This is a genomic window from Mesorhizobium sp. M0276, assembly GCF_040321755.1.
Taxonomy (GTDB): Bacteria; Pseudomonadota; Alphaproteobacteria; order Rhizobiales; family Rhizobiaceae; genus Mesorhizobium.
The window spans coordinates 56,065-110,918 of record NZ_JAMYSC010000015.1 but is presented as its reverse complement, the minus strand read 5'-3'; the positions used below and the strand labels follow the sequence as shown (position 1 = coordinate 110,918).

Here is a 54,854-nt window from a genome sequence, read left to right as displayed (position 1 = left end):
GCTACACCACCAAGCGTGACCTGACGGCGATGGGTTCTTTCCTGATCATGGGCGTGTTCGGCATCATCATCGCGTCGGTGATCAACATCTTCCTGCACTCGTCGGCGCTGTCCTTCGCCGTGTCGGCGGCTGGCGTGCTGATCTTCGCCGGCCTCACCGCCTATGACACGCAAAACATCAAGGAGATGTATTTCGAGGGCGATGCTTCGGATGTCGCCGGCCGCAAGGCCATCATGGGCGCCTTGAGGCTCTATCTCGACTTCATCAACCTGTTCATGTTCCTGCTGCAGTTCATGGGCGACCGCCGCTAGGCTTTCTAAGCTGGACCGGATCTTTTCCGAAAACCGGTTTCAGCTTTTCGAGATCATGTTCTGACTGGACCATCGAGTTCCAAAGGGCGGCCCAACGGCCGCCCTTTTCTTTTATACCGGCCTTTGCTGTTATCGAAGGCAGACAAGGGCGCGGATAGAGAATGAGCAATGTCACGATACGGCTCGCGACAGCGGCCGACCTCGATCGGATCACGGAAATCTATGCCGACGCGGTGACTCAAGGCACGGCGAGCTATGAGCTGGAGGCGCCCAGCCGCGCGGAGATGGGCTTCCGATTCGACAGTTTGATGGCCGGCGGCTTTCCCTATCTGGTGGCGGAAAAGAACGGTACCGTGCTCGGCTATGCCTATGCCGGTGCCTTTCGGCCGCGCCCCGCCTACCGCTTCATCGTCGAGGACTCGGTTTATATCGCGCCGGAGGCCAAGGGCCAGGGCGTAGGGCTCAAGCTGATGCAAAGCCTGATCGAGGCGGTGGAAGCAGCTGGCTTTCGCCAGATCATCGCGGTGATCGGCGATGGCCATGCCGACAGCGCCTCGGTACGGCTGCACGAGAAGCTCGGCTTTCGCCATTCGGGACGCCTTGAAGGTTCCGGCTACAAGCACGGGCGCTGGCTGGACACGGTGTTCATGCAATTGTCGCTGAATGGCGGGGCATCGGCGCCGCCCGATCCCGAATCGCTGCCGGAGCGGAAGTTCCGCGAGGGGCTTGGAGGGAAATGAACTGAGGAAATGAACTGAGGAATTGAAGAATTGATGAACTGAAGAATAAGAGAAACAGCGGCTAATGAATCGCGCTGGGCTTCTCAGTTCATCAGTTCTTCAATTCTCCAGCTCATCAATTCCCCTGCCTCCAGTTCAGGCTTCGACCAGCTTCAGCTTGCTGTCGAATATCCCAAGCACGCGGCCGAGTTCCTGGCCGCGCTTCAAGATGCGGCCGCCGGCGGCGATGACGGCAAAGGCCCCCTGCTTGCGGGCCAGTTTCGGATCCTTGACGATCTGGAACAGCGGCACTTCGCTGGTGCGGCGAAATACGGAAAACACAGCACGGTCGGTGAGATGATCGATGGCGTAGTCGCGCCATTCGTTGGCGGCGACCATGCGTCCGTAGAGCCTGAGGATCTGGTCCAGCTCACGCCGGTCGAACCGCACCGGCTGATCGAGGCGCGCGTGCCGCGCCTCGTGCAGCGGGATCAATATTGCGGATGCGTCCCCATCCCCAGTCCCGCCGCTGTCATCGGTCATGCCTCGATCCTTCAAAATGAATCTTTGCCAACCAAAGTTGGCGTGTTCGCGGTTGAATTGCAAGGCCCGGCGAAGCAGGGCGGCACTGCGCTGTTTTCGCAACGTCCAGTCACTTTTATGAAACGCCTTGTTGGAATTGGTGATGCTTCGCCACATTTCTGCCTTTTTTTATCCGCGCTCATGCCCCAATGTCCGACGAATTTACCGGCGTTGCCTGAGACGGTTCGGTCCGGCACCGGCTCGTAAACCCCAAGCCCCCCGCCCACGGGTCTGCGTCGGATCGAACCAACCTCGGTTCTTCTTCGGAAGAACCGGGTGCGACGATCCCAAAACCTAAATGACCGACGTCAGAAGCAAGCTGGCGTCGGTCTTTTCATATCTGGGGCACTTTCCATCTCCCCTTGTGGGAAAAGGGAAGTGGCCTCTAAGGCTTGTGAATAAACGCAGCGCCGAGAATGGGACCGGGCAGGCCATCCTTGCCGACCGACTGCAGCAGCACGGCACAGCCGCCCTTCTTGGTGATCTCGCTCATCGGCAGTTCGTAGCGCTGCGCCTTGCCGTGCCACATGCCGGCGGTCTGGATGCCGGTGACCGCGTTCCAGTAAGTCATCTTGCGACCGGTGTTCTCGCCCTCGCCGATCTTGATCGTCTGCGGCGGGTCGAAATAGACGATGACGACATGGGCATCGCTGGGACCGCTGCCGGCATCGCCGGCGTCTATCATGACGCGGTCGCTGGTGCGGCTGACCTTGATGGCGACGCGCATGCCTTCGCCGCTCCTGGCCATGCGGGCGAGCGCGCCGTCGACCTCGCCGCGGCTGGCGCCGTTGACGTGGACGCGGCCGTTGATGACGGCCTGCGGCGTATAGACGGAGCGGGTGCCGAAGGCGCGCATATAGTCATATTGCCGTTCGGTGTTCTCCTTGCGGCTCAGCGTGTCCTGCCAGCCGAGATAGTCCCAGTAGTCGACGTGATAGGCGAGCGCGACGATGTCTTCCCGGGCGGCGAACTCGGCGAACAACACATCTGCCGGCGGGCAGGAAGTGCAGCCCTGGCTGGTGAACAGCTCGACCACCCCAAGTGGTCTTTCGATCTGGGGCCTTTCGATCCGGGGCCTGTCGGACTCGTCGGCACGCCCGGCGCCGGCAAACGCCGAGAAGGCCAGCGCAAGGGCTGCCAGCCACAATGATTTTCGCGAGGCCATGGCCATTCCGATTCCCGCCGGTGGTGCCGGCTTTGTCTTGATTGCTGAAATATGTGGCAGAAGCGGAAGTCAACGGGAAGTCACGTTGCGGTGAAATTTTGCCGTTGCAGCCGACCGCAACGGCACAATAGGAGAAGCTCTGCGCTTCAGGATGGAAGCGATTCGGGCGGCATCACGATGTGGCAAACTTTTTTGACGCCGGTCGATCTCTATTGCGAGCGGACCGGGCCGGAATTCTGGTCCGAGCCGATCAATGCGCTGACAAACCTAGCCTTTATCGCGGCAGGCCTGTGGGGCGTGCGCGAGGTACGAAGCCTGGGCACGGGGACCTTCGCCGAAGTGCTGGCCTGGTGGGTGGTGGCGATCGGCATCGGCTCGGCCGTCTTCCACACCTTTGCCACCAAGGGCACGGTCTGGGCAGACGTGCTGCCGATAGCCGGCTTCACGCTGGCCTATACGTTGTTCAATCTGCGCCGCTTCCTCGGCATGCGATGGGGCAAGGCCATAGCCATCTTCATTGCCTTCTACGTCATTGCCGGGGCGATAACTGTGGCCGTGCCGGACTGGCTTCGCCAGGCCTCCAACGGCACGACTGGCTATCTGCCACCGTTCCTGGCGCTCGCCTTCTTCGGTGCGCTGGTGGCGGCGAGCGGCAATCGCGCCGGCTGGTACAATCTGACGGGCTCGGCGATCTTCGTGGTGTCCGTCATCTGCCGCACGATCGATCCGCTGGTCTGCGGCAGCTTTCCGATCGGCACGCACTTCCTCTGGCACATCTTCAATGGGCTGATGCTCGGCGTGCTCCTGGCAGCAGCGGCGCGTTTTGGGGCGCCGAAGGCTGGGCAGTAGGCAGTAGGCAGTAGGCAGTAGGGGACTCTATTCCCTACTGCCTAGCCTCTATTCCCTAAGCAGCCAGATCGCGTAGCACGTATTGCAGGATGCCGCCGTTCTTGAAGTAGTCGAGCTCGTCCAGCGTATCGATGCGGCAGATGATCGGCACGTGCTTCACCGTGCCGTCGCCATAGGTGACCTTGGCGATCATCGTCTGGCGTGGCTTGATGGTGCTCAAGCCATCGATCTCGACCAGCTCGTCGCCCCTGAGATTGAGCGAGGCCCACGAGGTGCCGTCCTCGAAGACGAAGGGGATGACACCCATGCCGACCAGGTTCGAGCGATGGATACGCTCGAAGGATTGCGCGATGACCGCGCGGACGCCAAGCAGATTGGTTCCCTTGGCCGCCCAGTCGCGCGATGAGCCGTTGCCGTATTCGACGCCGGCGAAGATGACCAGCGGCACGCCTTCCTTCTTGTATTCCATCGCGGCGTCGTAGATCGATTCTTCTTCCTTCGACGGGTAGTGGATGGTGTAGCCGCCTTCCCTGCCGTTCTCGCCCAGCATGTGGTTGCGGATGCGGATGTTGGCGAAAGTGCCGCGCATCATCACCTCGTGGTTGCCGCGCCTTGTGCCGTACTGGTTGAAGTCGGCGACGCCGACGCCGTGGTCGGTCAGGTATTTGCCGGCCGGCGAGGCCGCCTTGATCGAACCCGCCGGCGAGATGTGGTCGGTGGTTATCTTGTCGCCGAACAGGCCAAGCACTCGAGCGCCCTTGATGTCGCCGATCTTGCCGAAACCTGATGTCATGCCGGCGAAGTAGGGTGGGTTCTGCACATAGGTCGAGTTGTCGTCCCAGGCATAGGTCTGGCCTTCGGGCGCCTTGACGTTTTGCCAATATTCATCGCCCTTGAAGACGTCGGCATATTTGCGGGCGAACAGCTCGCGGGTGACGTTCTTTTCGATGAACTCCTGGATCTCGGCCGAACTCGGCCAGATATCCTTGAGGTAGACCGGGTTGCCGTTCTTGTCCTCGCCGAGCGGCTCGGTCGTGAGGTCCTTGGTGACGGTGCCAGCCAGCGCGTGCGCGACGACCAGCGGCGGCGACGCCAGATAGTTCGCCTGCACGTCGGGCGAGACGCGGCCTTCGAAGTTGCGGTTGCCGGACAAGACCGCGGCAGCAATCAGGCCCTTGTCGTTGATGGTCTTGGAGATCGGCGCCGGCAGCGGGCCGGAATTGCCGATGCAGGTGGTGCAGCCGAAGCCGACCAGGTTGAAGCCGATCTGGTCGAGTTCCTTCTGCAGGCCGGATTTCTCCAAATATTCGGCGACCACCTGGCTGCCGGGGGCCAGCGAGGTCTTCACCCATGGCTTCTGCTTCAGCCCGAGTCGGTTGGCATTGCGGGCCAGGAGGCCAGCGCCGATCAGCACGCTTGGGTTCGACGTGTTGGTGCAGGACGTGATGGCGGCGATGACGACATCGCCATGGCCGAGATCATGGTCGGTGCCTTCGACGGCATAGCGTTTGGATAGCTCGGCCGCCTTCCTGTATTCGGTCTCCATCGCCTTGGCGAAGCCTGCCGGGATGTCTTCCAGGGCAACGCGGCCTTCAGGCCGCTTGGGGCCGGCCATCGACGGCACGACGGAGCCGAGCTCCAGTTCGAGCAGGTCGGTGAACACCGGATCGGTCGAGCCGGTCTCGCGCCACAGCCCTTGCGCCTTGGCATAGGCCTCGACCAACGCGATACGGTCCTCGCTGCGGCCGGACATTGTGAGGTAGCGGATGGTTTCCGAATCGACCGGGAAGAAGCCGCAGGTGGCGCCGTATTCGGGCGCCATGTTGCCGATGGTGGCGCGGTCGGCCAGTGTCATGTTGGACAGGCCCGGGCCGAAGAACTCGACGAACTTGCCGACGACGCCCTTCTTGCGCAGCATCTGCGTGACGGTGAGCACGAGGTCGGTGGCGGTGACGCCTTCCCTGAGCTTGCCGGTCAGACGGAAGCCGATGACTTCGGGCAAAAGCATGGAGACCGGCTGGCCGAGCATGGCCGCCTCGGCCTCGATGCCGCCGACGCCCCAGCCGAGCACGCCAAGGCCGTTGATCATGGTGGTGTGCGAATCGGTGCCGACGCAGGTGTCGGGATAGGCGGTGGTTTCGCCGTCCTCGGTGTTGGTCCACACCACCTGGCCGAGATATTCGAGGTTGACCTGGTGGCAGATGCCGGTGCCAGGCGGCACGACGCGGAAGTTGCGGAACGCCTGCTGGCCCCATTTCAGGAACTTGTAGCGTTCCTCGTTGCGTTCATATTCGAGCTCGACATTGCGGGCGAAGGCCAGCGGCGTGCCGAATTCGTCGACGATGACGGAATGGTCGATGACGAGGTCGACCGGCACCAGCGGGTTGATCTTCTGCGGATCGCCGCCGAGCGAGGCCATGGCGTCGCGCATGGCGGCAAGGTCGACCACAGCCGGAACGCCGGTGAAATCCTGCATCAGCACGCGGGCCGGGCGATAGGCGATCTCGACACCGGCAGTGCCCTTGTCGGTCAGCCAGCCGGCAACTGCCTGGATGCTCTCCTTGGTTACGGAGCGGCCGTCCTCGTTGCGCAGCAGGTTCTCCAGCAGCACCTTCATCGAATAGGGCAGCTGGGAGATGCCGGTGAGGCCGTTCTTCTCGGCCTCGATGAGGTCGAAATAGGCATATTCCGCGCCGCCCGCGGTCAACGTGCGGCGGCAATTGAAACTGTCGAGGGATTTTGACACGTGCGATCCGTCCTTGTCTGTTCAGCCTGAAAGGGAACGGACGCCGATGGCATGCAATCACGCGCAAAGGTGCGGGTACGGCCATTTCCGCTGTCCGTTCCCAAGCAACCCGAGCCGTTCAAGGCGGCGCGTGCGCTGGTTCGGCGCTAATTCTGTTCCCGCGCCGACCGCTGGCACGGATGCACCGCATATAGAGAATTTTCTGGAATAGTTCTAGACAGTTGGAGAGCAAATTTGTGCGATGCGGCAACTGTCGCGAGACATGGTTTTCAAGGCAGGCGACGAATGCGGCTGATCGCCGAAAATCTAGGCGGCGAACGCGGCGGCGACACGGTGTTTTCGGGCATCGGCTTTGCCTTGGAGGACGGCCAGGCGCTTGTCGTCACAGGGCCGAACGGATCGGGCAAATCGACCTTGCTGAGGGTCATCGCCGGACTGCTTCCGGTGGCGGAGGGCAGCGTGAAGATCGAAGGTGTCATGAAGATCGAAGATGGGGGCGAGGCGTTTCCGTCTGTCGCCTCGGCCTGCCATTACCTTGGCCACCAGAACGCAATGAAGACGGCACTGAGCGTGGCGGAGAACCTGCGCTTCTGGCGCGATTTCAACGGCGATGGGCAACTGGACGTCGAAGAGGCGCTTGAATCGGTCGGGCTTGGTGGCATCGGCCATCTGCCGTTCGGCTATCTGTCGACCGGGCAGCGGCGCCGCGCGGCTATCGCCAAGCTGTTGGTCAGTCATCGGCCGCTGTGGCTGCTGGACGAGCCGACGGCCGGGTTGGACAAGGCTTCTGAGGCGCGGTTTTCGGGGTTGATGACGAGGCATTGTGAAGAGGGCGGGATGATTGTTGCGGCGACGCATTTGCCGCTCGGATTGGATGGGGCGAAGGCGTTGGTGATGGGGGAAGCCGGTTGATGTCGGCGCTCTGCGGCGGGGCGCCTGGGCGAAGGCTTCTCAAGTCATGCTAGCGCTCTTCCTGCGCGACATCCGCCTCAACATCCGTGCCGGCGGCGGCGCGTTGACCGGCGTCATCTTCTTCCTCGCCGTCATTGCCACCATCCCGTTCGGAGTCGGGCCGGACCTCAAGCTGCTTGCCCGCATCGGACCGGCGATCCTGTGGATCGGCGCGCTGCTGTCTTGCCTGCTCGGCCTCGACCGGCTGTTCCAGGCCGACCGCGAGGACGGCTCGCTCGATCTGCTGGTGCTCGGCAATGATCGCAACATGCTGGCCTTGACGGTGCTGACCAAATGCCTGGCGCATTGGGCGGGCAGCGTCTTGCCGCTGGTCATCGCCGCTCCCTTGCTCGGCCTGTTCATGAACATGGAGCCGCTCGGCATCGGCGCCACGGCGCTGACCCTATTGGTCGGCACCCCGGCAATCACCTTCATCGGCGCCGCCGGTGCGGCCGTGGCGGTGGCGCTGCCGCGTGGCGGGCTGCTGATCTCCGTGCTGGTGCTGCCGCTGACCATTCCGGTGCTGATCTTCGGCGTTTCGGCGAGCTATGGCGCGACGGCCAATCCCGACCCGTTTCTGCAACCCTTCCTCATTCTTGCCGCGCTGACGCTGTTTCTTGCAGTGCTGGGTCCAGTCTCGGCGGCGCTGGCGCTGCGCCACGGCACGGATTGAGTGACATTAGTGATGGTTTGCGCGACATCAAGGGGTCGCGGCGCAGCGATCCTATAAGTTCGGAGGCGGCGGTGCGGCAGCCGATTGCGAAGCTGCCAGCACGCCGTTATGGGAAGGTATGATCGGGCGAGACGGAAGGATGCGGTTGCAAGGAAGGATGTCGTCGATGGAGCGGCAGTCATGAGCGCGCACGCACTTTATGTGACCGCAGCCTATGGCATCACCGCCGTGGTGCTGATCGGGCTGATCGGCTGGATCCTGCTCGACCAGCGGGCCCGAAAACGCGAGCTCGCCGAACTGGAGGCGGCCGGCGTGCGGCGTCGCTCCGACAAGGTGGCCAAATCATGAGCACAGAAACGGAAACGCCGACACCCCGTCGCCGCCTGTTCGTGCTCTTGCCGCTGTTGATTTTCCTCGGCCTGGCCGGACTGTTCCTGTCGCAACTGTTATCGGGGCGCGACGTTTCGGAGGTGCCGTCGGCGCTGATCGGCCTGCCGGCGCCGCAGACCAGCCTGCCGGCGCTCGAAGGCAGCAACCTGCCGGGGCTCGATTCGAAAGCCTTCGCCGGCAAGGTCACATTGGTCAATGTCTTTGCATCGTGGTGCGCGCCGTGCCGCGAAGAGCATCCGGTGCTTTTGGCGCTGTCGCAGGACAAGCGTTTTGTCCTGGCGGCGCTGAACTATAAGGACCAGCCGGAAAACGCGCGCCGGTTCCTCGGCGATCTCGGCAATCCGTTTCAGGCGATCGGGGTCGACGAAGCCGGCCGCGCGGCGATCGACTGGGGTGTCTACGGCGTGCCGGAAACCTTCGTCATCGGCAAGGACGGCAAGATCGCCTACAAGCATGTCGGTCCGCTGACGCCCGAGACGGCGAGGGATCTTTTGCTGCCACAGATTGAAAAGGCGCTGGCGGCACGTTGATATTCAGGTGATGCCGTCCTACGAACGGCGGCTTCCTGCGCTTCCGGTGCTCACGTACCCAAAAGTACGCTCCGCTCCGGTTCTCGGAACCCACCATTCTCGGCTCGGCCTGACCTGAATCTCAACGCGCCCTGGCGGCGCGTATCACGAGAGACTTGAGATCAGCCGTAGATCTGCTTGTGGACCTGATAGAGCATTTCCGAGCGGTCGGCGCGCATGTCGGCCAGATCGCGGCTGGAAAAGCTGTCGATTTCGGCGACAAGGCGGTTGTAGTGCTTGCGCTTGGCAATGCTGTTGCGAGCGCGGGTCATGAGACTGTCGAGGATCATAGCAAGGTTCCTTATGGCGCCGCATTTGCGCGGCTGTTATTCCTCCCTTGATCGATACGAAGCATGACATAGTAATGGTGCGATGCAAAAAGAAGATGTTGCAATGCACCATTGCGCCCAGCGCATAGCCGGTTAAGGCAAATTTACCCGAGTTAAGCCGACTTAACCCAAGTTAACCGCGATCAACCCGCATTCCCTCAATCACGTCTGAAGGAGACTGCGGACGATTTCACGGATCGATCTTGCCATATCGATCGCCGGCTGGCTTGATCCGATCTCACGTGATGCCGGGAGGAAAAGTATGGCGGCCGCAGACTATTATGAAGTTCTCGATCCACGCTTCGCACGCCTGTTCAACGGCAACGCGCAGGTCGAGAAGCTGTTCACCGGATGCCAGTGGGCGGAAGGACCGGCCTGGTTCGCCGCCGGCCGCTATGTCGTCTGGTCCGACATCCCCAACAACCGCATGCTGCGCTATGACGAGACCGACGGCAATGTCAGCGTCTTCCGGCAACCATCCGGCAACTCCAACGGCAATACGGTCGACCGGCAGGGCCGGCTGGTCACTTGCGAGCATTCGGGCCGCCGCGTCAGCCGCACCGAGTTCGACGGCTCGGTCACCACCATCGCCGCCAAATGGAAGGGCAAACGGCTGAACTCGCCCAACGACGCAGTGGTGAAGTCGGACGGCTCGATCTGGTTCACCGATCCGAGCTACGGCATCGACACCGACTATGAAGGCGACAAGGCCGACAGCGAAATCGGCGCCTGTCATGTCTACCGGGTCGATCCCGGCTCCGGCGACGTCGAAGCCGTCATCACCGACATGGTCAGGCCCAACGGGCTGGCTTTCTCGCTTGACGAGAGCAAGCTCTATGTCGCAGACACCGGCCGCACGCATGGCGCGCAGAACCCGGCGCATATGCGGGTGTTCAACGTCGGCAAGGGCGGCAAGAAGGTGTCGGGCGAAAAGATCTTCGCCGACTGCACCGCCGGCCTGTTCGATGGCTTCCGCCTCGACGAGGACGGACGCATCTGGACAAGTGCTGCCGACGGCATCCATTGCTACGATCCAGACGGCACGCTGATCGGCAAGATCAAGGTGCCGGAGGTGACCGCCAATTGCGTGTTCGGCGGCAGCAAGCTGAATTGCCTCTACATCGCCGGCACGACCTCGCTCTACATGGTGCGGCTCATGGTCAACGGCGCCAAGACCTATTGAGACTGTTTGGAAATTCTACTCTGGCGGCCATCTGATGGCGTTTTCTGCGGTTCCCCGTTCTACTGCGTCAGCGCAGTAGAACTGAGCTTACGGACCCAAATGTCCGGTGCGCTCCGGTTCTCGAAACCACCACAATATGACTCGCCAGAGCGAATTTCGAAACAGTCTCATACCGACAGCCAACAAATCGAAGGGGAGGACGTCATGCCATTCGTCAATATCCGCATCGTCAAGGAAGTGATCGCCGCCGATCCGGCGGGCAAGAAGGCGGATATCGCCAAGAAGGTCACGGCGGCCATCATGGACGCCACGGGCCTTGGCAATGACGATGTCTGGGTGGTCTTCGAGGAGGTCAATGCGCGTGACTGGTATGTCGGGAAGACGGATGTGGAGACATTGAGGGGGAAGAAGTAGTTCGAAGGCGTGGAGGCCCCACGCCTTCGTCATCCTGGGGTCTGCGCCGCGTCGCTGCGCTCCTTGCTCCGCCCCAGGATGACGAAGCGCGGTGATGGCCGCTCAGCATCAACGCGCGCGAATGAAATCCGCGAAGGAATTCAGCGCATCATGCATCGCCAGCCGGCTCGCCGGCTCGGCCAAGACAGCTTCCACCTCAGGCGGCTTCTTGCCGAGCAGGGCAATCTGCAGCATATGCTCGCAAAGCGTGAACGACATGGTGCGCATGATCTCGGCCAGGGCGGCGCGGGCGAATAGCGAGCGCGGCGAGGCGTGCACCAGCATGGCGGGCTTGGCGACAGCGGCGTCACGCGACACCAGCCAGTCGAGCCCGTTCTTCAGCCCGCCCGGCACGCCATGGGCATATTCGGGGCAGGAGACGATGACGCCGTCGGCTTGAGTGACGGCATCGATCAGCGCGGAGGCTTCGAGCGGCGTCCGCTCGCCTTCATCGTCGGGATTGAAGATTGGCAGACGGCCAAGCCCGTCATAGACGGTGATGCGGCAGCCGGTCGGCGCGTTGCGCGCCAGTGCGGAGACCAGGGCCGAATTGGTGGAGGCTGCCCGCAGGCTGCCGGAGATCGCAAGCATGTTCAGCAAGAAAGGGAACCAGTCGGGACGAATCGTCGTCCGAAAAACCTACCACATCGTTTGCTTATATTCCTCATCGAGCCAGCGATCGGTCGCCTCGGCCGAATCGGCCAGCGCCAGCTGATCGCGCAGGATCTGGCCGAGCGTCGGCAGCGTCGCGCGGTCGTACCAGGTCTCCGGCTTCCACAAATCCGAGCGCATGAAGGCCTTGGCGCAATGCATGTAGGCGGCCTTGACGGTGACCACGACGACGCTTTGCGGTTCCTTGCCGTCGATGGCAAGGCGCTCGCGAAGGCCCCCGTCGACGGTGATGCGGGCCTCGCCGTTGACGCGCAGCGTCTCGTTCATACCGGGAATGAGGAAGAGCAGCCCGACCGAGGGATGGAGGAGGATGTTCTCCAGCGTGTCGAGCCGGTTGTTGCCGGGCCGGTCCGGAATGGCGATGGTGGTGTCGTCGAGCACGGCGGCAAAGCCCGGTTTGTCACCCTTCGGCGTCACGTCGGCATTGCCGGCGCCGTCGGACGAGCCGATCAGCACGAACGGGCTCTTGCCAATGAAGGAGCGGCAGTGGCCGTCGAGCGCTTTCATCTCCTTACGGATCGAGCCGTCGGTCGGTCGCGGCGTCTTGTAGATCGTCCTCAGTTCGTCGCGCGTGGTGACGAATTCCACGGCCCTCTCCTATTTCCCGGTCTTGTCCTCAAGCGAATGGCGCAGGATCAGCGGCATCTGGCTAAAGGTGAACAGAAGCGTGATCGGCATGATGCCCCAGACCTTGAAGGTAACCCAGGCGTCGGTGGAAAAATTCCGCCACACCACCTCATTGGCAAGGGCCAGGAACAGGAAGAACAGGCCCCAGCGAAAGGTCAGCTTGCGCCAGCCTTCGGCATCGAGGCTGAAGGCCGAATCGAAGACATAGCCAAGCAGCGACTTGCCGAAGTAGAGGCCGCCAAGCAGCACGCCACCGAACAGCGTGTTGACGATGGTCGGCTTCATCTTGATGAAGATGTCGTCCTGCAGATAGAGCGTCAGCGCGCCGAAGATGAAGACGACGACGCCCGACACCATCGGCATGATCGGCAAGGTGCGCATCAGCAGCCATGAGGCGATCAGCGCGATTGCCGTGGCGGCCATGAACAGGCCGGTGGCGACGAAGATCGGGCCGCCGAACTCGGCCAGGACCGGGAATTTCTGCACCAGCCAGGCGCCGCGCGCATTGGTGAAGAAGAACACCATCAACGGCCCCAGCTCCAACACCAGCTTGAGCAGCGGATTGACGCCTTCCTTCTTTTGTTTTTGCGGATCGGACGGATCGCGTTCGAGAATGGGTGGGTTCATGGAAGCTCTTTCTTACGCAGGATCCGATCCAAAAAGGCTGCAACTTTTTGGGACATGCTTGTTAGGCAACTCCAGCGATCGCCCTGGCGAATTCGCTTGCCGAGAACGGTTCGAGGTCGTCGACCTGTTCGCCGACGCCGATGAAATAGACCGGCAATTTGTGCTTCGCCGCGATCGCCACCAGAATACCGCCGCGCGCCGTGCCGTCCAGCTTGGTCATCACAAGGCCGTTGACGCCGGCGACATTGCGGAAGATTTCGACTTGGTTGAGTGCATTCTGGCCGGTGGTGGCATCGACCGTTTGCAGCACGGTGTGCGGCGCTTCCGGATCGAGCTTGCCGAGCACGCGGACGATCTTTTCGAGCTCCGCCATCAACTCGGTCTTGTTTTGCAGGCGGCCGGCGGTGTCGATGATCAGCACGTCGGAGCCGGCTTCCTTGGCCTTTTCGAAGGCGTCATAGGCGAGGCCCGCGGCATCGGCGCCGAGCTTGGAGGCGATGACAGGCGATTTCGTCCGCTCGCCCCAGATCTTCAACTGCTCGATCGCGGCGGCGCGGAACGTGTCGCCGGCCGCCAACATCACCGACAGGCCGCCATCGGTGAGCTTGGCGGCAAGCTTGCCGATGGTCGTGGTCTTGCCGGTGCCGTTGACGCCAACCACTAGGATAACATGCGGCTTGTGCGAGAGATCGAGTTCCAGCGGCATGGCGACGTGCGTCAGCACCTTCTCCACCTCGGCCGCCATGATGGCGCGAACCTCGGTGTCGGAGACATCCTTACCGTAGCGGCTGGCGGCCAGCGCATCGGTGACGCGCAGCGCGGTTTCCATGCCGAGATCGGCACGGATCAGCACGTCCTCCAGATCCTGCAGCGTCTCCTCGTCCAGCTTGCGCTTGGTGAAGACCCCGGCAATGTTGCCGGTCAGTTCCTTGGACGAACGGGCAAGCCCGTCCTTCATGCGCTGGAACCATGAGCGCCTCGGCGCCGGCTCCGGCGCCTTCTGCGGCTCTGCCTTCTGCTCGACCTTCTTGGTGACGGTTACCTTGCCAGGCGCGGGAACGGATTTTGGCGCAGGGACGGCCTGCGGTTCGGGCGCGATCTCCGAAACGATCGGCTGCGATTCGAATGGCGCAGGCTGGCGAATGGGAGGTGCGATCTCGGCCGGCGGATGAGGGGCCGCGCCGACGTCTGATGGTGGCTGAGCAGGGGTCGGCGCCGGCGTCGGCACCTCGATCGGAGTTGGTGTCTCTGCCGGAACCTCGACCGGCGGCACCGGCACTTCGACCGGCGCCGGTTCCGGTTGCTTTTCCGGGCGTGACGGAACGATCTCCGGCTCGGCCGGCGCGGGTGGCGGTACCTCATGCGGCTGAGGTTTGGGAGCAGGTTCCGGGACGGCGGGAGGTGTTGGTATTTCCTCGGGCGCCGGCGGCTCGGCAGGCGTCTCAGGCGCGGGTTCTTCTTCCGGTTCGGGCTTCGGCAGAGGTTCCGGCGCGGGCGGAACGGTAGGCTCCGGCGCTGGCGGAATCGAAGGTGCCGGTTCGGGCGCCGGCTCCTCGACAGGCGCCGGTTCCGGCGCAGGGATCACCTTCGGCTCGACCGCGGGCGTTGGCGCAGTCTCCGCCTCGGGCTCCAGCTCGTCGCGCTTCAAAAACTCCGGCACGACCTGCTCGGCCGCCGGCTTCAGCGCATCGAGTGCTTCCCACTTGATCGGCGGCAAAGGGGCGGTTTCGTCGACCCGCTCCTCGACCACCTCCTTCTTGCCGAACGAAAATATCTTCTTGAAAAAACCAGCCATGCTTTACGTTTCTCAGGCCGCGCGGGCGGCAAGGGGGGTCGCGATCAGCCGGGCACCATCGTGGCCCGATATATCGGCCCCGATGATTTCGCCCGGTGCGCCCGTGCCGAGTGCGGCAAGCGTAAACCCTTCGGTTCGGCCAAGTCCGTCGCGCTCGATCAGGATCGACTGACGGGTTCCGGAAAGCGATGACAGATGCCTGACATAGGCAGCGTCACCCGCGGCGCGCAGCCGGGCAGCGCGCTGCTTGACCAATTCTCGGCGGAGCTGCGGCATGCGCGCGGCAGGCGTGCCTTGGCGCGGGCTGAAGGGGAAAACGTGGAGATGGGTCAGGCCACACTCCTCGACGATTTTTTCCGAGTTCTCGAACATTTCGTCGGTCTCGGTCGGGAAGCCGGCGATGATGTCGGCGCCGAAGACGATGCCGGAGCGCAGCTTGCGAACGTCCTCGCAGAAGCGGATCGACTGGTCTCGATTGTGCCGGCGCTTCATGCGCTTCAGGATCATGTCGTCGCCCGATTGCAGCGACAGATGCAGATGCGGCATCAGCCTGGGCTCGGTGGCGATGGCGTCGAGCAGATCGTCGTCGGCCTCGATAGAATCGATCGAGGACAGCCGGAGGCGCTTCACATCGGGCACCTGCCTGAGGATGGTTTTTACCAGTCTGCCGAGCTTCGGCGCGCCCGGCAGGTCGGCGCCAAAACTGGTCATGTCGACACCGGTCAGCACGATCTCGGCATAGCCGTTTCCGGCGAGCCGCTTGACCTGGTCGACCACGGCGCCCATCGGCACAGAGCGCGAATTGCCGCGGCCGTAAGGGATGATGCAGAAGGTGCAGCGGTGGTCGCAGCCGTTCTGCACCTGTACGAAGGCGCGTGCGCGGCCCTCGATGGCGTCGACCATGTGGCCGGCGGTCTCACGCACCGAAAAAATGTCGTTGACGCGCGCCTTCTCGGTGTCGTTGACGCCGAAATCCGGCAGCGCGCGATAGGAGTTCGCCTTCAGCTTCTCCTCGTTGCCGAGCACGAGATCGACCTCGTCCATGGCGGCGAATTTTTCAGGCTCGGTCTGCGCGGCGCAGCCGGTGACGATGATGCGGGCTTGCGGGTTGTCGCGGCGCGCCTTGCGGATCGCCTGCTTGGCCTGGCGCACCGCTTCGCCGGTGACAGCGCAGGTGTTGAAGATCACGGCGCCGCCTTCCAGCGCGCCGAGGCCGGCGGTTTCAGCCTCGCGCCGCATCACCTCGGACTCATAGGTGTTCAGCCGGCAGCCGAAAGTCACCACATCGATGCCCTTGGACACCGGGCTCTTGGACAGAGCGGACATCAGGCCGCGCTTTCGGTGTCGCGGGCCCACGTTCCGACCGACGGATCGAAGTTGCCGGAAAATTCCCATTCTGCGGCGCCGGTGAGGATGACGTGGTCATCGTCGCGCCATTCGACATGCAGCGTGCCGCCGCCGGGGGTCAGCAGGCTGACGCTGCGGCCGGTCCGGTTGGTGCGGGCGGCTGCGACCACTGCGGCGCAGGAGGCCGAGCCGCAGGCCTTGGTCAGGCCGGCGCCACGCTCCCATGTGCGGATGATCATGGTTTCGGGTGAGGTGACCTGAGCGATGGTGATGTTGGCCCGTTCGGGAAACATCGGATGGTTCTCGAGCAGCGGGCCGAAACGGTCGAGCTCGTAGGACCAGACGTCGCGATCGACCCAGAAGATGGCGTGCGGATTGCCCATCGAGACGACAGAGGGTGAATGCAGCACCGGCGCGTCGATCGGTCCGATCTGCAGCTCGATCATGCGGGTGTCGTGGAATTCCTCGGCCAGCGGAATGTCCTGCCAGCCGAAGCGCGGTATGCCCATGTCGACCGAGATCGAGCCGTCGGCATGTTCGCGCGCGTTGAGAATGCCGGCCACGGTCTCGAAGGTGAAGGTCTTCTGGCCGGTCTCGGCGGCGAGCGCCTGGACAACGCAGCGCATGCCGTTGCCGCAGGCCTGCGCGCTGGTTCCGTCGGAATTCAATATGTCGATGAAAAAGGCGGTGCCCGGCGTCCTGGCGTCGTGGATCGCCATGATCTGGTCGAACCTTGTCGCGGCATCCGCGTTCAGCGCGATTGCCGCGGCCGCCGTCACCCGATCGGCACGGCTACGCATGTCGGCAACGATGATCTCGTTGCCGATGCCGTTCATCTTGGCGAATGGGGCAGTGCTGGCCATTGCTCCGAAAATTCCGTGTCCGATTGGCGCTATATGGCGGAAACGGGCAGGAATTACCAGTGCGGAGCCGCTTTACGTCACCGCGAAAATGCCCAGTACCATCAGCAGGAAGATGATCAGAACGATGCCGATGAGGATGCGCGCACCGGTTGCGGCAGCACCTGCCAGCGCCGGCATGCCGAGCAGGCTCGCCGCCGCGGCGATGATCAGCAAAATGACAATCCATTTGAGCATGGGAATGCCTCGCAAACCGATAGATTTTGAAACCGTATGAAAAACGCGGCTGCCGCGCTTGGGTTCCCGTCGGCTTGCGAGGCCGCTGCCCGTTGACCGACCTAGCCGGCGATCTCGATATCGGTGGTGAAGGGCGCCGTCTTGTTCGAATTCTCGTCATGCATGAGAAAGTCGCACCGGTATTTGCCGGGCGGCAAGCCGTCGAGGGAGAGGTCCAGCTTGAAGAACAGTTCGCGGTTGTGTGAGCGGGAGGCGACCTGGACACGGCCGACCTTCTCACTTGTCCCGAGGGTCTCGCCGGCCGCTGAAACGACGGTGATGTCGACGGAAAGCGCGATCATGCTGTTGCCGAGACCGTCCGTGCCATAGCCGTAGCCAACAGGCTCCATATAGAGCACGATCTTCTCGCCTGGTTTGTAGATGCGATTGGCACGCTCGCTGTAGATACCGAAACCGCTTGCGGAATCGACCTGTTTGACGTTCTGGACGGTCAGCGGCATAGCTTGCCAAAAGGCTTCCTCCGCGCCGCGGAATTTGTCCAGCGCGCCGGCGCCGTCACCCGACTGCAGCAGTTTTTCGGCCTCGGTGGCGCGGTCGCCGATTTCGCCTGCGAAAGCGCATGGCGTCGAAAACGCCAGCGCCATCAGAACTGCCACGATCGATTTCATCTGAATTCCCCTTTGCCCGTTAGGCTGACCATCTGCGAAAATGACCGGGCCGTAAATGGCCAATGCAGACGTCAGTCGCGCCCGATCTCGGGTACGCTCCAGACCTCGCCGGGCCGCAAGGCGCGAAAGCGCTCTCGTGGGACGCCTTGATCGTCGAGCGCCTCGGTCAATTTTCGCGCCGGCTCGTCGATCGGTTCGTCGGTGAGCTGGAAAGTGCCCCAGTGGCAGCCGGCGGCGAAAGCGGCGTTGCACAAAGTCATGCCTTGCACCGCCTCCTCCGGATTCTGGTGCTGCGGCGCCATGAACCAGCGCGGCTCATAGGCGCCGATCGGCAGGATGGCCAAGCGGAAGCCGCCATGTTTTTCAGCCATCAGCCGGTAGTTGATGCCGCCGTGGAAGCCGGTGTCGCCGGCGAAATAGAGTTTGCCGTTCGGCGTCCCGACGACGAAGCCGGCCCACAGCGCCATGCGCCGGTCGCGGGCGCCACGCGCCGACCAGTGGTGCGCCGGCTCGACATGGACGGCGACACCGTTGCCGACCTCGACCCTGTCGCCCCAATCATGGGCCGACAGCCGCATACCGGGAATCGCATCGCCAATCAGGGTATCGTTGCCGAGCGGAGTGAGCACCAGCGGGTCGTGGCTGGCCTTCAGCCGCTTCAGCGTGGCGAGGTCGAGATGGTCGTAATGATTGTGGCTGACCAGCACGAGGTCGATCGGCGGCAGGTCGGCGAAGGCGATGCCTGGCGGATTGATGCGCCGTGGACCGGCAAAGAAAAGCGGCGACGCGCGCTGCGACCAGACCGGGTCGGTCAGGATGTTCAGACCGGCCGTCTGGATCAGCAAGCTGGAATGGCCCACCATCGTCACATCAAGCGCGGCGCCTTCGACCTTCGCGGCCGGCTTTGCCTGCGGGAAGGGGCTTGGATTCGTCGCCGGCCATTTCGAGCGCTTGCCATTCAACTGCCATTTCAGCAGGTCGGCGAAACGGCCGGGCAGCTGGCCGTCGGGATTGAAGAACAAGGTGCCGTCGAAATGATCGCTGGGCGGGCCGCTATAGTAGCGATTGTCGGCTCTCTTTCTCGCGGCCAATTTAGCGGCTCCGGCAGGTTGCGCCTCCCTGACATAGGCGCTGTGCCTGCTTGCGCAAGCACGTGACCGCCGAATGCCAGGGGGCGGCCAGTGTCGACCGGGACCTCAGGGCGACGTGCGACAGTGGCCCGTACCATCGCGATTGCGACAAATTTGCAACAAATCTTGCTGCAAACCGTATTTTAACCATATCGGGTTGAAATTTCGCCACCTTCTCCATCTTGGTGGAGGTGAGATTGTGCGGACGGCTTCCCCCCAGCCGGATCCGACGGAGGTTGGAATGACTTTTTCGAAAACCGGCCTGGTGGCCGTATCGCTGGCCGCGCTCGTTGCGAGCGGCTGTTCGACCTCACGCTTCTCGTCGATGGGCGATCAGCAGCCGGCACCGCTGGAGGCCGCGCCCGCCGGCAAGGTGACCGCGAACCAGCTGCCGCCGCCGGCGTCGCCCGGAACCACGGACCCGTCGCAATTCCCGACCGCGCCGGCGAATACGCAGGTGGCCTCGCTGCCGCCGGACGGTACGGCGCCCGCCGGAGCCTCGGATCTCAATGCCGCCAGCGTCGCCGGTGTCTGGAATGCCAGCGTTTCGGGCCAGAGCTGCAAGGTGGCGACGCCGCAGACCAAGTTCGGTGCCGGCTTCCGCGCCGGGCCGCTGCATTGCCCGGCACCGATCGGCGGCATCAAGTCGTGGAACGTCGCCGGCAAGCAACTGACGCTTTATGACGAGAATGGTGGCGCGCTGGCGCGGCTCTATTCCTCGGGCGGCTCGAAATTCGACGGCCAGACTTCGAACGGGCAGCCGATTTCGCTTACAAGATAGACATATTTTTTCCTGGAAATTGCTCCGGAACGACATGACCGATGCATCTGCGTGACGGCCTCCAGATACATGCGACCGTCAGGCAGCGTTACGACCATCTGGTGGAAACCGGGGCGATCGAACGCGATCCGCTACAGGAGCGGATCGCAGCTGCGCTTGACCGGCTGACCGATGAGATTTCGGCCAAGCGGCTGGCACAGAAGTCCAGCGCGCTGGGCTGGCTGTTTGCCCGCAAGCGCGGAACGCACGAGGCCGTCAAAGGGCTCTACATCCATGGCGGCGTCGGCCGCGGCAAGACCATGCTGATGGACATGTTCTTCGAGCTTGTGCCGGTGCGGCGCAAACGCCGCGTCCACTTCAACGACTTCATGGCCGATGTGCAGGACCGCATCCAGAAGCACCGGCAGGCACGCAAGAACGGCGACGTGAGGGAAGACGATCCGATCCCGCCCGTCGCCAAGGCGCTTGCCGAGCAGGCCTGGGTGCTGTGCTTCGACGAGTTCTCGGTCACCGACATTGCCGACGCGATGATCCTGTCGCGGCTGTTTTCGGCGCTGTTTGCCAACGGCGTGGTGCTGGTCGCCACCTCGAACGTGGCGCCGGAAGATCTTTACAGAGACGGGCTGAACCGCCAGCTTTTCCTGCCCTTCATCGGCATTCTGGAGCGGCATGCACAGGTGTTGGCGCTCGACGCCGACAAGGACTACCGGCTGGAAAAATTCGCCCGCATGCCGGTCTATGTCACGCCGGCCGGTGCGGCGGCCGACCAGATACTCGACGAGGCCTGGCAAGCCATGACGCATGGCGTGCCGGCTACGGAGACCTCGCTGACCCTCAAGGGCCGGCAAGTGGTCGTGCCGCGCGCCGCCGGCGATGCGGCGCGGTTTTCCTTCGCAGATCTCTGCGAAAGGCCGCTTGGGGCGCGCGACTACTTGGCAATCGCCGGGCGCTTTTCGACCATCTTCGTCGACCATGTCCCGGTACTCGCCGAAGGCAAGCGCAACGAGGCCAAGCGCTTCATCCTGTTGATCGACACGCTTTATGACCATCATGTACGGCTGGTGATGAGTGCAGAGGCTCCGCCGACGCAGCTTTATCTCGCAAAGCGCGGCGTCGAGGTCTTCGAATTCGAGCGCACGGCATCGCGCCTGATCGAGATGCAAAGCCACGATTGGCTGGAGGATTGGGCGGAGCGGCAGAAGGTGAAGGCGGCGCCAGAAGCGCAGCAGGCGCGCGCTTAGGCTCAGGTGGGCGACCCTCCCGCATCGTTGGTTATTGGCGAAACCGGCGCGACGATCGATCTCTCTACGCGGATGGCCGGCAAGCCAGAGGGCGTCGGCTCGACCGGGCGCGGCACAGATGGCGCCAGCGCTTCACGCGAGGCGACCCCCTTCGCCTTTGGCGACATCTCCCCTCGAGGGGAGAGATTTGGTGCCCGCATCACAAGGGCGTCATCTCCGCCATATATAGCCTTCTGATTTCCATGGCGATTGTGTAAATTCCCGCAAGTCGACTTATAAACTTTGACGTTTACGTAAGTCCCAATCACTCTAACCGATTGAAAATGCTCGCCTCAAAATAATCGTTTGAATTTATGCCGCTCCGAGGCTATTGGGTGCGGCGAAAGTCTCGCGGGTCCTCGCAGCATTCCAGCCTCTTCTTCGACGTGCCATCAAGTCGTTAAAAGATTTGAGACACCGTCACCGACAAAGGGAAAACATCCTGACATGGCACGCAACAAGATAGCGCTCATCGGCTCTGGCATGATCGGCGGCACGCTCGCCCATATGATCGGCCTCAAGGACCTCGGCGACGTGGTGCTGTTCGATATTGCCGAAGGTATCCCGCAAGGCAAGGGGCTCGATATCGCGCAGTCGTCGCCCGTCGATGGCTTCGACAGCCGCCTCACCGGCATCAACGACTATGCCGGTATCGAGGGTGCCGATGTCTGCATCGTCACCGCCGGCGTGCCGCGCAAGCCCGGCATGAGCCGCGACGACCTTCTGGGCATCAACCTCAAGGTCATGGAGCAGGTCGGCGCCGGGCTGAAGAAGTACGCGCCCAAGGCCTTTGTCATCTGCATCACCAATCCGCTCGACGCCATGGTCTGGGCGCTGCAGAAGTTCTCGGGCTTGCCCAAGAGCCATGTCGTCGGCATGGCCGGTGTGCTCGACAGTGCGCGCTTCCGCTATTTCCTGGCTGAGGAATTCAAGGTCTCGGTCGAGGACGTCACCGCCTTCGTGCTCGGCGGCCACGGCGATTCCATGGTGCCGATGATCCGCTATTCGACGGTGTCGGGCATTCCGCTGCCCGACCTCATCAAGATGGGCTGGACCTCGAAGGAAAAGCTCGACCAGATCGTACAGCGCACCCGCGACGGCGGCGCCGAGATCGTCGGCCTGCTCAAGACCGGCTCGGCCTATTACGCGCCGGCCGCCTCGGCGATCTCGATGGCCGAAGCCTACCTCAAGGACAAGAAGCGCGTGCTGCCGTGCGCCGCGTATCTTTCCGGCCAGTATGGCGTCAAGAACACCTATGTCGGCGTTCCCGTGGTGATCGGCGCCGGCGGCGTCGAGCGCATCATCGAGATCGACCTGAACAAGAGCGAGCAGAAGATGTTCGACAGTTCGGTGGCGACGGTGCAGGGCCTGACCGAGGCCTGCGTCAAGATCGCACCGCAGCTCGCCGCCAAGTAACCCGGAGAAAATCCAGATGAACATCCATGAGTATCAGGGCAAGGCGCTGCTGAAGTCGTTCGGCGCGCCGGTGGCCGAGGGCGTACCGGTGTTCAAGGCGAACGAAGCGGAAGCCGCCGCCAAGGCGCTCCCCGGTCCGCTTTATGTGGTGAAGAGCCAGATCCATGCCGGCGGCCGCGGCAAGGGCAAATTCAAGGAGCTTGGCCCGGATGCCAAGGGCGGTGTGCGGCTGGCGAAGTCGGTTGCCGACGTTGTCACCAACGCCAATGAGATGCTGGGCAATACTCTGGTGACCAAGCAGACCGGCCCGGCCGGCAAGCAGGTCAACCGCCTCTACATCGAGGACGGCGCCGACATCGAGCGCGAACTCTATCTGTCGATCCTCGTCGACCGCTCGGTCGGCCGCGTTGCTTTCGTCGTCTCGACCGAAGGCGGCATGGACATCGAAGCGGTCGCGCATGACACGCCGGAAAAGATCATCACTGTCGCCATCGATCCGGAAAAGGGCGTCACATCAGCCGACCTGAAGGCGCTCAACGGCGCGCTGAAGCTCGACGGCGACGCGGCCAAGGACGGCGATACGCTGTTCCCGATCCTCTACAAGGCCTTTGTCGAGAAGGACATGAGCCTGCTCGAGGTCAACCCGCTGATCGTCATGAAGAGCGGGCGGCTGCGCGTGCTCGACGCAAAAGTGTCGTTCGACAACAACGCGCTGTTCCGCCACCCGGACGTGCTCGAACTGCGCGATACCACCGAAGAGGACGAGAAGGAGATCGAGGCGTCGAAATACGACCTCGCCTATGTCGCGCTGGACGGCAATATCGGCTGCATGGTCAACGGCGCCGGCCTTGCCATGGCGACGATGGACATCATCAAGCTCTATGGCGCCGAACCTGCCAACTTCCTCGATGTCGGCGGCGGCGCGTCGAAGGAGAAGGTGACGGCGGCGTTCAAGATCATCACCAAGGATCCGGCGGTCAAGGGTATCCTGATCAACATCTTCGGCGGCATCATGAAGTGCGACATCATTGCCGAGGGCGTCATTGCCGCGGTCAAGGAAGTCGGCCTGGAAGTGCCGCTGGTGGTGCGCCTGGAAGGCACCAATGCCGAACTCGGCAAAAAGATCATCAACGACAGCGGCCTCAACGTGGTGTCTGCCGATGACCTCGACGACGCGGCCAAGAAGATCGTTGCGGCGGTGAAGGGCTGAGCGGATGCCTCCGCGCAAGATAAATCTGGTCGAGGCGGCGGATGCGAAGATCAGCAAGGTCTTCGATCCGCACATCGCCGGCGATGTCAATAACAGCCAGGCCAAGGTCGCCAAGTTCGGCGAAATCTTCGACTGGCACGCGCATGACAATGAGGACGAGGCCTTCCTCGTGCTGCGTGGGCGCATTGCCATCGATTTTCGCGACGGTCCGGTCGAGCTTGGCGAGGGCGATTTCATCGTCGTGCCGCGCGGCGTCGAGCACCGGCCGCGCTCGCTGACTTCGGAGCCCGTGGTGCTGATGTTCGAGCCGGCGACGACGCTCAACACCGGCAACGCCAAGAGCGACCTCACCGTCTCCGACCTGAAGCGGCTCTGACCCATGAACGCAGCCGCCTTCTCCTCGCTCTCGGCCGATCACCAGCGCCTGCAGGCGCTGGTTGGCGCGTGGCGTGGTGAGGAAGAGGTGGCGGCAACCCAATGGACCGATGCCGGCACAGCGACTTCCGAAGTGCTGGCTGAGGCACAGTTCGGCGGGCTGTTCGTGGTGCACCGCTATCGCCAGCGTCGCGACGGCACGGTCTCGTTCGGCGCGCACAGCGTGTTTGGCTTCGACCAGCAAAACAGCATCGCCACCATGCATCAGTTCGACTCGATGGGCTTCGTGCCGGCGGCGCCGGCCACGGGCACGTGGAGCGGCAACGAACTCACTCTGGAGCGGTCGTCGCCGCGCGGCGTCGCGCGCGTGACGTATGTTTTCGACGGTGCCGACGCCTACCGCATGCGATTGCAATTCAAACCTGTCGGCAGCGATGCCTGGCAGGACATGGTGAGCGGCGTTTACCGGCGCGTCTCGCCTTCCGAGTTAGGGGAAGGCTGAGCGATGCAGATCGTGGGCATGGCGGTTGAAAAAATACACATAATCACACACATATTGGCTGTGTATTTATGTGGAGACAAGCAATGAAGAATGTCACCCTAGCCATGGACGAGGCTTTGCTCGAAAAGGCGCGAGGCCTTGCCGGACGTCGCAACACCACGCTCAATGCCCTCATTCGTTCACTGCTTGCGCATGAAGTCGAGCAGGAAGACCGGATGGCCTGGGCCAAGGCGGGAATGCAGCGACTCATGGACGAGGCCGCGAGACGGAGCGACAGCGCCGACACCCCTTACAAGTGGGATCGAAGGGACGCCTATGCCGACCGGGAGGATCGATTGCTTTCTCGACACGAACGTCCTGATCTACGCGGCTTCGGAGAAGAATCGTGATCCACGCCGCGCGCCGATCGCTGCAAAACTGGTATCGAGCACCATCTTTGGCTTGTCGGGGCAAACCTTGGCCGAATTCGCCGCAGTGTCGCGAGCGAAATCCCTCCTGGGCGATGACCGGCTCGACCAGTGGCTGGTTCTCCTCGGGACCTGTCCTTTGGTGCCCGTCGACGAAAGCTACGTCCGTTCTGGGCTGGACCTCGCGCGCCGTTTCGGAATTCACTACTACGACGCCGCGCTTCTCGCGGCGGCCGGGTATCTCGGTGCGCCGATTTTCTACACTGAGGGTCTCAACCACAACCAGGTTTATGGCTCGGTACGAGCCGTCAATCCTTTCTTGTAATCGCTGAATCCAGAGGCGTTATCACCCATGTCCATTCTCGTCGACAAGAACACCAAGGTGCTGGTGCAGGGCCTGACCGGCAAGACCGGCACGTTCCACACTGAACAGGCGCTGGCCTATCACGGCACCAAGATGATCGGCGGCATCCATCCCAAGAAGGGCGGCGAGACCTGGACCGGCTCGAAGGGCGAAAGCCTGCCAATCTTCGCCACCGTCGCCGAGGGCAAGGAGAAGACCGGCGCCAACGCTTCAGTCGTCTATGTGCCGCCGGCGGGCGCCGCCGAAGCCATCCTGGAGGCGATCGAGGCCGAGATCCCGCTGATCATCTGCATCACCGAAGGCATACCGGTGATGGACATGATCAGGGTCAAGGCGCGGCTCGACCGCTCGACCTCGAGGCTGATCGGCCCGAACTGCCCGGGCGTCTTGACGCCCAACGAATGCAAGATCGGCATCATGCCCGGAAACATCTTCCGCAAGGGCTCGGTCGGCGTTGTTTCGCGCTCGGGAACGCTTACCTATGAGGCAGTGTTCCAGACCACCAATGTCGGCCTCGGCCAGACCACCGCCGTCGGCATTGGCGGCGACCCCGTCAAGGGCACCGAGTTCATCGACGTGCTCGAGATGTTCCTCGCCGACGACGAGACCAAGTCGATCATCATGATCGGCGAGATCGGCGGTTCGGCCGAGGAAGACGCCGCGCAGTTCCTCAAGGACGAAGCCAAGCGTGGCCGCAAGAAGCCGATGGCCGGCTTCATCGCCGGGCGCACGGCGCCGGCCGGCCGCACCATGGGTCATGCGGGCGCGGTCATCTCTGGCGGCAAGGGCGGCGCCGAGGACAAGATCGCGGCAATGGAATCGGCCGGCATCAAGGTATCGCCCTCGCCGGCAAGGCTGGGCACGACGCTGGTCGAGGCGATCAAGAGTTAAAGCGAGTAGCGAGTAGTGAATAGCGAATAGGGAAAACAGAGTAGCGGTGCGACCACGGGGCAATCCCTACTCGCTATTCGCTACTCCCTATTCGCTCAAACAGGAGACGGAGCCGGGCTCCGCGGACAAAAAATGGCAAGACAAGATCAGGCCAACGACCAGTTTTCGCTCACCTCTTTCCTCTATGGCGGCAATGCCGATTACATCGACGCGCTCTATGCCGCCTATGAGGACGATCCGGCCTCGGTCAATGCCGAATGGCAGGAGTTCTTCGCCGGGCTGAAGGACGATGCCGGCGATGTGCGCAGGAACGCCAAGGGCGCCTCCTGGGCGAAGCCGTCCTGGCCGCTGCAGGCCAATGGCGAACTGGTCTCGGCGCTAGACGGCAATTGGGGCATCGTCGAGAAGACCATCGAAAAGAAGGTCAAGGACAAGGCGGTCACCAACGGCGTCGTCCTTTCCGATGCCGACGTACACCAGGCGACGCGCGATTCCGTGCGCGCCATCATGATGATCCGCGCCTACCGCATGCGCGGCCATCTGCATGCCAATCTCGATCCGCTCGGCATCGCCAAGCCGCTCGAGGACTACAACGAATTGTCGCCGGAAAATTACGGCTTCACCGAAGCCGATTACGACCGGCCGATCTTCCTCGACAATGTGCTCGGGCTTGAATTCGGCAGCATCCGGCAAATGCTGGAAATCCTCACCCGCACCTATTGCTCGACGCTGGGCGTCGAGTTCATGCATATTTCCGATCCTGAGGAAAAAGCCTGGATCCAGGCGCGCATCGAGGGCGCCGACAAGGAGATCTCCTTCACCGCCACCGGCAAGAAGGCGATCCTGCAGAAGCTGGTCGAATCCGAAGGTTTCGAACAGTTCATCGACGTCAAGTACAAGGGCACCAAGCGTTTCGGGCTCGATGGCAGTGAAGCGTTGATCCCGGCGCTGGAGCAGATCATCAAGCGCGGCGGCCAGCTCGGCATGAAGGAGATCGTGCTCGGCATGGCGCATCGCGGCCGGCTGAACGTGCTCTCCCAGGTGATGGCCAAGCCGCACCGCGCCATCTTCCATGAATTCAAGGGCGGCTCGGCCGCGCCCGACGAAGTCGAGGGTTCGGGCGACGTCAAGTACCATCTCGGCGCCTCGTCGGACCGCGAGTTCGATGGCAACAAGGTGCATTTGTCGCTGACCGCCAATCCCTCGCATCTGGAAATCGTCGACCCGGTGGTGATGGGCAAGGCGCGCGCCAAGCAGGATTATCTGTTCGGCCGCAGCCGCGAGGAAATCGTGCCGCTGGAAGAACGCGCCAAGGTGCTGCCACTCTTGCTGCACGGCGACGCCGCCTTCGCCGGCCAGGGCGTGATCGCCGAAATTCTCGGCCTGTCCGGCCTGCGCGGCCACCGGGTCGCCGGCACGCTGCATTTCATCATCAACAACCAGATCGGCTTCACCACCAATCCGCGTTTCTCGCGCTCGTCGCCCTATCCGTCAGACGTGGCCAAGATGATCGAGGCGCCGATCTTCCACGTCAATGGCGACGACCCGGAAGCCGTGGTGCACGCCACCAAGGTGGCGATCGAATTCCGCATGAAGTTCCACAAGCCCGTGGTGGTGGACATGTTCTGCTACCGCCGCTTCGGCCACAATGAAGGCGACGAGCCGGCCTTCACCCAGCCGATCATGTATCGCAACATCCGCACCCACAAGACCACGGTACAGATATACGCCGACCGCCTGATTGCCGAAGGCCACATCACCCAGGCCGAATTCGACCGGATGAGGGCCGACTGGCGCGCGCATCTGGAATCCGAGTGGGAAGTCGGCCAGCATTACAAGCCCAACAAGGCCGATTGGCTCGACGGCGCATGGTCGGGCCTGCGCACGGCCGACAACCAGGATGAACAGCGGCGCGGCAAGACCGCCATGCCGGTCAAAACGCTGAAGGAAATCGGCAAGAAGCTGACCGAGGTGCCGAAGGATTTCGAGGCGCACAAGACGATCATCCGCTTCCTCGAAAACCGCCGCCAGGCGATCGAATCCGGCGAAGGCATCGACTGGTCGACGGCGGAGGCGCTGGCCTTCGGCGCCATCCTGCTCGACGGCAATCCGATCCGCCTGTCGGGACAGGATTCCGAACGCGGTACCTTCTCGCAGCGCCATTCCGTGCTCTACGACCAGCGCGACGAGACCCGCTACATCCCGCTCAACAATCTGTCGGCCGCACAGGCCGGCTACGAAGTCATCAACTCGATGCTTTCGGAAGAGGCGGTGCTGGGCTTCGAATATGGCTACAGCCTGGCCGAGCCGAAGGCGCTGACGCTATGGGAAGCCCAGTTCGGCGACTTCGCCAACGGCGCCCAGGTGGTGTTCGACCAGTTTATCTCTTCAGGAGAGCGCAAGTGGCTCCGAATGTCGGGCCTCGTGTGCCTGTTGCCGCATGGCTATGAAGGCCAGGGCCCGGAACACTCCTCGGCCCGGCTCGAGCGCTTCCTGCAGCTTTGCGCCGAAGACAACATGCAAGTCGCCAACTGCACGACGCCGGCCAACTACTTTCACATCCTGCGCCGCCAGCTGAAGCGCGACTTCCGCAAGCCGCTGATCCTGATGACGCCGAAGTCGCTGCTGCGCCACAAGCGGGCGGTGTCGACGCTGCCGGAAATGTCGGGTGAAAGCTCGTTCCACCGGCTGCTTTGGGACGATGCCCAGCTGCTGCCCAACCAGGCGATCAAGCTCACCAAGGATTCGAAGATCCGCCGCGTCGTACTATGCTCGGGCAAGGTCTATTACGACCTCTACGAGGAGCGCGAGAAGCGCGGCATCAACGACATCTATCTGCTGCGCGTCGAACAGCTCTATCCGTTCCCGGCCAAGGCGCTGATCACCGAACTGTCGCGCTTCCGCAATGCCGAGATGGTCTGGTGCCAGGAGGAGCCCAAGAACATGGGCGCCTGGTCGTTCATCGACCCGTATCTGGAATGGGTGCTGGCCCATATCGACGCCAAGCATCAGCGGGTGCGCTACACCGGCCGCCCGGCGGCTGCCTCGCCGGCGACCGGGTTGATGTCCAAGCACCTTGCCCAGCTCGCCGCCTTGCTTGAAGACGCGCTTGGTGAATAGAACAGAGCGCCCCAATAGAGCAGAATTGGGCTGACAAAACAGAACCCGACAAAAACGGACAGGCACAATGGCTACCGAAATCCGCGTTCCCACTCTCGGCGAATCCGTCACCGAAGCGACCATCGGCAAATGGTTCAAGAAGGTCGGCGATGCCATTGCCGCCGATGAGCCGCTGGTCGAGCTCGAAACCGACAAGGTGACGGTGGAAGTGCCCGCCGCCGCCGCCGGGAGGCTGAGCGAGATCACCGCCAAGGAAGGCGAGACGGTCGGCGTCGGCGCGCTGCTTGGTTCAATTTCGGCAGATGGCGCGGCCGCGGCGACTGCGACCAAGCCGCAGGCGGTGTCGCAGGCCTCGTCGCCGGATGCAGCATCGACCGGCAAGCAGGCGGCGGCCGAGACCGCCAAGATTGCCGGCGATGCCGGACCGGTCGAGCCGCGCAGCATGCCGCCGGCGCCGGCGGCGGCGAAACTGATCGCCGAACACAATCTCTCGGTCGACCAGCTCTCGGGTTCGGGCAAGCGCGGCCAGGTGCTGAAGGGCGACGTGCTCGACGCCATCTCCAAGGGTGCGCCATCGCAGCCGGCCGAGACACCCAAGGCCACACCGGCACCGGTTGCCATGCGCGCGCCGTCCTCTGGCGACGACGCATCGCGCGAGGAACGTGTGCGCATGACCAAGCTGCGCCAGACCATCGCGCGCCGTCTAAAGGAAGCGCAGTCGACCGCCGCCATGCTGACCACCTTCAACGAGGTCGACATGTCAGCGGTGATGGCACTCAGGGCCAAGTACAAGGACGTGTTCGAGAAGAAGCATGGCGTGAAGCTCGGCTTCATGGGCTTCTTCACCAAGGCCGTGACCCACGCCTTGAAGGAAATCCCTTCGGTCAATGCAGAGATCGACGGCACCGATATCATCTTCAAGAACTACGCCCATATCGGCGTCGCCGTCGGCACCGAAAAGGGCTTGGTCGTGCCGGTCGTGCGCAATGCCGACCAGATGTCGATCGCCGAGATCGAAAAGGACATCGGCCGGCTGGGCATCGCCGCGCGCGACGGCAAGCTGTCGGTCGCCGACATGCAAGGTGGCACGTTCACGATCTCCAATGGCGGCGTTTACGGGTCGCTGATGTCGACGCCGATCCTCAACGCGCCGCAGTCGGGCATCCTGGGCATGCACAAGATCCAGGACCGGCCTGTCGTGGTCGGCGGCCAGATCGTGATCCGGCCGATGATGTATCTGGCGCTCAGCTACGATCACCGCATCGTCGATGGCAAGGAAGCGGTGACCTTCCTCGTCCGCGTCAAGGAAAGCCTGGAGGATCCGGAACGGCTGGTGCTCGATCTCTAGGATTGGTGCCGATCCGGCTGTTAAACGGTAGGCAGGGGGAAGGGATCTGCGCAGCAGAATGACGATTTGTTCCCTTAGCCTTTCTAGGGTGCTTTCGTTCGTATCGATCGCGGGCGGCATGGCGTTGGCCGTCGCTGGCGCCCATGCCGCCTGTCCGATCGGGCTCGCCGTCTATGGCGATGCCCAAAGCGGCAGCGAGATCGATTTTACGCCAACCGGCACCTCGGAGACCGTCACCAACACGTTCCGCATGATCCTCGACAACAATGTCGTGCTGAACGGCATCGTCATGTGGAACGAGGGCGTGTCGCGGCCCAACGGCGCGCTCATGTACAAATGCCCGGACGGCGACGTTACCGGCGAGGAGCTTGCCGCCTGCACGGCCTGGCATGGCGTCATCTACGCATCGGATGACGAGGGCAGCATCGGGCTGCTGCCGTCTGAAAGCGTCGAGGCGCCTAAGACGCTGATACTGCCGGATCTCGGGCCGTCGCTGCGCCAATCCTCGGCCTATGGCGGCAGCGGGTTTTCGAAGGTGCCGTGGGCTGTATTTGCCTTGAAGGGATGTCAGGAATGAGCGGGACGCAAAAGGTGTTGCTGGTCACCGGCGGCAGCCGCGGCATTGGCGCCGCGATCTGCCGGCTCGGCTCGAAGGCCGGCTACCGGCTGGGAATCAACTACGCTTCGAACCGGAATGCCGCCGACGCATTGGTCGCCGAGATCAAGGCCGGCGGCGGCGAGGCTTTTGCCGTCAAGGGCGATGTCGGCGCCGAGTCCGATATCGTGGCCATGTTTGGCGCTGTAGACCGCGCCTATGGCCGGCTCGATGCCTTCGTCAACAATGCCGGCATCGTCGACGTCAAGGCGCGCGTCGATGAAATGGATGTGGCGCGGCTCGAGCGCATGATGCGCATCAATGTCGTCGGCTCGTTCCTCTGCGCCCGCGAGGCGGTCAAGCGCATGTCGACCCGCCACGGCGGCTCGGGCGGATCCATCGTCAACATCTCGTCGGCGGCAGCGACATTGGGCTCGCCGGGCGAATTTGTCGACTATGCCGCCTCCAAGGGTGCCATCGACACTTTTACCATCGGGCTCGCCCGTGAAGTCGCGCTGGAAGGTATCCGCGTCAATGCGGTGCGGCCGGGCCTCATCGATACCGAGATCCATGCCTCTGGCGGACAGCCGGACAGGATAGAACGGTTCCGCGATATACTGCCGATGAAAAGAGCGGGCACCGCGGATGAAGTCGCGAGTGCGGTTCTCTATCTCCTATCCGATGCGGCGTCCTATACGACGGGCGCGATCCTGAATGTCAGCGGCGGCCGCTGAGCCCCAATCAAGAAGGACAGTATCATGGCTTATGACGTCGTTATCATCGGATCGGGACCGGGCGGCTATGTCTGCGCCATCAAGGCGGCGCAGCTCGGGCTGAAGGTCGCGGTGGTCGAGAAGAACGCGACCTTCGGCGGCACCTGTCTCAACATCGGTTGCATCCCGTCCAAGGCGCTGCTCCATGCCTCCGAGATGTTCGCCGAGGCCGGGCATTCTTTCGACACGCTGGGCGTCGAGATACCGGCGCCGAAGCTGAACCTGAAGAAGATGATGGCGCACAAGGACGCGACGGTGTCTTCGAACGTCAACGGCGTCGCTTTCCTGTTCAAGAAGAACAAGATCGACGCGTTTCGCGGCACCGGCAAGGTGATCGCAGCCGGCAAGGTCTCGGTGACCGGCGAGGACGGCAAGGTCGAGGAGATCGAGACGAAGAACATCGTCATCGCCACCGGCTCCGATGTCGCCGGCATTCCCGGCGTCAAGGTCGACATTGATGAGAATGTGATCGTGTCTTCGACCGGGGCGCTGTCGCTGGAGAAGGTGCCCGGCCATCTGGTGGTGGTCGGAGGCGGGGTTATCGGGCTCGAGCTCGGCTCGGTGTGGGCCCGGCTCGGCGCCAAGGTCACCGTGGTCGAGTTCCTCGACACGATCCTGGGCGGGATGGACGGCGAGGTCTCCAAGCAGTTCCAGCGGCTTTTGTCGAAGCAAGGTTTCGAGTTCAAGCTCGGCGCCAAGGTCACCGGCGTCGCCAAGGCCAAGAAGGGCGCGACCGTCACTTTTGAGCCGGTCACGGGCGGTGCCGCCGAGACCATCGAAGCCGACGCGGTGCTGATTTCGACGGGGCGCCGCGCCTATTCCGACAGCCTCGGGCTGAAGGAAGCCGGCGTCGAGGTCGACGAACGCGGCCGTGTCAAGATCGATGGCCATCTGCGGACCAACGTTCCCGGCATCTACGCTATCGGCGATGTCATCGCCGGACCGATGCTTGCGCACAAGGCCGAGGACGAGGGCGTGGCGGTGGCGGAAACCATTGCCGGCCAGGCCGGCCACGTGAACTATGACGTCATTCCGAGTGTCGTCTACACCAGCCCGGAAATCGCCTCGGTCGGCAAGACCGAGGAAGAGCTGAAGAAGGCAGGCATCGACTACAAGGTGGGAAAGTTTCCCTTCAGCGCCAATGGCCGGGCACGCGCCATGCTGCATACCGACGGATTTGTGAAGATCCTCGCCGACAAGACGAGCGACCGCGTGCTCGGCGTGCATATCGTCGGCTTTGGCGCGGGCGAGCTGATCCACGAGGCGGCGGTGCTGATGGAGTTCGGCGGCTCGTCCGAGGATCTCGCCCGCACCTGCCACGCACATCCGACGATGTCGGAAGCGGTCAAGGAGGCGGCGTTGGCGACGTTCTTCAAGCCGCTCCACATTTAGCTAAGGCGATCAACGCTTCGTGGTCCCGGGGCGGAGCGGAGCCGCATTTCTCGGCTAACCTCGCGACATGAATCCTTGGCTCAAGCCGAGGAGCGACCGGCGCTATAGCCTAAACAAAACGGCCCACCTTTCGGTGGGCCGTTTGTATTTGATGTCGGGCCGATTTATTGGGCCGGCGCAGGGGCCGGCGCAGGGGCCGGAGCAGGCGCGGGCGCGGGCGCTGGTGCCGGAGCAGGCGCTGGTGCTGGCGCAGGTTCGGCCGGCTTCATCGGTTCCGCCGGTGCGGGTGCAGGGGCCGGTGTGCTGGCCGCCGGCGGCTCGGCCGGTGCCGGGTGCTCACCACTTCTTCCGAAAACATAATACGCGACAACCGCCAGAATAACGACGACCAGTGCAATCAGCCAACCACTGCCGCCGCCGCCGCCACTTGGCCTCGGAGTGTTGGTGGATGGATTGAACGGGTCGTTTGGATTCGGTGCGTTCGCCATAAAACTGTCCTCCGTGGATGAAAAATATCAATCAACACCAATTAACGCGCAATCACCTAACTGGTTTCACGCTAGGGTTGGAAAACGCCAAAAACAAGGGCAATCCTGCCTCTCTAGAGGCAAAATGGCGTCGTTTCGCCACGCAGTGTGCCACGTTCGCGCCTGCTATGGTCGTTTCTGAGGATTTGCCATGTCAGGAGGTGGCCGCAACGACCATCGTCAAGACGCACAATTGGCTCGGGCGCGCGTATCTGGCGATTGTCATGCCGTTTCACCGGATCATCGTTCCGGCGATGCTGGCTCAGGTTTTGACCAAATAGAGCTAGAATGCGACAGGTGTAACGCTGTAGCCGGCCTTGCGGAAATCCTCGACCAGGCCTTCGGGGCCGGGAAGGTGGAGCGCGCCGACCGCCATGAAGGCATTGCCCTTGGCAAGGATCGGCTCGGCATGTTCGACCATCACCTTGTTGCGGCTGGTGATCATGGTCTCCTCGAACGACGCATAGCCCGCCGGGTCGTCCTGCCCTCCCGGCATGGCGGCGCGAAACAGCGGCCAGAACATGCCGGTGTCGCCGCGCTGGTAGAGCACGATCATGGTCTCGTTGATATCGTTGACCTTGTCGCCGAGCTTCAGCGTGTCGACGAGGCCCTTCATGTGAAAGGCCAGCGGCAGCGAGGCCATGGCGCGCAGCTGGCTTTCAGCCGTCTCCAGCCCTTCCACCGGCTTTCCGGCAGCCTTTGCACCCTCCGCCAACTTGACGTCGAGCACCGGTGCGCCGCCGGACTGGCGGGCGAGCTCGCAGGCCGGCAATGCCATCATGGCCGACAGCATCCACGGCTTCATCTTGGCAACGGTCGCCGGCGGGATGCCGCGCGCGTCGAGGGCGGTGTTCATGGCCGCGGCATCGTCGGGTGACAACAGCGACGACAGCGTCGTCGAGTCGGTGAACATCATCAGGTCCGGTTCCTTGAGCATCGCGACCATCATCTTCTGCTTGTCGAGCACGTCGGTGGTTTCGATGACGATGGTGCCGGCGGCGTCATAGGCCTTCTGCGCGTCCGCGGGCAGCGTGGTGACGCGCGGGTCGGTCATGTGCATGGTGCCGAACAGGAAGGATGGTTTTTCGCCCGGCTTTTCCAGCTTCCACAACAGGCCCTTGCCGTTCGGCGTCGCCGCGGCTTCGGCCTCTATCTTGCGGTAGGTCGCCGGATCATTCTTCTGCAACGCCGACAGCATGTCGGCGCCGCTGCAGGTCGGGATTTCGGCATGTGCCCTGCCGGCCGCGAACAGCAAGACGGCGAGGAACGACAGAAAAAACAGGACGTTGAGCGCAACAAGCAGCTTCAGGGATACGTGAGCTGCACGGTCGGCGATGGCGATGACGCGTTTCATGATCCTCTTCTAAGACCGAAAAGCGGCAAAACGGTTAACCTGCACGGCGAAATTGAAGGGTTTATGCCCTTGGATGGGCGGATTCGTAGATTTCGAGCAGTCTTGCGGTGTCGACGCCGGTGTAGATCTGCGTCGTCGACAGGCTGGCGTGGCCCAAGAGCTCCTGGATGGTGCGCAGGTCGCCGCCGCGCCCGAGCAGATGCGTAGCGAAGGAATGGCGCAGCGCATGCGGCGTCGCGGTGTCGGGCAGGTTGAGCGCCGAGCGCAGCTTGGCCATGTCGCGCTGGACTATGGCCGGGTTGAGCGGGCCGCCGCGCGCACCGCGAAACAGCAGGCCCTTGGGGTCGAGATGATAGGGGCAGAGCCGGCGGTATTCGGCGATTGCCCGCAGCGCCACAGGCAGCACCGGCACCAGCCGCGTCTTGCCGCCCTTGCCGGTGACGCGCAATACTGTGTCGGCCGCCGACCCCAGGTCGGCACCGGCCAGGCCAAGCGCCTCGGAAATACGCAGGCCGGAGCCGTAGAGCAGCGTCAGCACGGCGGCGTTGCGGGCAGCGATCCAGGGTTCTTCCGCCAATTGACCCTCGACGGAAACGACATGCTTGGCATCGCTCGCCGTCAGCGGCTTGGGCAGCGATTTGGGCTGGCGCGGCGCGCGCAACGCGGCAGCGCCAGCCGCGTTGGCGAGGCCGCGCCGTTCGAGGAAACGCAGCAACGAGCGGATGCCGGCGAGACCACGGCCAAGCGTTCGGGCCCCGGCGCCGGCGTTGCGCCGCGCGGCGAGAAAGCCGCGCAGATCGGCCGGGCGCAGGTTGGCGATGTCCGCAATTCCGGGCGAGCCGCCGCAATGGCCGGTCAGGAAATGCAGGAACTGCCTGACGTCACGCTCATAGGCTTCGACGGTTTCCGGCGACAGTCGGCGTTCGCGCGCGAGCATCGTCAGCCAGCTTTCACGCGCCGCCTGGAGATCGGGTTTGGCCGGGATGAGGAATTCTTGCATGGCGGCATTTTCGGGTATTCGGGTTAGGAAGCGGTGAAGAGCCCGTCATTGAAATGGCAGCCGCGTGGGGCTAGAGCAGCCCAAAGGATATTTCGCCATGAGCAAGCCCCAGAACCCTGTCCAGATGGCCGTGATCGGCGCCGCCCATGGCATCAAGGGCGAACTCAGGGTGAAGACCTTCACCGGCGAGCCGATGGCGCTGGCCGATTATGGCCCGCTCTATGCCAGGGACGGCCGCGCTTTCCAGATCATCGACATCAGGCCCGCCAACACCGTCGTCGTGGTGCGTTTCAAGGGTATCAGTGATCGCAACGCCGCCGAGGCGCTGGCCGGCACGGAGCTGTTCGTCGATCGCTCGATGCTGCCGGACGACGGCGAAGAAGACGAATTCTATCATGCCGACCTCGTCGGCCTGGAAGTCCGGGACGACACGGGTGCCGTGCTCGGCAAGGTCGTCGCCGTGCATAATTTCGGCGGCGGTGATATCCTCGATGTGACGCTGGGCGGGCGCAAGGGCGTGCTGATCCCGTTCACGCAGGCTGCGGTGCCACAAGTGTCGATTGCCGAAGGCTTCGTCCGAGTCGACCCGGCGGCGGCCGGGCTGGTCGACGACGCGGACGGCGATGGCCCGCGCGAAGAAGACTTCGACCCGAAGGGCAGGCCGCGCGGACCGAGCGACGCCGGGGGCAACCGGTGAGTTTTTTCGCCTCCGTGCTGACGCTCTATCCCGAAATGTTTCCGGGCGCGCTCGGCCTGTCGTTGGCCGGGCGGGCGCTCGAGGCCGGCACATGGTCGCTGGAGGCGATCCAGATCCGCGACTTCGCCACCGACCGCCACCGCACCGTCGACGACACACCGGCCGGCGGCGGCGCCGGTATGGTGATGCGTGCCGATGTGCTGGCGAAAGCCATAGACCATACCTCGCCGCCAAGTGATGCACGGCCACGGCTTTTGATGAGCCCGCGCGGCAGACCGCTGACCCAGGCACGGGTGCGCGAACTGGCCGCGGGTCCTGGTGCCGTCATCCTGTGCGGGCGTTTCGAAGGCGTAGACCAGCGGGTGATCGACGCGCGCGGCCTGGAAGAGGTTTCGATCGGCGATTTCATCCTCTCTGGCGGCGAGCCCGCCGCACTGGCGCTGCTCGATGCGGTGGTGCGGTTGTTGCCGGGCGTCATGGGCAATGCAGTATCGGGCGAGGAAGAAAGTTTCGAGAACGGCCTGCTCGAACACCCGCACTATACAAGACCGCAGGAATTCGAAGGCCGCGAGATTCCCGAGGTGCTGATTTCTGGCAACCACAAGAAGATCGCCGCATGGCGGCGGGCGGAATCGGAAAAGCTGACGGCGGAGAGGCGTCCGGACCTGCTTGCTGCTGCTCAGCCCTTGGTGAAGTAGTAAAAGGCAAGAAACAGGCCGACGGCGACGACGAAGCCGCGCACCGCGTTCTGCGGCACGCGCTTGGCGATCCAGACGCCGGCATAGCCGCCCATCGCGCCACCCGGGATCATGATGATCGCCTGAGGCCAGGCAACGACGCCGCCCGAGACGAAGACGGCGATCGCGACAGCGGCGATGACCACGGCCAGCATGTTCTTCAGTGCGTTCAGCCGATGGTAGTCGCCGGCTTGTGTGAGGCCGAGCGTTGCCAGCATCATCACGCCCATGCCGGCGCCGAAGAAGCCGCCATAGACGGCGGTGACGAACTGCGCCAGCGAGCCGGCGAGTGAGCCCACGGAAGCTTCATGGCCGGGTTTTGGCGCGGGCTTTAGCCACGGCCCTGCGGCGAACAGCGCCGTCGCGCCTAATAGCAGCCATGGCACCAAGGCGCGAAACGATGGGTTATCCAGCGCCAACAAGATCAGTGCGCCGGCCAGCGCGCCGGACGCCGAGATCAGGCACAGCACAAGCGCGCCGCGCCAGAAATGCCTGATGTCGGCCGAGTAGGCGAGCGTCGAGGTGATGTAGCCTGGAAATTGCGTGACCGAGGACGTGGCGTTGGCGACGATCGGCGGCAGGCCGACCAGTGTCATGGCGCCGAAGGTGATGAAGGTGCCACCGCCGGCGAACGCATTGGCGGCGCCTGACAGAAAGCCCGCCAGGAACAGCAGGATGGCATCGAATACAGACATGGAGGTGGTGCTCAAAACTGTGGTGTTGCAGGCTTAGGGGGCCTGAGGGACGGGAGCAACCCGGCACGGCAAGATTACGATGGTGCCATCCGACCAGAAAATGCGAGGCCAAGGCGTGACAAAGCTGCAAAATAGCTGTATGTGCCCGCCCGTACCGGCCAGAAAGAATCTGCCGGACCCGTCAACAATGACGGTGTAGTCGTCCCTGCCCGATGTTTCAAAGACAACGTCTCGAACAAAGGGCATAGCCAAGCGGTCAATGGAACTGCAAGGTGAGTGTCGGACGCTCTGACTGTCGGAAGAACAAGAAGTGGACTTTTGAGATGGATATTCTCCGTCAGCTCGAGGCCGAACAGGCCGCCAAGATCGAAGCCAAGCGCAAGCTTCCCGAATTCCAGCCTGGCGACACCGTGCGCGTCCAGGTCCGCGTGACCGAAGGCACCCGCACTCGCGTCCAGGCTTATGAGGGCGTCGTCATCGCCCGCGCCGGCGCCGGCTTCCAGGAGAACTTCACCGTTCGCAAGATTTCCTACGGCGAAGGCGTCGAGCGCGTGTTCCCGGTCTACTCGCCGATGGTCGAAGGCGTCGAGATCGTGCGCCGTGGCAAGGTGCGTCGCGCCAAGCTCTACTACCTGCGCGATCGTCGCGGCAAGTCGGCCCGTATTTCGGAAAACACCGGCGTGCGCGCCCGCAAGCTGAATGACGAGGAGCGCGATGCGCTGAACGCCGAGAAGGCCCGCATCGAGGCCGAGAAGGTAGCCGCCGCCGAGGCTCTGGCCGCTGAGAAGGCCGCCCAGGACGCCGCCGAGAAGAAGGCCGCCGCCGAGGCCGCTGAAGCCGCCAAGGCTGCCGAAGCAGCCACCGCCGAATAAGGTTTTCGACGAGCATGTTCAAAAAGGCGGCTTCGGCCGCCTTTTTGAGTTCCCGGAGAACAGTTGGGCTGGCTGAAATCCGCGGTTGACTCGGTTTATATCGTGTACTAAATAATCGCGCACGATTTAACTGGAGAAGCGAAATGCCTGCATTGTATTCCACCCAAGCCCGCGCCGTCGGCGGCCGCGCCGGCCATGTCCAGAGCAATGATGGCCTGCTCAGCCTCGACCTTGCCATGCCCAAGGAGCTGGGCGGCAAGGGCGGCGCCACCAATCCCGAGCAGCTTTTCGCCGCCGGCTATGCCGCCTGTTTCGAAAGCGCCATGCGCTTCATCGCCGGCAAGCAGAAACTGCCGCTGCAGGACGCCTCGGTGACGGCCAATGTCAGCCTGCACAGCAATGCGCAGGGCGGATTTGTGCTTGGCGTATCGCTCGCGGCGGAAACGAAAGGTCTTGATCAAACGGCGGCGGAAGCGCTTGTATCGGCGGCGCATCAGGTTTGCCCCTATTCCAACGCCATCAAGGGCAACATCGAAGTGACGCTTTCGGCAAAGGCGCTTCCGGCAAAGGCAGCATGACCGCGGAAACGACAACCACGTCCACACATGCCCCGGCGCAATTCTCCGGGGTGGCAAAACTCGATCAACAGCTCTGCTTCGCGCTCTATTCGGCAAGTGGGCTGATGACGCGGCTGTATCGTCCGTTGCTCGATCCGCTCGGCCTGACCTATCCGCAATATCTGGCGATGCTGGCGCTGTGGGAGCGCTCACCGAGCACAGTGGGCGAACTTGGCGAGGCGCTCGGGCTCGATTCTGCGACGCTGACGCCGCTGCTCAAGCGGCTGGAGGCCGGCGGCCTAGTCACGCGCCGTCGCGACCCCGCCGACGAGCGCCGGGTTCTGGTGGAGCCGACGGCGAAGGGCCAGGCACTGCGCGAGCAGGCCAGAAGCGTACCGGCAGCGATGCTTTGCAATCTGCCGTTGGACGTCGACGAGTTGAAGTACCTGCACCACACCCTGACGCGGTTCGTCTCCGGCTTGCGCAAGGCGGATCCCGGCACCGCGAGCCCGAGCTGATCGCAGCCGCAGCACTGATCCTTCTCGAATTGCGGGATTGAAAGCATTGGAATCCGCTTTCGCGTGCACTGACGCAGCGGAGCGTCTTGCATGACGCCTGCGGAAAGCTAAAGTCGGCGCCGGATTTTCCTGCAAACCCGGCCATGCCCGGGTCATTCAATTCCCGGGGAGTGTGTCATGACCAAATCGAAACTGCTGCTGGCAGGCCTGCTTGCCTTCATCCTCGCGCCTGTTGCCACGTTCGCGCAGGCGCTGCCCGACCTTGGCGGCAAGAAAGTTGTGGTAGTGACCGAAAACGCCTATCCGCCGCTGCAGTTCATCGACGCCAAGACCGGCAAGCAGATCGGCTGGGAATATGATGCGATGAACGAGATCGCCAAGCGGCTCAATTTCACGGTCGAGTACCAGAACACCTCCTGGGACGCGATGATCCAGGCGGTTTCCGACAACCAGTACAACATCGGCATGACCGGCATCACCATCAAGGACGACCGCAAGGAGAAGGTGGATTTCTCCGACCCCTATATGCGTTCGGAACAGTTCATGCTGGTGCGCGGCGATGAAAGCCGCTTCACCGACGCCAAGACCTTCGGCGCCTTCAAGGACGGCTTGATCGGCGCGCAGGCCGGCACCACGCCCTTCTACACCGCGGTCTACAGCGTGCTCGACGGCAACGAGCAGAACCCGCGCATCAAGCTGTTCGAGACGTTTGGTGCGACGGTGCAGGCGCTGAAATCCGGGGACGTCGATGTCGTGCTGACCGACGGCACCGCAGGCAAAGGCTATGTCGATGCTTCCGAAGGCAAGCTGAAGTTGATCGGCGGACCGCTCGGCACCGAGGATTTTGGCTTTATCTTCCCGAAGGGTTCGGATTTGGTGAAGCCGGTCAACGCGGCCATCGCGGCGTTGAAGGCCGACGGGACGCTCGATGCGCTGAACAAGAAATGGTTTCTTGATTACAAGATGGGGCAGTAGGCCTCCTTGCCACGCGCATTACATGATGGTTATGCGCGACAATTCGCGCTGACTTTGCGCTTGAACGCCCCCCTCTGCCCTGCCGGGCATCTCCCCCTCAAGTGGGGAGATTGGCTGTTCATTCTGATTTCGCCAATCGCAAACGTTAGAGAAAGAGCGACGTCATCGAGGCTGCCAATCTCCCCCCTTGAGGGGGAGATGTCCGGCAGGATAGAGGGGGGTGGCCTGGCGCGTCGCGACATTTGCTTGGCCGGCATCGCCTGAATGTCGACGCATGCATCTTCCTGCAAAGCCGACTTCCCCTGGTGGCTCGTCGTTGCTGTAACCGTAGCGATCGCGGTGGCCGTCTTCGTCGCCACCAGCAACCTCTACGCCCAGGTCTTCGCCACGGTTGCCAAGGGTATCGGCATCACCATCTTCGTCACCGTGATCGCCTTCGTGCTGGCCTCGGTCATTGGCCTCGGCATTGCGCTGATGGGAATGTCCGGCTCACGCTGGCTACGCCAGATGGCCCGCTTCTATGTCGAGATCATCCGCGGCGTGCCGATCCTGGTGCTGTTGTTCTGGATCGCCTTTGTCGGTGCACCGGCCTTCGTCACGGCCTGGAACGCGCTGACCGAGCCGCTGCAAAGCGCCGGCATGCTGGGCGAGTTGCTGGTGCGCGACGTGTCACTCTTGTGGCGTGCCATCATGGCGCTGACCATTGGCTATTCGGCCTTCATCTCGGAGGTTTTCCGAGCCGGCATCCAGGCGGTGGAAAAGGGTCAGATCGAAGCGGCGAAGGCACTCGGGCTGAGCCGGGCGCAACGCTTTCGGCTGATCGTATTCCCGCAAGCGATCCGCACCATCCTGCCGCCGCTCGGCAATGATTTCGTCGCCCTGGTCAAGGATTCATCGCTGGTCTCGGTGCTCGGTGTCGCCGACATCACGCAGATGGGCAAGGTCTATGCCGCCGGCTCGTTCCGCTTCTTCGAAACCTATTCGATCGTGGCCTATATCTATCTTATCCTGACCGTAGGCCTGTCCTTGGCCTTGCGGGCACTGGAACGGCGGCTGCGTCGCCAACACGAGCAATAGTTTTCGGGCCAAGACAGCGCTACGATCCCTCAGCATTCTCGTCGAGGAGGTCCCATGATCGTCGACAAAGCCAATGCGGCGCTGGATTCGGTCTATACGGCCGACACGCCGGAGGCGCTTGAAGAGGCCTATGCCGCATGGGCCGCGACCTATGATAGCGAGACCGCATCGCTCGGCTATCTCCTGCCTTTCCTGATCGCTGCTTGGGTGGCGCGCCATGTGCCGGCAGGCGACGGGCCATTGCTCGATGCCGGCTGCGGCACCGGCCTTTCGGGGCCGTCACTGAAAGCGCTCGGCTACCGCGACATTGCCGGGCTCGACCTTTCCGACGACATGCTGAAGATCGCCGGCAGCCGCAATGCCTATAGCGAGCTGAAGCGGGCGATGCTGGGCGGGACTCTGCCTTGGCCGGACGGCCACTTCCGTGCCTTCTTGTCCGCCGGCGTGTTCACCATCAGCCATGCGCCGGCGTCTGGCCTGAATGAACTGGTGCGCATCACCCGGAAGGGCGGACATGCGATCTTCACCGTGCGCGACCAGGTGTTCGAGAGCGGCGGCTTTCAGGCTGTGTTCGACCAACTGGAGCAGACGAAAAGATGGCGGGCGGTCGAGCAAAGCCCATGGTTCCGCTGCTATGCGATCGCCGAGCCGGACGCGTTGGTGAAGACGTTTGTGTTCGAAATCCTGTAGCGGAATGAAGTTTGGTCCTCGCCATCCAAGCACCCCATCGGTCGGAACCATGTACACGTCGGTGCGTTCCAAAACCGTGGGGCTGCGCCTCACCGCTACTATGGCGCCGCCGCAGTATCTCGGCACAAGAGGAGAAGGCTGAATGGCGTCCGTCCGTTATATCGTTGCCGACATAGACAAGGCGGTAGAATTCTACCGAGACAATCTCGAATTCAAGGTCGAAATGCACAATCCTGGCAAGTTCGCAGCGCTGCTTCGCGACGATCTTACCTTGTATCTCAGCGCTCCAGGTGCGGGAAGCGGTGGTCAGGCCGGAGGTGAACCGGAGCCAGGCGGATGGAACAGGTTCATGATCATAACCCAAGGGCTGGACACCCTGATCAGCCGGCTGCGCGCGGCCGACGCGACGTTCCGCGGGGACATCAGCGATGGCGGCGCTGGCCGGGCTATTCTGCTTGAAGATCCATCGGGCAATGTCATTGAGCTGTTCGAATTCAAGAAGGACAGACAGTGATCTCCCCATTTCGTGGGGCGGGCAACCAGGTTCCGCGAAGGCACGCAATTGCCGAAAAGCCAAAACATTGGTATGAGCCACGCCATGGAAGAGCTATTTGGCGATCCGGCCTATAAGGGGTTCGTGCTGCAGGACAGGAAACGCCTGCCGTCGCGCTTCTCCGCGCGCGTGTCCGGGGCGCTGACCAGCCGACTTTGCTAGGCCGACCTGGCCAGGTCGTTTCGCCGGGCCGGAAGTCAGGCGTCTGCTCTTTCCCATTCTCATATCGACGGATTTACGCACATGAGCGCACCGCGCACCCTCTACGACAAGATTTTCGACGACCATGTCGTCGACCGCCAGGATGACGGCACCTGCCTGCTCTACATCGACCGCCACCTCGTCCATGAGGTGACCAGCCCGCAGGCCTTCGAGGGCTTGCGCATGACCGGCAGAAAAGTCCGGCATCCGGAAAAGACCCTGGCCGTGGTCGATCACAACGTCTCGACCTCGCCCGAGCGCAAGTTCGGCATCAAGAACGAGGAAAGCCGCATCCAGGTTGAGGCGCTGGCCAAGAACGCCAAGGATTTCGGCGTCGAATACTATTCCGAGAACGATATCCGTCAGGGCATCGTCCATATCATCGGCCCCGAGCAGGGTTTCACCTTGCCCGGCATGACCATCGTCTGCGGCGACAGCCACACCTCGACGCATGGCGCCTTCGGCGCGCTTGCGCACGGCATCGGCACGTCCGAGGTCGAGCATGTGCTGGCGACGCAGACGCTGATCCAGCGCAAGGCCAAGAACATGCTGGTGCGCGTCGACGGCCAGCTGCCGGAAGGCGTCACCGCCAAGGACATCATCTTGGCCATCATCGGCGAGATCGGCACTGCCGGCGGCACCGGCTATGTCATCGAATATGCCGGCGAGGCGATCCGAGCGCTGTCGATGGAAGGCCGCATGACGATCTGCAACATGTCGATCGAAGGCGGTGCGCGCGCCGGCCTGATCGCCGCCGACGAGACCACCTTCGCCTATGTCAAGGACAAGCCGCGCGCCCCGAAGGGCGCGGCCTGGGATGCGGCACTCGAATACTGGAAGACGCTGCGGTCCGACGAGGGCGCGCATTTCGACAAGGTGATCGTGCTCGACGCGGCCAAGCTGCCGCCGATCGTCTCCTGGGGCTCGTCGCCCGAGGATGTCGTGTCGGTGCAAGGCATCGTGCCGAACCCGGAAGACATCACCGATGAAAACAAGCGCACCTCCAAGCAGCGCGCGCTCGACTATATGGGCCTGACGCCGGGCACCAAGATCACCGATATCTCGCTCGACCGCGTTTTCATCGGCTCCTGCACCAATGGCCGTATCGAGGATCTGCGCGCCGTCGCCAAGGTGGTCGAAGGCAAGACGGTCAGCCCGCATGTCGATGCGATGATCGTGCCGGGCTCCGGCCTGGTCAAGGAACAGGCGGAAGCCGAAGGCCTCGACAAGATCTTCATTGCCGCCGGCTTCGACTGGCGCGAGCCGGGCTGCTCGATGTGCCTTGCCATGAATGACGACCGGCTGAAGCCGCACGAGCGCTGCGCCTCGACCTCGAACCGCAATTTCGAGGGCCGGCAAGGCTTCAAGGGCCGCACCCATCTGGTGTCGCCGGCGATGGCGGCGGCGGCGGCGATCGCCGGCCACTTCGTCGACATCCGCGAGTGGAAGTAACTCCGGAGCGCCCGGCTTCGAATACGTTCCAGGCCCCGGACCGCTTTGCGGCTCCGGGGCCTTTTTTATCCGGTCCGTTTACATATTCGCTTTCGCTTAACCGCTTGTTTGCGCTTGCGCTCTAAGTCTTTCCCCACGTAAGCGGGGAAATCACAGTCGTTTGGACACGGGTCTGCTCATAGCGCTGCTCAATCCGACGATAGCGTTGGCGCTCGGCGCTGCGTTCCTCGTGCTATGGTCCTATCAACGCCACCGCCCGTATCTCGCCGTGCTGGCGATCAGCTACAGTCTCTCGGCGGTCGGCTTCCTGCTGCAGTATTTCACCTTGCCGATCGGCATGCCGCTGACCAAGCTGGCGTCGAACATCTGCTTCACCATAGCCGGCTGCTGCCTGTCCAGCGCCGTCGTCCACCGCCATGGCCGCAAGGTGCCCTATGTAGGGATCGGCGTGCTGGCGGGCGGCGGCCTGGCGTCGTTGTGCTGGTTCCTGTTCGTCGCGCCGGATCTCACCTGGCGTATCCTGGCGATGAATTTCGCTTTCGGTGGGATCAGCCTTCTGGTCGCCGCCGAACTGCGCCCGGTGCGCCGCAACGGCCCGACCGAAAACATCCTGTTCGTGCTGTCGCTGCTGTCGGGCGTCAACTTCTTCGTGCGCACCCTTATCGTCGTCGTCGCGCACGGGCCCTTCACCAGTTATGACGGCTTCTACGGCTCGTCCTACTGGACGACGGCGCTTCTGTCGCACGCTCTGCTTTCGCTGCTCATTGCGCTGTGCCTGTTTTGCGCCGCCGCACTCGACGTGATGAAGGCGCTGAAAACGGAGACGCATACCGATCCGCTGTCGGGCCTGTTCAACCGCCGCGGTTTCGAGGAGCGAGGCATGCTACTCTTGCGGCACTGCGCCACCGCGCGGTTTCCGGTCGCGCTGGTGCTGGCCGACCTCGATCATTTCAAGGCGCTCAACGACGTGCATGGACATGCGGCGGGCGATCGGGTGATCGCTGATTTCGCCGCGAAGCTTCGCTCGGCGGCAGGCGCACGCGGTGTTGCCGGGCGTATCGGCGGCGAGGAATTCGCCGTGCTGCTGCCGCTCAGCGACCTCGCCGCCGCGCGACTGTTCGCCGAGGCGGTGCGGACGCTCTATTCGGCCGGCCATGTCGACGGGCTTCCTGTCGGCACCAAGGTCACCGCCAGCTTCGGCGTGGCAGCCCGAAGCGGTGACGAGGCGCTTGAGCCGCTGATGCGCCGTGCCGACGACGCGCTCTACAAAGCCAAAAAGAATGGCCGCGATAGCGTGCGTCTGTCTTATGAGCGGCCGGAAACGGCGTTCGTCCCGGAGCCGCTCAAGCTGGGCTGATCTCGCACGGCCGGGCCGAAAAAACCGGAACCATTTTTGACGACATGCACTAGCATTAACGTCTTCTTCGCCCGTCGATGCTTAGCTGTCGGCGCGGGTGCGGGAAGATCATGAGCGGCGCCAACTTCATCCTTTTGATCAATTTGTCGGTTGCAGGCCTGCTGGCGGCGTCCTTCATGGCGATTGCCATCCATGATGTCGGCCGCGCTGCGGCGCGCTGGCTGGCTTTTGGCTATCTGCTGGGGATGGCCTATTCGGCGATCGAATTCAGCATTCCCGCCTTCACCGACGCGCGGCTCCCGGTCGTTGCCGCCTTCGCGGTTTTCCTTGGCGCCACAATTGCGTTCAATGGCGGGCTTGCCCGCAAATATGGCGTGGAGCCGCCCTGGCTGCCGATGCTATTGTTCCTGGTCGCCACGACCATGGCCGTGTATTTCGTGCAGGACCTGCCACGCCAGTCGCTGGTCCGCATGATGGCGTACCAGCTTCCCTATGCGGTCATGCAGTTCGTCGGGCTGGCAATCGTCTGGTCATCGAGGCAAGGGCCCGCCCATCTCGATCGCATATTGATGGCCGTTCTGGCAGCGAGCGGCCTGCAGTTTGCCTCAAAGCCGTTCATTGCGCATGCGCTCGGCGGCTGGGGCGCCAATCCGCAAGCCTATCTGCAAAGCAGCTACGCGCTGGTGTCGCAATCGCTCGGCACGGTCTTTGCGTTGGCGCTGGCGCTGCTGATGCTGGCCATCCTGGTTCGCGACGTGCTTGCCGAAGTGACCTCGAAATCGGAGACGGACACGCTTTCGCGCCTTCTCAACCGCGGCGGCTTCACCCGCCATGCGGAGTTGGCGGTGCTTGGCGCGATGCGGCAAGGCGTGCCGGTCGCCCTGGTTATCGCCGACCTCGATCACTTCAAGAGCGTCAACGACAGTTTCGGCCATGCGTCCGGCGACCGGGTGATCGAGACTTTTGCAGGCTTCCTGCGTGAGGCCGCCGCCGGCCATCATGTCGCCGGCCGCATCGGCGGTGAGGAGTTCGCCATCATGCTGCCGGGAACCAATCTTGCCGCCGCCCGGCTGTTTGCCGAGGGCACCCGCAGTGCTTTCAGTGCGCTTCCCATAAACGGACTGCCGGCGGACAATCGCTGCACAGCGAGTTTCGGCGTCGCCGAACTTCATCCGAGCGAAGATTTTACCGATCTGATGCGGCGCGCCGACCAGGCGCTCTATCAGGCGAAGAATGCCGGGCGCGATTGTGTGCGCACCTCGGCCGGGCCAGCCGACAACTGGTCGTCAGCCGGAATGGACGGCAGAGCAATTCCAGGAGAAATGTGAGACGTTTCCCCGAGAAAAGCGCGGAGCGCTTTCCCTTGGAAATTGCGTCCAAACACGAGTCTAGCGGCAGGGGCTGAGTTCCGGCATCTCACCGTCGGAAAGTCCGTACATATAGGAACGGCCCTTCACCAGCACCGGTGGCCGGTAGCAATCGCTGTAGCCTGATAGATCGTCGGCTTCGTTCTCGTAGATCACCTTGGGCTGGCCGGCGCTGGTGTAGTCGGACAGTTGCTTGGCCAGCCTGCCTTCGCCGACGAGGATGCGCTTATAGCCGGCGGCGCTGTCGATGACGAGATTGCCGAAGGAATCGGCGTAGACGCGATCCTGATGCCGCGCACCGGCGACTGCTGGCGCCACGAGGCCGACGACTGAGGCCGCCACTGTGAGCGCCGCAAGGCGCGATCTGCCCGAATTCGAACGCATGGCGTCCTCCATGTCTTGAGGAAAGCCTCCTCGAATCGGAAATTAACGCTTTCTTAACCTTTGTTAAGAGGCTGACGCGTTTCGCGGCGATGTCTCGGTGAACATGGTTAATATCTGTTAATATCCGACTGGATGGAAAACCCGGCGGCCATCATTCGGCCATGCTTGGCCGCACCATCGCGCCGGCGTTCGTCTCTGCGTCGGGATGACCTAAATCTTGGCAAAGCATTCGCGGCTGATTTGCCGCGCGGGAGGACGGCAAATGGCGGTACGCCGAATGGTTTGGGTGTGCGTTTTCCCGTTGCTCGTTACCGTTGCTGCCTGTGTGCCGCAGGATGGCGCGCCGAAGGCGGCCAATTCGCCTGCGCCGGCTCAGCCGTCCATCGCAGCCGCGGCGCCCCCGGCAGCTGCAACCAAGATCACCACCGACCTTACTGCGCCGCGGTCCGGCACAGGCACTGCCACCTACAGATGCGGCAATAACGGCATGATTGCCATCCAGAATCTCGGCACGTCGCTGCGTGTGGTCGGGTCTGATGGCACGGCCGAGGAGTTTGCGGCATCGCCGGCCAGCCAGAGCAGCCGCTACCAGGCGGCCACACATGACGCAATCGTGATCGACGGAAGCGAAGCGCTGGTGATGAAGAAGGGGTCGACGCCGCAGACCTGCAAACGCTAGCGCCAATCTCGATATAACTGGGCCCGGTGACAGACATGTTGCACTGCAGCGATATCGAGCCGGCTTCGGGCCCCAGCGCTAATCGATTGAAGCCGGGAGCCTGTCGTTTAGTCAGACTAAATTACGTTTTCGAAACGGTTTTCTGGCTTTGACGCGGTGCAAAAAGAGCATTAGAAACCGGCTGTCCGAAGTCGCAACCGGAAGCGGCAATGCCGCATTCCCACATGAGGCAGGAGACGCCGAACTGGGGGAGCCATGAGCAAATCACCAGCCACCCGCGAATTTGCCAGACGTGAACGGCCGCTTTCGCCACATCTAAGCGTGTACCGGCCGCCGATCACGATGACGATGTCGATCATCCATCGCATCACTGGCGGCGCGCTGTATTTCGGCACGCTGCTGGTCGCGTTGTGGCTGATGGCTGCGGCAAGCTCGCAGGCGACGTTCGACTGGGTCAACTGGGCTTTCGGCACCTGGCTCGGCCGGTTGATCCTGTTCGGCTACACCTGGGCGCTGATGCACCACATGCTGGGTGGCGTGCGCCATCTGGTCTGGGACACCGGCAACGGTCTGGAGAAGCACACGGCCTCGAAGATCGCCTGGGCGACGCTGGCCGGCTCCATCCTGCTCACGCTGCTGATCTGGATCGCCGGCTATATGGCGCGGGGAGCCTGATCATGAGCGACAACAACTCCGACATGCGCACGCCGCTGGCGAAGGTCCGCGGCCTCGGGTCCGCCCGCGAGGGTACCGGACATTTCTGGCGCCAGCGCCTGACCGCGATCGCCAACATCCCGCTGATGCTGTTCTTCGTCGGTTTCCTGATTGCACTCAACGGCGCCGACTATGAGCATGTGCGGGCAGCCCTTGCCAATCCGTTCGTGGCGCTGGTGATGGCCCTGGTGCTCGTCTCCGGGCTCACCCATATGCGCCTCGGCATGCAGGTGATCATCGAGGATTACGTGCATGGCGAGGGCATGAAGCTGGCGCTGATCGCGCTCAACACATTTTTCCCCATAGCGGTCGGCGTCGCCTCGATCTTCGCCCTGCTCAAGCTGACATTCGGAGGCTGAGTTGGCCAAGGACGCAAAACGGGCCAACAGCGCTGGCTATACTTATGTCGACCACAAGTTCGACGTCGTTGTCGTCGGCGCCGGGGGTGCCGGGCTGCGCGCCACGCTCGGCATGGCCGAACAGGGCCTGCGCACCGCCTGCATCACCAAAGTGTTCCCGACCCGCTCGCACACGGTGGCGGCGCAGGGCGGCATTGCCGCTTCACTTGCGAATATGGGACCCGACAATTGGCAATGGCACCTTTTCGATACCGTCAAGGGATCGGATTGGCTGGGCGACATCGACGCGCAGGAGTACATGGTCCAGCAGGCGCCCGCCGCCGTCTACGAACTCGAACATTACGGCGTGCCGTTCTCGCGCACCGAGGAGGGCAAGATCTATCAGCGGCCGTTCGGCGGCATGATGATGAATTTCGGCGAAGGCCCGCCGGTGCAGCGCACATGCGCCGCCGCCGACCGGACAGGCCACGCCATGCTGCATACGCTTTACGGCCAATCGCTGAAGCACAACGCGCAGTTCTTCATCGAGTATTTCGCGCTCGACCTGATCATGGAGCCGGACGGCACCTGCACCGGTGTCGTCGCCTGGAATCTCGACGACGGCACCATCCACCGCTTTTCGGCCAAGATGGTGGTGCTGGCGACAGGCGGCTATGGCCGCACCTATTTCTCGGCCACCTCGGCGCACACCTGCACCGGCGATGGCGGCGGCATGGCCGCGCGGGCGGGATTCGCCCTTCAGGACATGGAGTTCGTGCAGTTCCACCCGACCGGAATCTACGGCGCCGGCTGCCTGATCACCGAGGGCGCGCGCGGCGAGGGCGGCTATCTCGTCAACTCCGAGGGCGAGCGTTTCATGGAGCGCTACGCGCCATCGGCCAAGGACCTTGCCTCGCGCGATGTCGTCTCGCGCTGCATGACGCTTGAGATCCGCGAAGGCCGCGGCGTCGGCCCGAAGAAGGACCATATCTTCCTGCACCTCGACCACCTCGATCCGGCCGTGCTGCATGAGCGGCTGCCGGGCATTTCGGAATCGGCCAAGATCTTTGCCGGCGTCGACCTGACCAAGGAGCCGATCCCGGTGCTGCCGACGGTGCACTACAATATGGGCGGCGTGCCGACCAACTACTGGGGCGAGGTGCTCAACCCGACGGCACTCAATCCCGACCAGGTGTCGCCGGGGCTGATGGCGGTCGGAGAGGCCGGCTGCGCCTCGGTGCATGGCGCCAACCGGCTCGGTTCGAACTCGCTGATCGACCTGGTGGTGTTCGGCCGCGCGGCGGCGATCCGGGCGGGCCAGGTCATCGACCGCAATTCGGCGATCCCTTCGCCCAATGAGGCCTCGGTCGAAAAGATCATGGACCGCTTCGATCGGCTGCGCCACGCCAGCGGCTCGACGCCGACGGCGGTACTGCGCGAGAAGATGCAGAAGGCGATGCAGGAAGACGCGGCGGTGTTCCGTACCCAGGAATCGCTGGACAGCGGCTGCGAACGCATTTCGCAGATCTGGGGCGAGCTCAGGGATGTCAAGGTGTTCGATCGCTCGATGATCTGGAACTCCGACCTTGTCGAAACGCTGGAACTGGAAAACCTGATGGCCAACGCCATCACCACGGTCTACGGCGCCGCGGCGCGCAAGGAGAGCCGTGGCGCGCATGCGCGGGAGGATTTTTCAGCCCGAGATGATGCCAACTGGCGCAAGCACACGCTGGCCAGGCTCAGCGAAGACGGCAAGGTGACGCTCAGCTATCGGCCAGTGCACACCGAACTGCTGCTCAAGGAACAAGATGGGGGTATCAACCCGGTCAAGATCGCACCGAAGGCCAGGGTGTATTGACGATGGCGCTGGCGGCCTCGGGATACTCCGGCACGGCCCTTCCGGCCAAGCTCGGCCTGAAGGACGGCATGACCGCCGCCTTCATCGCGCTCCCCGATGATCTCAGCGATCTCACTGAGGCCGTTGACTTCGCTCAAGTCGATCGGCTGGCCGATTGGTCTGATATTTCGGGAACGATCCTGAAATACGACGCCGTCCATGCCTTCGCCCGGCAGTGTGCCGAAATTGAGGATCGCCTCGGCGATGTCGAGGCAGCGATCAAGCGCGACGGCATGGTCTGGGTCTCCTGGCCGAAGAAGGCTTCGAAAGTGGCCACCGACGTCACCGAGGGTGTTGTTCGCGCCGCGGCGCTGAAGCGCGATCTGGTCGACGTGAAGGTGGCCGCCGTCAATGAAATCTGGTCCGGGCTGAAGCTCGTCATCCGAAAGGACCTGAGGTAATGGTCGAACTGACACTCCCCAAGAACTCGCAGATCAAGGCGGGAAAAACCTGGCCGAAGCCGGAAGGCGCAACCAATCTGCGCGAGTACCGCATTTACCGCTGGTCACCGGACGATGACGAGAACCCGCGCATCGACACCTATTTCGTCGACATGGACGATTGCGGGCCGATGGTGCTCGACGCGCTGCTCTGGATCAAGAACAAGATCGATCCGACGCTGACCTTGCGCCGCTCCTGCCGCGAGGGCATTTGCGGCTCCTGCGCCATGAACATCGACGGCTCCAACACGCTCGCCTGCACCAAGGGATGCGACGACATTTCCGGCGCCGTCAAGGTCTATCCGCTGCCGCATATGCAGGTGGTCAAGGATTTGGTGCCGGACCTTACCAATTTCTACGCCCAGCATGCCTCGATCCAGCCATGGCTGAAGACGGTGTCGCCTGAGCCGGCCAAGGAATGGCTGCAGAGCCATGAGGACCGCGAGAAGCTCGACGGGCTATACGAGTGCATCCTGTGCGCCTGCTGCTCGACCTCGTGCCCGAGCTATTGGTGGAACGGCGATCGCTATCTCGGTCCGGCAACGCTTTTGCAGGCCTATCGCTGGCTGATCGATAGCCGCGACGAGGCCAAGGGCGAGCGGCTCGACGATCTCGAGGATCCGTTCCGGCTCTATCGCTGCCACACCATCATGAACTGCGCGCAAACGTGCCCCAAGGGCCTCAACCCGGCCAAGGCGATCGCCGAGATCAAGAAGATGATGGTTGAGAGAAGGGTCTAGGCGGCAGGTTGGTTGCCGGTGCGAGCAAATCCAATGAGCGATGATCTTCCAATTCTTTCCCCCGTCGAGGCGCGCATCCTCGGCTGCCTGATCGAGAAGAAGGAGCTGACGCCGGATGTCTATCCGCTGACGCTCAATGCAGCACTGGCCGCCGCCAACCAGAAGACGGCGCGCGAGCCGGTGATGGCGCTGGAACAGGTCGAGGTGCACCGGGGGCTGAAGCTGCTCGAACAAAAGGGGCTGGTGCGGCAGATGTTCGGTTCGCGCGTCGAGCGCTACGAGCACCAGATGGCGCAGCGCTTCTCGCTGACCAGGCCCCAGACCGCTTTGATCGGCCTGCTGTTGCTGCGCGGGCCGCAGACGGCACATGAACTGCTGGCGCGGAGCGAGCGTATGGCGCGATTCTCATCGATCGAGGATCTGCGCGCCGAGCTCGATATGCTGATCGGCCGCCGACCGCCACTCATCCAGGAAATCCCGCGCGGACCAGGCCAACGCGAGGACCGCTACGTGCATCTCCTCAGCGGCCCGGTGGACGTTGCAGCCCTTTCGGCGCAGCGGAATGCATCGGCTCTGCCGGCTTCCGACCTGGAGGCGCGGTTGGAGGCGCTGGAGCAGGAAGTCGCCGCACTTCGCGCCCGGCTAGACGCGCTGGGCGCATAACCCCGGCGCGCCTGTGCGTTCGCGCCGGGTCATCACGCTGGATCCAGCGTGCTCAGCCGAGCCGAGCGTCAAGCGATACATTTATGGCGCCGAGCGCTTTCGAGACCGGACATCCGGCCTTGGCCTTTTCGGCCAGCTCCCCAAATTTCGCGGCATCGATGCCCGGCACCTTTCCGACCACCGTGAGGGCGCTGCCGGTGATCCCCGTGCCGGGAACCAGCGTCACCACCGCCGTGGCGTCGAGTTCGGTGGCGGGCGTGCCGTTCTCGGCCAGGAAATGAGAGAACTGCATGGCAAAGCAGCCGGCGTGCGCCGCCGCGATCAGCTCTTCCGGATTGGTGCCGGATTTGCCGCTTTCGTCCTCGAAGCGTGCCTTGAACGAATAGGGCGTGCCCTTCAGGGTTCCGCTCTGGGTGTCGAGCGTGCCCGTGCCCCCCTTCAGATCGCCTTTCCAGACGGCGTTTGCGGTGCGGTCCATGAATTCCTCCTTGGTTGTCGTGGCTGGGGTCGTGGCTGGTTGCCTGGGTGAGCCAAGCGTCCCGTCAACTATAGCGCGCGCCGACGCGAAGGCCACCGCGCTCTTTGAATCGCTATGCGGTGGTGACCGATTCTTTTTCGAAAAAGTGCGTGTGCAAAAATGTCGGCTTTGATCTCCCGCGCCCGTCCTGCGGGCGGCCATGAGGTTGTGGCCGGATGGAGGTTCGCATGGACAATCTGTTTTTCGCACTGTGGAAAGGCGCAGGCCACAAGGCCGGGCGACGAGAAGACTTCTGGCTGCATCCGCCGGCGTCCGGCTTTGGCCGGCTTCTGGCGGCGGTTGCCATCATCGGCATCGCGGCGTGCTTTCTCGATCATGCGGCGGTCAGGGGCAACGCTGACACGCTCGTCACCGCGTCCTATGGTTCGACTGGTTCGACGCAGCAAGGGAGCTGGAAATGAAATATGTCTGTCTGGTCTATGGTGAGGAAAAGGACCTCCATGCCATGACGCCGGAGCGTCTGGCCAAGCTCGATGCCGATTCGATGGCTCATGA

62 protein-coding genes and 1 pseudogene (2 of these 63 only partly in view) are annotated in these 54,854 nt (G+C 63.0%); 45 read left to right on the top strand and 18 right to left on the bottom strand.

All coding sequences use genetic code 11. The annotated features are described in order from the left end of the window. Positions 1-311, top strand: partial view of a Bax inhibitor-1/YccA family protein gene (locus NKJ01_RS14380; protein ID WP_023758930.1) — the end only. Its footprint begins 469 nt before the window's first position; 311 of the gene's 780 nt are visible here — the last part of the coding sequence; its start codon lies off the left edge, out of view; the stop codon is at positions 309-311. 161 nt (positions 312-472) lie between these two features. Next, on the top strand, positions 473-1,051 hold the full coding sequence (locus NKJ01_RS14375) for a GNAT family N-acetyltransferase (RefSeq protein ID WP_352728792.1): 579 nt from the start codon (positions 473-475) through the stop codon (positions 1,049-1,051). Positions 1,052-1,186: 135 nt separating this feature from the next. Here the strand turns inward: NKJ01_RS14375 and NKJ01_RS14370 are convergent, their stop codons facing one another. Next, positions 1,187-1,573, bottom strand: coding sequence for a DUF2794 domain-containing protein (locus NKJ01_RS14370; protein WP_023758928.1), 387 nt, complete (start codon positions 1,571-1,573; stop codon positions 1,187-1,189). Positions 1,574-1,997: 424 nt separating this feature from the next. Further along, positions 1,998-2,783, bottom strand: a complete 786-nt coding sequence (locus NKJ01_RS14365; RefSeq protein ID WP_352728790.1) for a DUF1223 domain-containing protein — start codon at positions 2,781-2,783, stop codon at positions 1,998-2,000. Between the two features lie 171 nt (positions 2,784-2,954). Between NKJ01_RS14365 and NKJ01_RS14360 the strand changes: the two genes are divergently transcribed. Beyond that, complete coding sequence (locus NKJ01_RS14360; RefSeq protein ID WP_352728788.1) at positions 2,955-3,626, top strand: ceramidase domain-containing protein; 672 nt, start codon at positions 2,955-2,957, stop codon at positions 3,624-3,626. A 55-nt stretch (positions 3,627-3,681) separates the two neighbouring features. Here NKJ01_RS14360 and acnA read toward each other — a convergent pair whose 3' ends face one another. Beyond that, a complete protein-coding gene (acnA, locus tag NKJ01_RS14355; protein WP_352728786.1) occupies positions 3,682-6,372 on the bottom strand; it encodes an aconitate hydratase AcnA in 2,691 nt (896 codons plus the stop codon). Positions 6,373-6,657: 285 nt separating this feature from the next. Here acnA and ccmA point away from each other — a divergent pair, with 285 nt between their 5' ends. The 4 genes from ccmA (at position 6,658) to NKJ01_RS14335 (ending at position 8,916) form a co-directional block, all read left to right on the top strand. After that, positions 6,658-7,284 carry a heme ABC exporter ATP-binding protein CcmA gene (ccmA, locus tag NKJ01_RS14350; protein ID WP_023758924.1) on the top strand — a complete coding sequence of 209 codons (627 nt, stop codon included), beginning with the start codon at positions 6,658-6,660 and terminating at the stop codon, positions 7,282-7,284. 46 nt (positions 7,285-7,330) lie between these two features. Next, entirely contained in the window at positions 7,331-7,996 is a 666-nt protein-coding gene (ccmB, locus tag NKJ01_RS14345; protein ID WP_023758923.1) for a heme exporter protein CcmB, read from the top strand. Between the two features lie 180 nt (positions 7,997-8,176). Further along, positions 8,177-8,344, top strand: coding sequence for a heme exporter protein CcmD (gene ccmD / locus NKJ01_RS14340; protein WP_023758922.1), 168 nt, complete (start codon positions 8,177-8,179; stop codon positions 8,342-8,344). After that, positions 8,341-8,916, top strand: coding sequence for a DsbE family thiol:disulfide interchange protein (locus NKJ01_RS14335; RefSeq protein WP_023758921.1), 576 nt, complete (start codon positions 8,341-8,343; stop codon positions 8,914-8,916). The genes ccmD and NKJ01_RS14335 overlap by 4 nt, the downstream gene beginning before the upstream one ends. A gap of 161 nt (positions 8,917-9,077) precedes the next feature. Here NKJ01_RS14335 and NKJ01_RS14330 read toward each other — a convergent pair whose 3' ends face one another. Further along, positions 9,078-9,245 (bottom strand): hypothetical protein, encoded by a 168-nt coding sequence (locus NKJ01_RS14330; RefSeq protein WP_081738754.1) that lies wholly within the window; start codon positions 9,243-9,245, stop codon positions 9,078-9,080. Positions 9,246-9,546: 301 nt separating this feature from the next. On the opposite strand from NKJ01_RS14330, the gene NKJ01_RS14325 reads away from it, so the two are divergent. Together NKJ01_RS14325 and NKJ01_RS14320 are read left to right on the top strand one after the other, a co-directional pair. Next, positions 9,547-10,467: an SMP-30/gluconolactonase/LRE family protein gene (locus tag NKJ01_RS14325; protein ID WP_352728783.1), complete on the top strand. Its 921-nt coding sequence runs from the start codon at positions 9,547-9,549 to the stop codon at positions 10,465-10,467. A gap of 204 nt (positions 10,468-10,671) precedes the next feature. Further along, positions 10,672-10,881 (top strand): tautomerase family protein, encoded by a 210-nt coding sequence (locus NKJ01_RS14320; protein ID WP_023758919.1) that lies wholly within the window; start codon positions 10,672-10,674, stop codon positions 10,879-10,881. A 108-nt stretch (positions 10,882-10,989) separates the two neighbouring features. Here NKJ01_RS14320 and NKJ01_RS14315 read toward each other — a convergent pair whose 3' ends face one another. From NKJ01_RS14315 to NKJ01_RS14275, 9 genes are all read right to left on the bottom strand, one after another. Beyond that, positions 10,990-11,520, bottom strand: coding sequence for an NADPH-dependent FMN reductase (locus NKJ01_RS14315; RefSeq protein WP_502905880.1), 531 nt, complete (start codon positions 11,518-11,520; stop codon positions 10,990-10,992). A gap of 39 nt (positions 11,521-11,559) precedes the next feature. Then, positions 11,560-12,180 carry a pyridoxamine 5'-phosphate oxidase family protein gene (locus NKJ01_RS14310; protein WP_352728781.1) on the bottom strand — a complete coding sequence of 207 codons (621 nt, stop codon included), beginning with the start codon at positions 12,178-12,180 and terminating at the stop codon, positions 11,560-11,562. A 9-nt stretch (positions 12,181-12,189) separates the two neighbouring features. Beyond that, positions 12,190-12,846, bottom strand: coding sequence for a septation protein A (locus NKJ01_RS14305; protein WP_352606058.1), 657 nt, complete (start codon positions 12,844-12,846; stop codon positions 12,190-12,192). Positions 12,847-12,907: 61 nt separating this feature from the next. Then, on the bottom strand, positions 12,908-14,641 hold the full coding sequence (ftsY, locus tag NKJ01_RS14300) for a signal recognition particle-docking protein FtsY (protein ID WP_352728779.1): 1,734 nt from the start codon (positions 14,639-14,641) through the stop codon (positions 12,908-12,910). A gap of 12 nt (positions 14,642-14,653) precedes the next feature. Further along, positions 14,654-15,967 (bottom strand): tRNA (N(6)-L-threonylcarbamoyladenosine(37)-C(2))-methylthiotransferase MtaB, encoded by a 1,314-nt coding sequence (gene mtaB / locus NKJ01_RS14295; RefSeq protein ID WP_352728777.1) that lies wholly within the window; start codon positions 15,965-15,967, stop codon positions 14,654-14,656. Then, on the bottom strand, positions 15,967-16,851 hold the full coding sequence (gene dapF, locus NKJ01_RS14290; RefSeq protein ID WP_352728775.1) for a diaminopimelate epimerase: 885 nt from the start codon (positions 16,849-16,851) through the stop codon (positions 15,967-15,969). Before dapF ends, mtaB begins: the two co-directional genes overlap by 1 nt. A gap of 72 nt (positions 16,852-16,923) precedes the next feature. Next, positions 16,924-17,085, bottom strand: a complete 162-nt coding sequence (locus tag NKJ01_RS14285; protein WP_023758912.1) for a DUF1328 family protein — start codon at positions 17,083-17,085, stop codon at positions 16,924-16,926. A 101-nt stretch (positions 17,086-17,186) separates the two neighbouring features. Next, positions 17,187-17,753, bottom strand: a complete 567-nt coding sequence (locus tag NKJ01_RS14280; protein ID WP_352728773.1) for a hypothetical protein — start codon at positions 17,751-17,753, stop codon at positions 17,187-17,189. 71 nt (positions 17,754-17,824) lie between these two features. Continuing rightward, positions 17,825-18,844: an MBL fold metallo-hydrolase gene (locus NKJ01_RS14275; RefSeq protein WP_352728771.1), complete on the bottom strand. Its 1,020-nt coding sequence runs from the start codon at positions 18,842-18,844 to the stop codon at positions 17,825-17,827. Between the two features lie 280 nt (positions 18,845-19,124). Between NKJ01_RS14275 and NKJ01_RS14270 the strand changes: the two genes are divergently transcribed. From NKJ01_RS14270 to NKJ01_RS36460, 15 genes and pseudogenes are all read left to right on the top strand, one after another. Continuing rightward, positions 19,125-19,664, top strand: coding sequence for a protease inhibitor Inh/omp19 family protein (locus tag NKJ01_RS14270; RefSeq protein ID WP_352728769.1), 540 nt, complete (start codon positions 19,125-19,127; stop codon positions 19,662-19,664). 41 nt (positions 19,665-19,705) lie between these two features. Continuing rightward, the gene (gene zapE, locus NKJ01_RS14265) at positions 19,706-20,905 is read left to right on the top strand and encodes a cell division protein ZapE (RefSeq protein WP_352728767.1); all 1,200 of its coding nucleotides are present in this window, start codon (positions 19,706-19,708) and stop codon (positions 20,903-20,905) included. A gap of 486 nt (positions 20,906-21,391) precedes the next feature. Then, positions 21,392-22,360, top strand: coding sequence for a malate dehydrogenase (mdh, locus tag NKJ01_RS14260; RefSeq protein WP_352606045.1), 969 nt, complete (start codon positions 21,392-21,394; stop codon positions 22,358-22,360). A 16-nt stretch (positions 22,361-22,376) separates the two neighbouring features. Continuing rightward, a complete protein-coding gene (sucC, locus tag NKJ01_RS14255) occupies positions 22,377-23,570 on the top strand; it encodes an ADP-forming succinate--CoA ligase subunit beta (protein WP_352728765.1) in 1,194 nt (397 codons plus the stop codon). Positions 23,571-23,574: 4 nt separating this feature from the next. Further along, positions 23,575-23,946: a cupin domain-containing protein gene (locus NKJ01_RS14250; protein ID WP_352728763.1), complete on the top strand. Its 372-nt coding sequence runs from the start codon at positions 23,575-23,577 to the stop codon at positions 23,944-23,946. 3 nt (positions 23,947-23,949) lie between these two features. Then, positions 23,950-24,447 carry a DUF1579 family protein gene (locus NKJ01_RS14245; RefSeq protein ID WP_352728761.1) on the top strand — a complete coding sequence of 166 codons (498 nt, stop codon included), beginning with the start codon at positions 23,950-23,952 and terminating at the stop codon, positions 24,445-24,447. Between the two features lie 83 nt (positions 24,448-24,530). Then, positions 24,531-24,836, top strand: a complete 306-nt coding sequence (locus NKJ01_RS14240; RefSeq protein WP_352728759.1) for a hypothetical protein — start codon at positions 24,531-24,533, stop codon at positions 24,834-24,836. Then, a complete protein-coding gene (locus tag NKJ01_RS14235) occupies positions 24,763-25,179 on the top strand; it encodes a PIN domain-containing protein (RefSeq protein ID WP_352728757.1) in 417 nt (138 codons plus the stop codon). The genes NKJ01_RS14240 and NKJ01_RS14235 overlap by 74 nt, the downstream gene beginning before the upstream one ends. 27 nt (positions 25,180-25,206) lie before the next feature. Then, entirely contained in the window at positions 25,207-26,109 is a 903-nt protein-coding gene (gene sucD / locus NKJ01_RS14230) for a succinate--CoA ligase subunit alpha (protein WP_023758901.1), read from the top strand. Positions 26,110-26,241: 132 nt separating this feature from the next. Then, positions 26,242-29,229 (top strand): 2-oxoglutarate dehydrogenase E1 component, encoded by a 2,988-nt coding sequence (locus NKJ01_RS14225; RefSeq protein WP_352728755.1) that lies wholly within the window; start codon positions 26,242-26,244, stop codon positions 29,227-29,229. Between the two features lie 67 nt (positions 29,230-29,296). Further along, positions 29,297-30,577: a 2-oxoglutarate dehydrogenase complex dihydrolipoyllysine-residue succinyltransferase gene (odhB, locus tag NKJ01_RS14220; protein WP_352728753.1), complete on the top strand. Its 1,281-nt coding sequence runs from the start codon at positions 29,297-29,299 to the stop codon at positions 30,575-30,577. A gap of 58 nt (positions 30,578-30,635) precedes the next feature. After that, positions 30,636-31,154, top strand: a complete 519-nt coding sequence (locus NKJ01_RS14215) for a hypothetical protein (protein WP_352728751.1) — start codon at positions 30,636-30,638, stop codon at positions 31,152-31,154. Further along, positions 31,151-31,906: an SDR family oxidoreductase gene (locus tag NKJ01_RS14210; protein WP_352486151.1), complete on the top strand. Its 756-nt coding sequence runs from the start codon at positions 31,151-31,153 to the stop codon at positions 31,904-31,906. The genes NKJ01_RS14215 and NKJ01_RS14210 overlap by 4 nt, the downstream gene beginning before the upstream one ends. A gap of 24 nt (positions 31,907-31,930) precedes the next feature. Next, a complete protein-coding gene (gene lpdA / locus NKJ01_RS14205; protein ID WP_352728749.1) occupies positions 31,931-33,337 on the top strand; it encodes a dihydrolipoyl dehydrogenase in 1,407 nt (468 codons plus the stop codon). Positions 33,338-34,019: 682 nt separating this feature from the next. Continuing rightward, a pseudogene (locus NKJ01_RS36460) lies at positions 34,020-34,145 on the top strand (DUF2867 domain-containing protein); the annotation flags it as partial. A 2-nt stretch (positions 34,146-34,147) separates the two neighbouring features. Here the strand turns inward: NKJ01_RS36460 and NKJ01_RS14195 are convergent. Further along, the gene (locus NKJ01_RS14195) at positions 34,148-35,218 is read right to left on the bottom strand and encodes a TraB/GumN family protein (protein ID WP_023760972.1); all 1,071 of its coding nucleotides are present in this window, start codon (positions 35,216-35,218) and stop codon (positions 34,148-34,150) included. Positions 35,219-35,279: 61 nt separating this feature from the next. Beyond that, on the bottom strand, positions 35,280-36,218 hold the full coding sequence (locus NKJ01_RS14190; protein ID WP_352728745.1) for a tyrosine recombinase XerC: 939 nt from the start codon (positions 36,216-36,218) through the stop codon (positions 35,280-35,282). Positions 36,219-36,315: 97 nt separating this feature from the next. On the opposite strand from NKJ01_RS14190, the gene rimM reads away from it, so the two are divergent. Continuing rightward, positions 36,316-36,915: a ribosome maturation factor RimM gene (gene rimM / locus NKJ01_RS14185; protein ID WP_023760970.1), complete on the top strand. Its 600-nt coding sequence runs from the start codon at positions 36,316-36,318 to the stop codon at positions 36,913-36,915. Further along, positions 36,912-37,613, top strand: a complete 702-nt coding sequence (trmD, locus tag NKJ01_RS14180) for a tRNA (guanosine(37)-N1)-methyltransferase TrmD (protein ID WP_352728743.1) — start codon at positions 36,912-36,914, stop codon at positions 37,611-37,613. The genes rimM and trmD overlap by 4 nt, the downstream gene beginning before the upstream one ends. Here trmD and NKJ01_RS14175 read toward each other — a convergent pair. Then, positions 37,595-38,347, bottom strand: a complete 753-nt coding sequence (locus NKJ01_RS14175) for a sulfite exporter TauE/SafE family protein (RefSeq protein WP_352728741.1) — start codon at positions 38,345-38,347, stop codon at positions 37,595-37,597. The two genes, trmD and NKJ01_RS14175, sit on opposite strands and share 19 nt — an antisense overlap. Positions 38,348-38,670: 323 nt before the next feature. Between NKJ01_RS14175 and rplS the strand changes: the two genes are divergently transcribed. The 10 genes from rplS to NKJ01_RS14125 all read left to right on the top strand — a co-directional run bounded on the left by rplS (position 38,671) and on the right by NKJ01_RS14125 (position 47,927). Continuing rightward, on the top strand, positions 38,671-39,219 hold the full coding sequence (rplS, locus tag NKJ01_RS14170; protein ID WP_023760967.1) for a 50S ribosomal protein L19: 549 nt from the start codon (positions 38,671-38,673) through the stop codon (positions 39,217-39,219). Between the two features lie 143 nt (positions 39,220-39,362). Continuing rightward, a complete protein-coding gene (locus NKJ01_RS14165) occupies positions 39,363-39,797 on the top strand; it encodes an organic hydroperoxide resistance protein (protein WP_352486152.1) in 435 nt (144 codons plus the stop codon). After that, positions 39,794-40,294, top strand: coding sequence for a MarR family winged helix-turn-helix transcriptional regulator (locus NKJ01_RS14160; protein ID WP_023760966.1), 501 nt, complete (start codon positions 39,794-39,796; stop codon positions 40,292-40,294). The genes NKJ01_RS14165 and NKJ01_RS14160 overlap by 4 nt, the downstream gene beginning before the upstream one ends. 177 nt (positions 40,295-40,471) lie before the next feature. Continuing rightward, positions 40,472-41,269 (top strand): transporter substrate-binding domain-containing protein, encoded by a 798-nt coding sequence (locus tag NKJ01_RS14155; protein WP_352606019.1) that lies wholly within the window; start codon positions 40,472-40,474, stop codon positions 41,267-41,269. Between the two features lie 264 nt (positions 41,270-41,533). Further along, positions 41,534-42,346, top strand: coding sequence for an amino acid ABC transporter permease (locus NKJ01_RS14150; protein ID WP_352728739.1), 813 nt, complete (start codon positions 41,534-41,536; stop codon positions 42,344-42,346). Between the two features lie 54 nt (positions 42,347-42,400). After that, complete coding sequence (locus NKJ01_RS14145) at positions 42,401-43,036, top strand: class I SAM-dependent DNA methyltransferase (RefSeq protein WP_352728737.1); 636 nt, start codon at positions 42,401-42,403, stop codon at positions 43,034-43,036. Positions 43,037-43,178: 142 nt separating this feature from the next. Next, entirely contained in the window at positions 43,179-43,550 is a 372-nt protein-coding gene (locus NKJ01_RS14140) for a VOC family protein (RefSeq protein WP_352728735.1), read from the top strand. Between the two features lie 282 nt (positions 43,551-43,832). Further along, the gene (leuC, locus tag NKJ01_RS14135; RefSeq protein WP_352728733.1) at positions 43,833-45,242 is read left to right on the top strand and encodes a 3-isopropylmalate dehydratase large subunit; all 1,410 of its coding nucleotides are present in this window, start codon (positions 43,833-43,835) and stop codon (positions 45,240-45,242) included. Positions 45,243-45,402: 160 nt separating this feature from the next. Beyond that, positions 45,403-46,599, top strand: a complete 1,197-nt coding sequence (locus NKJ01_RS14130) for a GGDEF domain-containing protein (protein WP_352728731.1) — start codon at positions 45,403-45,405, stop codon at positions 46,597-46,599. Between the two features lie 110 nt (positions 46,600-46,709). Then, positions 46,710-47,927 (top strand): GGDEF domain-containing protein, encoded by a 1,218-nt coding sequence (locus NKJ01_RS14125; protein WP_352728729.1) that lies wholly within the window; start codon positions 46,710-46,712, stop codon positions 47,925-47,927. A gap of 60 nt (positions 47,928-47,987) precedes the next feature. Here NKJ01_RS14125 and NKJ01_RS14120 read toward each other — a convergent pair whose 3' ends face one another. Further along, positions 47,988-48,350 carry a hypothetical protein gene (locus tag NKJ01_RS14120; protein ID WP_023760958.1) on the bottom strand — a complete coding sequence of 121 codons (363 nt, stop codon included), beginning with the start codon at positions 48,348-48,350 and terminating at the stop codon, positions 47,988-47,990. Positions 48,351-48,612: 262 nt separating this feature from the next. On the opposite strand from NKJ01_RS14120, the gene NKJ01_RS14115 reads away from it, so the two are divergent. From NKJ01_RS14115 to NKJ01_RS14085, 7 genes are all read left to right on the top strand, one after another. Beyond that, on the top strand, positions 48,613-49,029 hold the full coding sequence (locus NKJ01_RS14115; protein ID WP_352728727.1) for a hypothetical protein: 417 nt from the start codon (positions 48,613-48,615) through the stop codon (positions 49,027-49,029). 255 nt (positions 49,030-49,284) lie between these two features. Beyond that, on the top strand, positions 49,285-49,704 hold the full coding sequence (gene sdhC, locus NKJ01_RS14110) for a succinate dehydrogenase, cytochrome b556 subunit (protein WP_352486155.1): 420 nt from the start codon (positions 49,285-49,287) through the stop codon (positions 49,702-49,704). 2 nt (positions 49,705-49,706) lie between these two features. After that, a complete protein-coding gene (gene sdhD, locus NKJ01_RS14105) occupies positions 49,707-50,102 on the top strand; it encodes a succinate dehydrogenase, hydrophobic membrane anchor protein (protein ID WP_352728725.1) in 396 nt (131 codons plus the stop codon). A 1-nt stretch (position 50,103) separates the two neighbouring features. Next, on the top strand, positions 50,104-51,939 hold the full coding sequence (sdhA, locus tag NKJ01_RS14100) for a succinate dehydrogenase flavoprotein subunit (protein ID WP_352728723.1): 1,836 nt from the start codon (positions 50,104-50,106) through the stop codon (positions 51,937-51,939). A gap of 2 nt (positions 51,940-51,941) precedes the next feature. Next, entirely contained in the window at positions 51,942-52,379 is a 438-nt protein-coding gene (locus NKJ01_RS14095) for a DUF3052 family protein (RefSeq protein ID WP_352728721.1), read from the top strand. Then, positions 52,379-53,158: a succinate dehydrogenase iron-sulfur subunit gene (locus NKJ01_RS14090; protein ID WP_023760952.1), complete on the top strand. Its 780-nt coding sequence runs from the start codon at positions 52,379-52,381 to the stop codon at positions 53,156-53,158. The genes NKJ01_RS14095 and NKJ01_RS14090 overlap by 1 nt, the downstream gene beginning before the upstream one ends. 33 nt (positions 53,159-53,191) lie before the next feature. After that, on the top strand, positions 53,192-53,821 hold the full coding sequence (locus tag NKJ01_RS14085) for a YceH family protein (protein WP_352728719.1): 630 nt from the start codon (positions 53,192-53,194) through the stop codon (positions 53,819-53,821). Positions 53,822-53,873: 52 nt separating this feature from the next. Here the strand turns inward: NKJ01_RS14085 and NKJ01_RS14080 are convergent, their stop codons facing one another. After that, positions 53,874-54,299 carry an OsmC family protein gene (locus NKJ01_RS14080; RefSeq protein ID WP_352728717.1) on the bottom strand — a complete coding sequence of 142 codons (426 nt, stop codon included), beginning with the start codon at positions 54,297-54,299 and terminating at the stop codon, positions 53,874-53,876. 227 nt (positions 54,300-54,526) lie between these two features. Between NKJ01_RS14080 and NKJ01_RS14075 the strand changes: the two genes are divergently transcribed. Together NKJ01_RS14075 and NKJ01_RS14070 are read left to right on the top strand one after the other, a co-directional pair. Continuing rightward, entirely contained in the window at positions 54,527-54,760 is a 234-nt protein-coding gene (locus NKJ01_RS14075) for a hypothetical protein (RefSeq protein WP_352728715.1), read from the top strand. After that, a protein-coding gene (locus tag NKJ01_RS14070; protein WP_352728713.1) for a YciI family protein crosses the window boundary here: on the top strand, positions 54,757-54,854 show its 5' portion. Its footprint extends 259 nt past the window's final position; only the first 98 of its 357 coding nucleotides appear in the window; it begins with the start codon at positions 54,757-54,759; its stop codon lies beyond the right edge, outside the window. The genes NKJ01_RS14075 and NKJ01_RS14070 overlap by 4 nt, the downstream gene beginning before the upstream one ends.

Bases quoted from the DNA above. Each gene is read 5' to 3' on its own strand.
- NKJ01_RS14335 (WP_023758921.1), top strand. From the start codon at position 8,341: ATGAGCACAGAAACGGAAACGCCGACACCCCGTCGCCGCCTGTTCGTG.
- NKJ01_RS14190 (WP_352728745.1), bottom strand. From the start codon at position 36,218: ATGCAAGAATTCCTCATCCCGGCCAAACCCGATCTCCAGGCGGCGCGT.
- NKJ01_RS14325 (WP_352728783.1), top strand. From the start codon at position 9,547: ATGGCGGCCGCAGACTATTATGAAGTTCTCGATCCACGCTTCGCACGC.
- ccmD (WP_023758922.1), top strand. From the start codon at position 8,177: ATGAGCGCGCACGCACTTTATGTGACCGCAGCCTATGGCATCACCGCC.
- NKJ01_RS14245 (WP_352728761.1), top strand. From the start codon at position 23,950: ATGAACGCAGCCGCCTTCTCCTCGCTCTCGGCCGATCACCAGCGCCTG.
- mtaB (WP_352728777.1), bottom strand. From the start codon at position 15,967: ATGTCCGCTCTGTCCAAGAGCCCGGTGTCCAAGGGCATCGATGTGGTG.
- ftsY (WP_352728779.1), bottom strand. From the start codon at position 14,641: ATGGCTGGTTTTTTCAAGAAGATATTTTCGTTCGGCAAGAAGGAGGTG.
- NKJ01_RS14160 (WP_023760966.1), top strand. From the start codon at position 39,794: ATGACCGCGGAAACGACAACCACGTCCACACATGCCCCGGCGCAATTC.
- NKJ01_RS14165 (WP_352486152.1), top strand. From the start codon at position 39,363: ATGCCTGCATTGTATTCCACCCAAGCCCGCGCCGTCGGCGGCCGCGCC.
- NKJ01_RS14250 (WP_352728763.1), top strand. From the start codon at position 23,575: ATGCCTCCGCGCAAGATAAATCTGGTCGAGGCGGCGGATGCGAAGATC.
- ccmB (WP_023758923.1), top strand. From the start codon at position 7,331: ATGCTAGCGCTCTTCCTGCGCGACATCCGCCTCAACATCCGTGCCGGC.
- ccmA (WP_023758924.1), top strand. From the start codon at position 6,658: ATGCGGCTGATCGCCGAAAATCTAGGCGGCGAACGCGGCGGCGACACG.
- sdhC (WP_352486155.1), top strand. From the start codon at position 49,285: ATGAGCAAATCACCAGCCACCCGCGAATTTGCCAGACGTGAACGGCCG.
- sdhD (WP_352728725.1), top strand. From the start codon at position 49,707: ATGAGCGACAACAACTCCGACATGCGCACGCCGCTGGCGAAGGTCCGC.
- NKJ01_RS14085 (WP_352728719.1), top strand. From the start codon at position 53,192: ATGAGCGATGATCTTCCAATTCTTTCCCCCGTCGAGGCGCGCATCCTC.
- NKJ01_RS14370 (WP_023758928.1), bottom strand. From the start codon at position 1,573: ATGACCGATGACAGCGGCGGGACTGGGGATGGGGACGCATCCGCAATA.
- NKJ01_RS14115 (WP_352728727.1), top strand. From the start codon at position 48,613: ATGGCGGTACGCCGAATGGTTTGGGTGTGCGTTTTCCCGTTGCTCGTT.
- NKJ01_RS14360 (WP_352728788.1), top strand. From the start codon at position 2,955: ATGTGGCAAACTTTTTTGACGCCGGTCGATCTCTATTGCGAGCGGACC.
- NKJ01_RS14285 (WP_023758912.1), bottom strand. From the start codon at position 17,085: ATGCTCAAATGGATTGTCATTTTGCTGATCATCGCCGCGGCGGCGAGC.
- rimM (WP_023760970.1), top strand. From the start codon at position 36,316: ATGAGCAAGCCCCAGAACCCTGTCCAGATGGCCGTGATCGGCGCCGCC.
- NKJ01_RS14155 (WP_352606019.1), top strand. From the start codon at position 40,472: ATGACCAAATCGAAACTGCTGCTGGCAGGCCTGCTTGCCTTCATCCTC.
- NKJ01_RS14375 (WP_352728792.1), top strand. From the start codon at position 473: ATGAGCAATGTCACGATACGGCTCGCGACAGCGGCCGACCTCGATCGG.
- NKJ01_RS14215 (WP_352728751.1), top strand. From the start codon at position 30,636: ATGACGATTTGTTCCCTTAGCCTTTCTAGGGTGCTTTCGTTCGTATCG.
- NKJ01_RS14120 (WP_023760958.1), bottom strand. From the start codon at position 48,350: ATGCGTTCGAATTCGGGCAGATCGCGCCTTGCGGCGCTCACAGTGGCG.
- NKJ01_RS14240 (WP_352728759.1), top strand. From the start codon at position 24,531: ATGAAGAATGTCACCCTAGCCATGGACGAGGCTTTGCTCGAAAAGGCG.
- NKJ01_RS14075 (WP_352728715.1), top strand. From the start codon at position 54,527: ATGGACAATCTGTTTTTCGCACTGTGGAAAGGCGCAGGCCACAAGGCC.
- zapE (WP_352728767.1), top strand. From the start codon at position 19,706: ATGCATCTGCGTGACGGCCTCCAGATACATGCGACCGTCAGGCAGCGT.
- NKJ01_RS14150 (WP_352728739.1), top strand. From the start codon at position 41,534: ATGTCGACGCATGCATCTTCCTGCAAAGCCGACTTCCCCTGGTGGCTC.
- NKJ01_RS14095 (WP_352728721.1), top strand. From the start codon at position 51,942: ATGGCGCTGGCGGCCTCGGGATACTCCGGCACGGCCCTTCCGGCCAAG.
- dapF (WP_352728775.1), bottom strand. From the start codon at position 16,851: ATGGCCAGCACTGCCCCATTCGCCAAGATGAACGGCATCGGCAACGAG.
- NKJ01_RS14235 (WP_352728757.1), top strand. From the start codon at position 24,763: ATGCCGACCGGGAGGATCGATTGCTTTCTCGACACGAACGTCCTGATC.
- NKJ01_RS14320 (WP_023758919.1), top strand. From the start codon at position 10,672: ATGCCATTCGTCAATATCCGCATCGTCAAGGAAGTGATCGCCGCCGAT.
- NKJ01_RS14330 (WP_081738754.1), bottom strand. From the start codon at position 9,245: ATGATCCTCGACAGTCTCATGACCCGCGCTCGCAACAGCATTGCCAAG.
- NKJ01_RS14175 (WP_352728741.1), bottom strand. From the start codon at position 38,347: ATGTCTGTATTCGATGCCATCCTGCTGTTCCTGGCGGGCTTTCTGTCA.
- sucD (WP_023758901.1), top strand. From the start codon at position 25,207: ATGTCCATTCTCGTCGACAAGAACACCAAGGTGCTGGTGCAGGGCCTG.
- NKJ01_RS14090 (WP_023760952.1), top strand. From the start codon at position 52,379: ATGGTCGAACTGACACTCCCCAAGAACTCGCAGATCAAGGCGGGAAAA.
- NKJ01_RS14195 (WP_023760972.1), bottom strand. From the start codon at position 35,218: ATGAAACGCGTCATCGCCATCGCCGACCGTGCAGCTCACGTATCCCTG.
- rplS (WP_023760967.1), top strand. From the start codon at position 38,671: ATGGATATTCTCCGTCAGCTCGAGGCCGAACAGGCCGCCAAGATCGAA.
- mdh (WP_352606045.1), top strand. From the start codon at position 21,392: ATGGCACGCAACAAGATAGCGCTCATCGGCTCTGGCATGATCGGCGGC.
- NKJ01_RS14125 (WP_352728729.1), top strand. From the start codon at position 46,710: ATGAGCGGCGCCAACTTCATCCTTTTGATCAATTTGTCGGTTGCAGGC.
- NKJ01_RS14365 (WP_352728790.1), bottom strand. From the start codon at position 2,783: ATGGCCATGGCCTCGCGAAAATCATTGTGGCTGGCAGCCCTTGCGCTG.
- NKJ01_RS14270 (WP_352728769.1), top strand. From the start codon at position 19,125: ATGACTTTTTCGAAAACCGGCCTGGTGGCCGTATCGCTGGCCGCGCTC.
- NKJ01_RS14225 (WP_352728755.1), top strand. From the start codon at position 26,242: ATGGCAAGACAAGATCAGGCCAACGACCAGTTTTCGCTCACCTCTTTC.
- odhB (WP_352728753.1), top strand. From the start codon at position 29,297: ATGGCTACCGAAATCCGCGTTCCCACTCTCGGCGAATCCGTCACCGAA.
- NKJ01_RS14140 (WP_352728735.1), top strand. From the start codon at position 43,179: ATGGCGTCCGTCCGTTATATCGTTGCCGACATAGACAAGGCGGTAGAA.
- NKJ01_RS14080 (WP_352728717.1), bottom strand. From the start codon at position 54,299: ATGGACCGCACCGCAAACGCCGTCTGGAAAGGCGATCTGAAGGGGGGC.
- lpdA (WP_352728749.1), top strand. From the start codon at position 31,931: ATGGCTTATGACGTCGTTATCATCGGATCGGGACCGGGCGGCTATGTC.
- sucC (WP_352728765.1), top strand. From the start codon at position 22,377: ATGAACATCCATGAGTATCAGGGCAAGGCGCTGCTGAAGTCGTTCGGC.
- NKJ01_RS14210 (WP_352486151.1), top strand. From the start codon at position 31,151: ATGAGCGGGACGCAAAAGGTGTTGCTGGTCACCGGCGGCAGCCGCGGC.
- leuC (WP_352728733.1), top strand. From the start codon at position 43,833: ATGAGCGCACCGCGCACCCTCTACGACAAGATTTTCGACGACCATGTC.
- NKJ01_RS14305 (WP_352606058.1), bottom strand. From the start codon at position 12,846: ATGAACCCACCCATTCTCGAACGCGATCCGTCCGATCCGCAAAAACAA.
- NKJ01_RS14145 (WP_352728737.1), top strand. From the start codon at position 42,401: ATGATCGTCGACAAAGCCAATGCGGCGCTGGATTCGGTCTATACGGCC.
- NKJ01_RS14280 (WP_352728773.1), bottom strand. From the start codon at position 17,753: ATGAAATCGATCGTGGCAGTTCTGATGGCGCTGGCGTTTTCGACGCCA.